50 protein-coding genes, 1 tRNA gene and 6 pseudogenes (1 of these 57 running past the window's edge) are annotated in these 57,671 nt (G+C 59.2%); 43 read left to right on the forward strand and 14 right to left on the reverse strand.

All coding sequences use genetic code 11. From position 1 onward, the window contains the following. Positions 1-121 precede the first annotated feature (121 nt). From AACY08_RS25975 to AACY08_RS25985, 3 genes are read right to left on the reverse strand one after another with little or no spacing between them, the layout of a single operon-like run. Entirely contained in the window at positions 122-283 is a 162-nt protein-coding gene (locus tag AACY08_RS25975; RefSeq protein ID WP_339472020.1) for a hypothetical protein, read from the reverse strand. Between the two features lie 50 nt (positions 284-333). Further along, positions 334-858: a lysis system i-spanin subunit Rz gene (locus AACY08_RS25980; RefSeq protein WP_339472021.1), complete on the reverse strand. Its 525-nt coding sequence runs from the start codon at positions 856-858 to the stop codon at positions 334-336. Beyond that, on the reverse strand, positions 855-1,388 hold the full coding sequence (locus tag AACY08_RS25985; protein WP_339472066.1) for a glycoside hydrolase family 19 protein: 534 nt from the start codon (positions 1,386-1,388) through the stop codon (positions 855-857). The genes AACY08_RS25980 and AACY08_RS25985 overlap by 4 nt, the downstream gene beginning before the upstream one ends. Positions 1,389-1,478: 90 nt before the next feature. Here AACY08_RS25985 and AACY08_RS25990 point away from each other — a divergent pair, with 90 nt between their 5' ends. Next, the gene (locus tag AACY08_RS25990; RefSeq protein WP_339472022.1) at positions 1,479-2,558 is read left to right on the forward strand and encodes an acyltransferase family protein; all 1,080 of its coding nucleotides are present in this window, start codon (positions 1,479-1,481) and stop codon (positions 2,556-2,558) included. A gap of 37 nt (positions 2,559-2,595) precedes the next feature. Continuing rightward, positions 2,596-3,623 (forward strand): annotated as a pseudogene (locus AACY08_RS25995) (IS30 family transposase). An 11-nt stretch (positions 3,624-3,634) separates the two neighbouring features. Here AACY08_RS25995 and AACY08_RS26000 read toward each other — a convergent pair. From AACY08_RS26000 to pvdQ, 3 genes are all read right to left on the reverse strand, one after another. Continuing rightward, positions 3,635-3,928 (reverse strand): hypothetical protein, encoded by a 294-nt coding sequence (locus AACY08_RS26000; RefSeq protein WP_339472023.1) that lies wholly within the window; start codon positions 3,926-3,928, stop codon positions 3,635-3,637. A gap of 375 nt (positions 3,929-4,303) precedes the next feature. Beyond that, positions 4,304-4,377: transfer RNA gene (locus AACY08_RS26005), tRNA-Cys, on the reverse strand. A 191-nt stretch (positions 4,378-4,568) separates the two neighbouring features. Continuing rightward, complete coding sequence (gene pvdQ, locus AACY08_RS26010) at positions 4,569-6,875, reverse strand: bifunctional acylase PvdQ (RefSeq protein WP_339472024.1); 2,307 nt, start codon at positions 6,873-6,875, stop codon at positions 4,569-4,571. A gap of 238 nt (positions 6,876-7,113) precedes the next feature. On the opposite strand from pvdQ, the gene AACY08_RS26015 reads away from it, so the two are divergent. After that, positions 7,114-7,494, forward strand: a complete 381-nt coding sequence (locus tag AACY08_RS26015; RefSeq protein WP_339472025.1) for a fe2+ zn2+ uptake regulation protein — start codon at positions 7,114-7,116, stop codon at positions 7,492-7,494. Between the two features lie 15 nt (positions 7,495-7,509). On the opposite strand, the gene AACY08_RS26020 is transcribed toward AACY08_RS26015, so the two are convergent. Next, a complete protein-coding gene (locus AACY08_RS26020; protein ID WP_049713137.1) occupies positions 7,510-7,698 on the reverse strand; it encodes a hypothetical protein in 189 nt (62 codons plus the stop codon). Positions 7,699-8,108: 410 nt separating this feature from the next. Between AACY08_RS26020 and AACY08_RS26025 the strand changes: the two genes are divergently transcribed. Then, positions 8,109-11,147 carry a membrane-targeted effector domain-containing toxin gene (locus AACY08_RS26025; protein ID WP_339472026.1) on the forward strand — a complete coding sequence of 1,013 codons (3,039 nt, stop codon included), beginning with the start codon at positions 8,109-8,111 and terminating at the stop codon, positions 11,145-11,147. Between the two features lie 76 nt (positions 11,148-11,223). Here the strand turns inward: AACY08_RS26025 and AACY08_RS26030 are convergent, their stop codons facing one another. Further along, the gene (locus tag AACY08_RS26030; protein WP_339472027.1) at positions 11,224-12,135 is read right to left on the reverse strand and encodes a LysR family transcriptional regulator; all 912 of its coding nucleotides are present in this window, start codon (positions 12,133-12,135) and stop codon (positions 11,224-11,226) included. Between the two features lie 118 nt (positions 12,136-12,253). Between AACY08_RS26030 and AACY08_RS26035 the strand changes: the two genes are divergently transcribed. From AACY08_RS26035 to AACY08_RS26125, 19 genes and pseudogenes are all read left to right on the forward strand, one after another. Further along, the gene (locus AACY08_RS26035; RefSeq protein ID WP_339472028.1) at positions 12,254-13,249 is read left to right on the forward strand and encodes an aldo/keto reductase; all 996 of its coding nucleotides are present in this window, start codon (positions 12,254-12,256) and stop codon (positions 13,247-13,249) included. 134 nt (positions 13,250-13,383) lie between these two features. Beyond that, on the forward strand, positions 13,384-15,378 hold the full coding sequence (locus tag AACY08_RS26040; RefSeq protein WP_339416067.1) for a methyl-accepting chemotaxis protein: 1,995 nt from the start codon (positions 13,384-13,386) through the stop codon (positions 15,376-15,378). Positions 15,379-15,460: 82 nt separating this feature from the next. Then, the gene (locus AACY08_RS26045) at positions 15,461-15,919 is read left to right on the forward strand and encodes an SRPBCC family protein (protein ID WP_339436403.1); all 459 of its coding nucleotides are present in this window, start codon (positions 15,461-15,463) and stop codon (positions 15,917-15,919) included. Positions 15,920-16,031: 112 nt separating this feature from the next. Next, the gene (locus AACY08_RS26050) at positions 16,032-16,478 is read left to right on the forward strand and encodes a DUF411 domain-containing protein (RefSeq protein WP_339472029.1); all 447 of its coding nucleotides are present in this window, start codon (positions 16,032-16,034) and stop codon (positions 16,476-16,478) included. Beyond that, a complete protein-coding gene (locus AACY08_RS26055) occupies positions 16,475-16,918 on the forward strand; it encodes a YqaA family protein (protein WP_339472030.1) in 444 nt (147 codons plus the stop codon). The genes AACY08_RS26050 and AACY08_RS26055 overlap by 4 nt, the downstream gene beginning before the upstream one ends. Positions 16,919-16,963: 45 nt before the next feature. Beyond that, on the forward strand, positions 16,964-17,965 hold the full coding sequence (locus AACY08_RS26060) for an alpha/beta fold hydrolase (RefSeq protein ID WP_339472031.1): 1,002 nt from the start codon (positions 16,964-16,966) through the stop codon (positions 17,963-17,965). Between the two features lie 26 nt (positions 17,966-17,991). Beyond that, entirely contained in the window at positions 17,992-18,945 is a 954-nt protein-coding gene (locus AACY08_RS26065; protein ID WP_339472032.1) for a D-2-hydroxyacid dehydrogenase family protein, read from the forward strand. A 511-nt stretch (positions 18,946-19,456) separates the two neighbouring features. Further along, positions 19,457-21,010 (forward strand): glycogen synthase GlgA, encoded by a 1,554-nt coding sequence (glgA, locus tag AACY08_RS26070; RefSeq protein ID WP_339472033.1) that lies wholly within the window; start codon positions 19,457-19,459, stop codon positions 21,008-21,010. A 20-nt stretch (positions 21,011-21,030) separates the two neighbouring features. After that, positions 21,031-22,782 carry a malto-oligosyltrehalose trehalohydrolase gene (gene treZ, locus AACY08_RS26075; protein WP_339472034.1) on the forward strand — a complete coding sequence of 584 codons (1,752 nt, stop codon included), beginning with the start codon at positions 21,031-21,033 and terminating at the stop codon, positions 22,780-22,782. Continuing rightward, positions 22,779-24,863 (forward strand): 4-alpha-glucanotransferase, encoded by a 2,085-nt coding sequence (gene malQ / locus AACY08_RS26080; protein ID WP_339472035.1) that lies wholly within the window; start codon positions 22,779-22,781, stop codon positions 24,861-24,863. Before treZ ends, malQ begins: the two co-directional genes overlap by 4 nt. Continuing rightward, positions 24,860-27,610: a malto-oligosyltrehalose synthase gene (locus AACY08_RS26085; protein WP_339472036.1), complete on the forward strand. Its 2,751-nt coding sequence runs from the start codon at positions 24,860-24,862 to the stop codon at positions 27,608-27,610. Before malQ ends, AACY08_RS26085 begins: the two co-directional genes overlap by 4 nt. Positions 27,611-27,634: 24 nt before the next feature. Continuing rightward, positions 27,635-27,907, forward strand: a complete 273-nt coding sequence (locus tag AACY08_RS26090) for a DUF2934 domain-containing protein (RefSeq protein ID WP_339472037.1) — start codon at positions 27,635-27,637, stop codon at positions 27,905-27,907. Between the two features lie 118 nt (positions 27,908-28,025). After that, positions 28,026-30,185 carry a glycogen debranching protein GlgX gene (gene glgX, locus AACY08_RS26095; RefSeq protein ID WP_339472038.1) on the forward strand — a complete coding sequence of 720 codons (2,160 nt, stop codon included), beginning with the start codon at positions 28,026-28,028 and terminating at the stop codon, positions 30,183-30,185. A 1-nt stretch (position 30,186) separates the two neighbouring features. Then, positions 30,187-31,185 (forward strand): acyl-CoA dehydrogenase family protein, encoded by a 999-nt coding sequence (locus tag AACY08_RS26100; RefSeq protein WP_339472039.1) that lies wholly within the window; start codon positions 30,187-30,189, stop codon positions 31,183-31,185. After that, positions 31,182-31,940: a PIG-L deacetylase family protein gene (locus tag AACY08_RS26105; protein ID WP_339472040.1), complete on the forward strand. Its 759-nt coding sequence runs from the start codon at positions 31,182-31,184 to the stop codon at positions 31,938-31,940. Before AACY08_RS26100 ends, AACY08_RS26105 begins: the two co-directional genes overlap by 4 nt. Then, positions 31,937-32,536 carry an SAM-dependent methyltransferase gene (locus AACY08_RS26110; RefSeq protein ID WP_339472041.1) on the forward strand — a complete coding sequence of 200 codons (600 nt, stop codon included), beginning with the start codon at positions 31,937-31,939 and terminating at the stop codon, positions 32,534-32,536. Before AACY08_RS26105 ends, AACY08_RS26110 begins: the two co-directional genes overlap by 4 nt. Next, positions 32,533-33,192, forward strand: a complete 660-nt coding sequence (locus AACY08_RS26115; RefSeq protein ID WP_339472042.1) for a glycosyltransferase — start codon at positions 32,533-32,535, stop codon at positions 33,190-33,192. Before AACY08_RS26110 ends, AACY08_RS26115 begins: the two co-directional genes overlap by 4 nt. A 178-nt stretch (positions 33,193-33,370) precedes the next feature. Next, positions 33,371-34,132, forward strand: coding sequence for a PIG-L deacetylase family protein (locus tag AACY08_RS26120; protein WP_339472043.1), 762 nt, complete (start codon positions 33,371-33,373; stop codon positions 34,130-34,132). 57 nt (positions 34,133-34,189) lie between these two features. After that, positions 34,190-34,438, forward strand: a pseudogene (locus AACY08_RS26125) (hypothetical protein); the annotation flags it as partial. Here AACY08_RS26125 and AACY08_RS26130 read toward each other — a convergent pair. Further along, a pseudogene (locus AACY08_RS26130) lies at positions 34,389-34,535 on the reverse strand (amino acid transporter); the annotation flags it as partial. The pseudogenes AACY08_RS26125 and AACY08_RS26130 overlap by 50 nt on opposite strands. Here AACY08_RS26130 and AACY08_RS26135 point away from each other — a divergent pair. The 7 genes and pseudogenes from AACY08_RS26135 to AACY08_RS26165 form a co-directional block, all read left to right on the forward strand. Continuing rightward, positions 34,514-34,684, forward strand: a pseudogene (locus AACY08_RS26135) (winged helix-turn-helix transcriptional regulator); the annotation flags it as partial. The pseudogenes AACY08_RS26130 and AACY08_RS26135 sit on opposite strands and share 22 nt — an antisense overlap. A gap of 212 nt (positions 34,685-34,896) precedes the next feature. Continuing rightward, entirely contained in the window at positions 34,897-37,059 is a 2,163-nt protein-coding gene (locus AACY08_RS26140) for a TonB-dependent siderophore receptor (RefSeq protein WP_339472044.1), read from the forward strand. 166 nt (positions 37,060-37,225) lie between these two features. Then, positions 37,226-38,722 (forward strand): methyl-accepting chemotaxis protein, encoded by a 1,497-nt coding sequence (locus AACY08_RS26145; protein ID WP_339416039.1) that lies wholly within the window; start codon positions 37,226-37,228, stop codon positions 38,720-38,722. A gap of 191 nt (positions 38,723-38,913) precedes the next feature. Then, positions 38,914-39,882, forward strand: coding sequence for a DMT family transporter (locus AACY08_RS26150; protein ID WP_339472045.1), 969 nt, complete (start codon positions 38,914-38,916; stop codon positions 39,880-39,882). A 142-nt stretch (positions 39,883-40,024) separates the two neighbouring features. Continuing rightward, positions 40,025-41,362, forward strand: a complete 1,338-nt coding sequence (locus tag AACY08_RS26155) for an MFS transporter (RefSeq protein ID WP_339416035.1) — start codon at positions 40,025-40,027, stop codon at positions 41,360-41,362. Between the two features lie 222 nt (positions 41,363-41,584). Further along, a complete protein-coding gene (locus tag AACY08_RS26160; RefSeq protein ID WP_339472047.1) occupies positions 41,585-42,037 on the forward strand; it encodes a thiol-disulfide oxidoreductase DCC family protein in 453 nt (150 codons plus the stop codon). Next, positions 42,034-42,438: a DoxX-like family protein gene (locus AACY08_RS26165; protein ID WP_339472048.1), complete on the forward strand. Its 405-nt coding sequence runs from the start codon at positions 42,034-42,036 to the stop codon at positions 42,436-42,438. Before AACY08_RS26160 ends, AACY08_RS26165 begins: the two co-directional genes overlap by 4 nt. On the opposite strand, the gene AACY08_RS26170 is transcribed toward AACY08_RS26165, so the two are convergent. Then, positions 42,350-43,510, reverse strand: a complete 1,161-nt coding sequence (locus AACY08_RS26170; RefSeq protein ID WP_339472049.1) for a saccharopine dehydrogenase NADP-binding domain-containing protein — start codon at positions 43,508-43,510, stop codon at positions 42,350-42,352. The genes AACY08_RS26165 and AACY08_RS26170 overlap by 89 nt on opposite strands. Before the next feature lie 72 nt (positions 43,511-43,582). Continuing rightward, positions 43,583-44,350 (reverse strand): NAD(P)-binding domain-containing protein, encoded by a 768-nt coding sequence (locus tag AACY08_RS26175; RefSeq protein ID WP_339472050.1) that lies wholly within the window; start codon positions 44,348-44,350, stop codon positions 43,583-43,585. Between the two features lie 163 nt (positions 44,351-44,513). Between AACY08_RS26175 and AACY08_RS26180 the strand changes: the two are divergent. From AACY08_RS26180 to AACY08_RS26210, 7 genes and pseudogenes are all read left to right on the forward strand, one after another. Continuing rightward, positions 44,514-44,876: pseudogene (locus AACY08_RS26180) on the forward strand (VOC family protein). Positions 44,877-44,904: 28 nt separating this feature from the next. Beyond that, complete coding sequence (locus AACY08_RS26185) at positions 44,905-45,336, forward strand: bleomycin resistance protein (protein WP_339472051.1); 432 nt, start codon at positions 44,905-44,907, stop codon at positions 45,334-45,336. A 265-nt stretch (positions 45,337-45,601) separates the two neighbouring features. Next, on the forward strand, positions 45,602-45,769 hold the full coding sequence (locus AACY08_RS26190) for a hypothetical protein (RefSeq protein WP_339472052.1): 168 nt from the start codon (positions 45,602-45,604) through the stop codon (positions 45,767-45,769). A gap of 84 nt (positions 45,770-45,853) precedes the next feature. Continuing rightward, positions 45,854-46,396 carry an ATP-binding protein gene (locus tag AACY08_RS26195; protein ID WP_339472053.1) on the forward strand — a complete coding sequence of 181 codons (543 nt, stop codon included), beginning with the start codon at positions 45,854-45,856 and terminating at the stop codon, positions 46,394-46,396. Between the two features lie 109 nt (positions 46,397-46,505). Beyond that, a complete protein-coding gene (locus tag AACY08_RS26200; RefSeq protein WP_339472054.1) occupies positions 46,506-46,997 on the forward strand; it encodes a GNAT family N-acetyltransferase in 492 nt (163 codons plus the stop codon). A 199-nt stretch (positions 46,998-47,196) separates the two neighbouring features. Further along, positions 47,197-47,520: pseudogene (locus tag AACY08_RS26205) on the forward strand (LysE family translocator); the annotation flags it as partial. Between the two features lie 511 nt (positions 47,521-48,031). Then, complete coding sequence (locus AACY08_RS26210) at positions 48,032-48,325, forward strand: hypothetical protein (RefSeq protein ID WP_339436554.1); 294 nt, start codon at positions 48,032-48,034, stop codon at positions 48,323-48,325. 205 nt (positions 48,326-48,530) lie between these two features. Here AACY08_RS26210 and AACY08_RS26215 read toward each other — a convergent pair whose 3' ends face one another. Beyond that, the gene (locus tag AACY08_RS26215; protein ID WP_339472055.1) at positions 48,531-49,325 is read right to left on the reverse strand and encodes an AraC family transcriptional regulator; all 795 of its coding nucleotides are present in this window, start codon (positions 49,323-49,325) and stop codon (positions 48,531-48,533) included. A gap of 88 nt (positions 49,326-49,413) precedes the next feature. On the opposite strand from AACY08_RS26215, the gene AACY08_RS26220 reads away from it, so the two are divergent. Then, positions 49,414-50,661: an MFS transporter gene (locus tag AACY08_RS26220; RefSeq protein WP_339472056.1), complete on the forward strand. Its 1,248-nt coding sequence runs from the start codon at positions 49,414-49,416 to the stop codon at positions 50,659-50,661. Here AACY08_RS26220 and AACY08_RS26225 read toward each other — a convergent pair. Next, the gene (locus AACY08_RS26225) at positions 50,574-51,485 is read right to left on the reverse strand and encodes a LysR family transcriptional regulator (RefSeq protein WP_339472057.1); all 912 of its coding nucleotides are present in this window, start codon (positions 51,483-51,485) and stop codon (positions 50,574-50,576) included. The two genes, AACY08_RS26220 and AACY08_RS26225, sit on opposite strands and share 88 nt — an antisense overlap. Before the next feature lie 145 nt (positions 51,486-51,630). On the opposite strand from AACY08_RS26225, the gene AACY08_RS26230 reads away from it, so the two are divergent. Genes AACY08_RS26230 through AACY08_RS26240 form a run of 3 tightly spaced genes read left to right on the forward strand, consistent with a single transcriptional unit; the run spans position 51,631 to position 54,413 of the window. Next, the gene (locus AACY08_RS26230) at positions 51,631-53,028 is read left to right on the forward strand and encodes an amidohydrolase family protein (RefSeq protein WP_339472058.1); all 1,398 of its coding nucleotides are present in this window, start codon (positions 51,631-51,633) and stop codon (positions 53,026-53,028) included. A gap of 11 nt (positions 53,029-53,039) precedes the next feature. Beyond that, entirely contained in the window at positions 53,040-53,513 is a 474-nt protein-coding gene (locus AACY08_RS26235; protein ID WP_339472059.1) for a DMT family transporter, read from the forward strand. 39 nt (positions 53,514-53,552) lie between these two features. After that, on the forward strand, positions 53,553-54,413 hold the full coding sequence (locus AACY08_RS26240; RefSeq protein ID WP_339472060.1) for an SMP-30/gluconolactonase/LRE family protein: 861 nt from the start codon (positions 53,553-53,555) through the stop codon (positions 54,411-54,413). A gap of 388 nt (positions 54,414-54,801) precedes the next feature. Here the strand turns inward: AACY08_RS26240 and AACY08_RS26245 are convergent, their stop codons facing one another. Continuing rightward, positions 54,802-55,707, reverse strand: coding sequence for a LysR family transcriptional regulator (locus tag AACY08_RS26245; protein ID WP_339472061.1), 906 nt, complete (start codon positions 55,705-55,707; stop codon positions 54,802-54,804). A 96-nt stretch (positions 55,708-55,803) separates the two neighbouring features. Between AACY08_RS26245 and AACY08_RS26250 the strand changes: the two genes are divergently transcribed. Together AACY08_RS26250 and AACY08_RS26255 are read left to right on the forward strand one after the other, a co-directional pair. After that, positions 55,804-56,589 carry an SDR family NAD(P)-dependent oxidoreductase gene (locus tag AACY08_RS26250; protein ID WP_339472062.1) on the forward strand — a complete coding sequence of 262 codons (786 nt, stop codon included), beginning with the start codon at positions 55,804-55,806 and terminating at the stop codon, positions 56,587-56,589. A 422-nt stretch (positions 56,590-57,011) separates the two neighbouring features. Continuing rightward, positions 57,012-57,671, forward strand: partial view of an aspartate aminotransferase family protein gene (locus AACY08_RS26255; RefSeq protein ID WP_339472063.1) — the start only. 741 nt of this gene lie beyond the right edge of the window; 660 of the gene's 1,401 nt are visible here — the first part of the coding sequence; its start codon is at positions 57,012-57,014; the stop codon falls past the right edge of the window.

Raw genomic sequence — 57,671 nt, forward strand, 5'->3', positions numbered from 1 at the left:
GGATATCAGCCATTTTTTGATGCACCGGTACAACTGGATTCGACCGCACCAATTTAATGGTGGGCTGCCACCGGCTCAGGCTGAGAAAAAACTTAACGTCGTGTCCGGGATCAGTTGACCACTACACTAGACTCTGGAAATGATTGGAGGTAACCATCTTTATCGTTTCAGTATGCTGATTTGCCATCTGCTTGAGCTGGATCCTGGCGACCACATAAGTCGCGATTGCAGCCACAACTCCTCCCAATAATGCCCCGTAAAGACCACTGGTCAAATCCGACATGTCCTACTCCTTGGTGCTGATCGAGTGGACATATTAACTGGGCCGACCAGCTATTTCAGCTCAGAAACCCTAGCAGCGTACGATTGGCACGCCCGCAGCGCGATCAATCCTTGATCGCCGGCGTCGGTGATGGAGATAATTCGATGAGCATGCGCTGGGTCAAGTTGGGCTCGACGGGCTGCATGAACCACGCCGACGGCGCCGGTGGCGGTAGGCACGTTGCAGCCACCGGCTGAATCCGTGGCGTCGACAAGGACTGACAGCCGCACATCAGCAGTGGCAAGGCGATCGCGCAGAGCAGCCTGGGTACGTTGGGCATCGGATAATTCCTTGGTGTGTTGTTGGTCCTGGATGGCGAGCTGTTGCTCGGTGGCCAGGCGCTTATCCTGCTCGGCGCGGGCCTGGGCGGCAGCGACCATGCTGATCCTGGTCAGATCTTCTTGATGCAGGCCGGCCTGCTCGGACAGCTTCTTGCCCATCCGCCAGTCCTGCACCTGCCAGGTCACGCCCGCGCTACCGGCCATCAGCACCAGCAGCAGCATCAATAGGCCCGGCAGCTTCTGCATCGACGTCATGCCAGCACCTTCAGCGCCTTGTCGTATAGCGCCTGGCGGTCGTCCTGGCCGGTGAGCCCGCCATTGATACGCCTGGTGATCTTCGCGAACTGCCCCTGATCAGCGAGTGTATTCAGCCCCTTAGTCGACCAGAACCAAGCCGCCGACATCGCCGCGTGCTGCGGTAGCTCCAGCAGTTCCGGATTGCTGATGAGGTCCAGGCCCAGCGCCTCGCCGCATGCCGCGTAATTCGCCCGGCCCGTGATCTGGATCAGGCCGCGTCCGCGGTACTTGGAGCCGTCGCCCTTCTGTGAATTGCCGAGGTCGGCGCGGCCCTCGTACCCGGCCTGCTGTGCAGTGGGGCCCCAAATTTCACGCACCCACCGCAACTGACCGGATTCGTGCCCTACTTGGGCAATGAACGCCGCCACGCGTGCTGTGCCGACGATGCCGTAACGGTTCATGGCCGTGTTCAGGGCAGGAACAAAAACGCCGGCTTGGCGGCCGGCGTTCGGGAGGATCTGCAGCAGCTGCTGCTCGGTGATTGGCATCATCAAACCTCATCGATCATAAAGAAACATATCGAGACTGATACCGACATGCGATGTAGAATCGCTCGCCCCCAAGGAAAGAAGCCCAGGATGACCAAAGATAATCAGCGCCGAATAGTTTTCTTGGACTACATGCGCATATTTGCTTTCGCGAGCGTACTGATAGGACACAAGTTTTATCCGGCAATGGAACGCTTTGTAGCGGACCAGAACAATAGCGAGATAGCGCGGCGAGCGTTAGATTTAGCTATGCCTCTGTTTTACGGAGGTGTAGTTGGTGTAATCGTTTTTTTCTTAGTTTCAGGCTACATCATCACCCACGTACTACAGCATGAGCGACCACTTGAATTCTTAATTAAGAGGGCATTCCGAATCTATCCTCTCTATGCAGTCGCAGTCATCACGCAGACCGTCATGGATTACAAGCTACATAACGTCGCAGTTCCCGAAATAGAGACACTGATTCCTCGACTTCTGTTGCTAGGTGACTTTTTCAGCACGCCTTACTCCCTGAGCGGCGTGGAGTGGACCTTACGGGTCGAGGTTTTATTTTATGCGTACATGGCAGTACTTCGGAAATTACGCGCCTTTGAAAACCCGAAGATTCTGCCTTGGATATACGCCGCATCAGTGGCTGCCATATATTTCCTGCCAGCTTTTCCGGCCGGTAAATTTTTAGCCTATGGATATACAAGCATATACTTTGGGATATTACTTGTAGGGTCTTGCATATATCTAGTCCAATTTAGAAAAGCAACAACAGTTTTTGCTATTGCCACTTCAATCATGATAATAGCATCTTCGCTATCGATGATAGACGCTTATCAGCCGCGATGGAGCAATATGTATTTCATTTACTCTGGGCTATCTATGTTCATAGGAGCTATTTATATAGGCAAATATCTGCCAGATGGCAGACCTATAAAGTTGTTATCAAGCCTGACATTTTCGATATACCTATTTCATAACTGGCTTACTGAATATATCGCTGCGTTGATTTCTTATATAAATCCAGGCCTGCCAGCGAACGCACTCACCGCGCTGCCAATCTTGATGTTCGCTTGCTACATCGCGAGCCGCGTGATTGAAAACCCAAGCATACGAATTGGCAGGAGCGCCACAGATAGAATATCCGGGGCCATTCAAACACCGGGCGGCCGCGAAAACTGAGTGCAACACCTGATCTTTCCGGTACGGTGCTGCCCCTATGTCTTATTCCGAACTCAGCGTTGAAGAACGCGCCACCATTCAAATCGGTCATGCCCAAGGCTTGAGCCTGCGCAGGATGCCTGCTTGATCACCCGATCGCCTTCGACCATCAGCCGGGAGTTGCGCCGCAATCGAGAGGCCTGCGGCGGCTACTCGGCCCGCGTGGCCCAGCAGCAGATGCAGGCCCGCCGCCAGGTTTGTCGACCGGTGCGAAAGTTGTTGCCGGGTAGCGAGCGCTTCGAATTGGTGACCCACATGCTGCGTGAGCGTTTGTCTCCCGAGCAGATTGCCGGCAAGCTGCGCAGTATGAACATACCCAATCTCAGAGATGCCTACGTCTGTCGCGAGACGATCTATAACGCGATCTATGCCTTGCCGGTCGGCGAGTTGCGTAAGGAGCTGATCATCTGCCTGCGCCAAAGCAAGACCACGCGCAGACCGCGCTCTGGCGGCGTGGATCGGCGCGGCCAGATCCCCGAGATGGTCAGCATTCATGTGCGCCCGCCGGAGATCGAAGACCGTCTGATGCCTGGGCATTGGGAAGGCGACCTGATCAAGGGGAAGGCCAACGCCTCGTCTGTAGGCACGCTGGTGGAGCGTACCAGTGGTTATTTGATGTTGGTGAAAATGAATGATGCGACGGCAACCTCGGCGATGGAGGGCTTCAGTGCGGCGCTCAATGGCATGCCGCTGGCGATGCGCAAGAGCATGACCTACGACCAGGGCCGGGAGATGGCGCGGCATGCTGAAATCACCCAGCAGACCGGGGTGGCCATTTACTTCTGCGACCCGCACAGCCCCTGGCAGCGAGGCAGTAACGAAAACATTAACGGCCTGATCCGTCAGTACCTGCCCAAAGGGACGGACTTGTCGGGACACAGCCAAGAACAGTTGGATGCCATTGCCTTGCAACTGAATATGCGCCCCCGTAAACGCTTCGATTTCAAATGTCCGATCGAAATGATGGGTGAGGTGATGCAAATGGCCGTGGTTATGCGGCACGATGCGCCCACTTCAATTCAATAACTGTGTTGCACTCAGTTCCTGCAACCGCCATCTATAATATCATTTTTGACACCATAGCTTCCGACTTCGAACCATCCAGCGACTTGCCGCTTTGCCGGATCCGCCACCATGCCTTTGAATCTGTAAACCTGTTTGGCATCTTCAGCAATTACAAACTTATCATCAACCCTCTTGAAATAGTCCTCTAGAATATTAAAGGCATCATAGGCACCAACTTTATCAAGTTTAGAATATCTATCCTCGATCTTAATAGCGGTGCTGTTCGGGTCAAAAAAACGTATGGAGTATGGAGCGATTGCATGCATAACTGACATCCCTGTTTATGTCCGCTCTGTGGCAGGATCAATTTCAATAAGCCTAACTACAACCCTGTTCCGTCCGTGTGGCCCGCGCTCTCACGCCTAGACAAAGGGGCATTGATGCTGCCGCGTGAGCTTATGCTGGCACTGTGACTACCGCAACATGAATCAATCTTCAAGCACGCATCAGGTGCAAGTCAGTCGCCACTGACTTCCTCCAAAATGATTGTTGGCAATGCCTGTGCCAGACTCGGCGGAACCTGGCTTATCACCTACCGAAAAGACACAGGTTGCGGAAACGATCCTAAAAGTTGCGGAAACGATCCCAAATCACAGGCAATAAAAAACCCCGTAGACCATTGATCTACGGGGCTTTAAGAGTGGAGGCCGAGGTCGGAATCGAACCGGCGTAGGCGGATTTGCAATCCGCTGCATAACCATTTTGCTACTCGGCCTCAAACGATCAGTGTCTCAACGACTAACACTCACCGCATAAAAACTTGAGTGGGCTGAAGAACCCTGCCTCTACTCTAACTCATTGAATACATTGAAGTTTTTAATACTTCATTGCGTTCGATGGGCGCCATTATGTACGTATTTTCCAGTGCGTGCAACCCCTTGATTTCAAAAATATTTCGTATTGCCATCAAGGAGTTGCGTGCCTGCCCTGCTCCTTGATGTGCAGCTGTTGGTACTGCGGGTCGGCCTTGATTTGGGCTTCGGTGAAGGGCAGCGGGCTGAGTTTTTTCTGGGAGAACGCTAGGGTCTGGTCCTTGCTGTGTTTGGAGGCTGGGTTGCTGGACTCGGAGAACGCAAGTACGCCCCTGGCATGCGGCCCCTGATCGTCAAAGGTGACGATTTGCAGGTAGCTGGTGCCGCTGACGACTTCGCGTTTGCCATCGGCGCGGGGTACGGTTTGCATGGCATTGTAGACCCCCAATTCTTGCGGGCCGCCATGGACCGGGGTTTGGCCGGAGACTTGGATGTCGCCCCATGTGCTGTTGGTGCTCAGGCCGAGTTTGGCGACCTCGGCGGTGGACGTCAGCATCGCTTCTCGCAGGGCTTTGGCGACGGGTGCGCGGTCGATGGCCAGACCACGTGGGGTGATGAGAGGCTGGGCCGGGTCGAAGGCGACGCGCCAGGCGTCGGGGATTTGCTGCAGCTGTTGCACCAGGTTGATGAAGTGCACAAGGCCCACGCCGCTGTCGAGGTTGGAGCGCTGGTCCCAGTTTTTCAGGCTGGTGCACAGCGGTTGCAGCGCGGTGGTGTCGGCGCCGAGGTGTTTGGCGCAGAACGCGAGCAGGTCGGGCATGACTTGGCCCGCCAGGTACACCTCGTTGTCCATCACCATGTTTTGCAGATCGGTGACGCTGATCGGTTTATTCAGGGACTGCAGGCGTTGTAGCGCGAAGCGCGCGCGGGGGCCGAGGCCGATGTGGTCCTGGCTGATCACCGGGGAGAACCCGGTGAGTGGCGCCTTGGGGTTGACCAGCCACGCCGAGTCGTTGGAATGCTGCACGTAGTCGCTGCGTTCCAGTTGCGGCAACTGGTCGGCCGGGAAGATGCCGGCCTGGGCCGCGCGTGGGTCGATGTCCCAGGCGCAGGCGCTGCGGGCGCCGTCGAGCATGATCAGTTGCAGGCCGGCGCGAGGGTCGCTGCATTGCGACAGTTTGGCCGCGCTGACGTTGGGCACCACTGACTGGTTCATGTACAGGCTCTGGCCCTGGTCATCGGCCGCCACCGTGTTGACCCACGGGATGCCTTGCAGGGTGCGCACTGAGGTTTTCAGTTCATTGAGGCTGCTGGCGCGGTTCATCGCATACCACTGTTGCAGCACGCGGTCGTTGCCCAGGTTGGCATCGCGTAGGCTGAAGGCGTGCTGCCTATCCCAATCGAGCTTGCCCGGCCACTGCACTACCGGGCCGAACTGCGAGCTATAGACCGTGTGCGACTGGTTCTTGAGGCTGCCATCGGCTTGTTTGACCCGCACCTTCACCGTGGTTTTATCCAGGGCAACAGATTTGCCATCGAGCATGTAGCGCGTGGAATCCTTGGGGTCCAGGGTCAGGCGGTACAGGGTGAAGTGCTTGGACGTATCCACCGTATGGGTCCACGCCACATGCTGATTGAAGCCGATATTGATCACCGGTAAGCCCGGCAGCGCGGCCCCCATCACATCCAACTGGCCGGGGATGGTCAGGTGCATCTCATAAAACCGCATGCCACCCACCCACGGGAAGTGCGGATTGGCCAGCAGCATACCGCGCCCATTGAATGAGCGATCCCGCCCCACCGCCACCGCGTTACTGCCGCGATCGAAGGCGAAGCGCTGTTGGTTGGCGGCGGCCAGTTCAAACGCCTTGGCGCTGGTCGGCGCACTGGCCGTCGCTTGTGGAGGTGTCGCGCCGACCAGCGCGTCGGCGAATTGGCCTACACCACCTTCCACCAGCAGCCTACGGGTCAGTTTGACCAGGTCTTCAGCCACCAGTGGCCGTACCCACGCCGCCTGGCACTGTGCCGGCGCGCCCTGCTCTTTCAGGTAGCGGTTGTAGCCGGCCACATAACCTTCAATACGCTGCTGGATCTGTGGGCTCTGCGCTTTCCAGAACGCGGCGACGGCGTCCGGCGTATTCAGCCAGGTAAAGAACACATCGCTGGCCAGGTTGGTGCGCTCTCCCAAGATAGTCTGCTCCGGGCCAAAGAAGCTGGCGCGCTGGCCATTCACCGTGACCACTTCATTTGCCAGCAAGCACAGGTTGTCCTGGGCGTAGGCGTAGCCAATGCCGAAGCCCAGGCCACGCTCGTCATTGGCGCGGATGTGCGGCACGCCGTAGCTGGTACGCCGGATATCCGCCGACGCTTGCGTCACCTGCTCCCGCGCCAAAGCAGCCAGGCTCAATCCCAGCAACACCCCAGCCACACATACCCTGGACAACCCATTGGAAATAATCACGCAGACTCCACAGTCAGATTTAACCGCCTCACGCGGGGCAATAACCCCACCGTAAGAACGCAAACCACCGGGAATAATTTAGCAAGGGGCGAGGTTTATTGAAGACGGCGCGAACGTAACAAAACCGATACCGACGAATTTTCTACATCCGGCACTTCATGATTTCGCTCGCTCGTTCGTCTTATTAACCAAGAGCGCTCATTTTTTTCCTGATCAGGCTCTGATAGGGAGTTTTAGCATGTACAACCCGCAAGTGCCCACGGATGGACATTCACCGGCTGCAGAGACCCATTTTGGCAGCGGTACACACGTGTTCGGCAAAACGCCGGAACAGCAAGGCAACCAGCGTATTCGCCACCTGCTCAAGTGTTTTGGCTTGCGCACCAGCCTGATCCGGCTGAAGGTCATTGACGCCCTGCTCACCGCCGCCGACAACCGACGCAGCCTCGGCGTGCGCGGCGTGCACAGCCATTTGCTGGAGCTGGGCATTCCGCTGTCATTTCTCAGCGTGCGCGAGGTGCTCAAGCGTCTGTGCAGCGAAGGCGTGATCACCCTCAATGCAGATAAAAGCTACAGCCTCCACGAAGAGGCTGCCAAGGTGATCGAAGGTCGCACCTGAGGCGCGATCTAGCGCTTAGAGCTTGACCTTGCGGCGCATGACACCGTTGATCACCACGACGACCACTGCGACGGCAATGGCGATGGTCTGGAACGTTTTCTCACTGATAACCCCAGTGTTCTGCAGGTAGGACAGGCCGAACATCGTCGCCAGTACGGCCAGGGCAATCAGAATCGAATATTTCAAACGTTGCTTTTGTGTCATGACGGGTTCCTGAACCTGAAAAATATAGCCGCTGTGAACGGGCCGACAGGCGCTCATGTTACAGGTGATGAAAAACTTTGGCTTGTCCGGCTGGATTTAGCCATCGACCGGCGGTACTCCATTAACACCCGATCACACTGTGAAAGGGAACGGCAACGGCGAGCACTGCCAATCAGAATTGTGCCTTTTCGACAGAAAGTCTGAAAGAACGCGCAGAACCTCTGAATTCACAGGTATTCGTTATGACCGCCAACAGCAGTGCCGCCAGGCTCCACTCAATTTCGCCTCCCCCCTATGCATCGCCAATGCAGCCAGACACTGTCACTGCAACGCAACCGATAAAGGCTGTGCCATCTTCCCCTGCGCCTAGACCGGGCCCTTTCAGTGGAGCCCTGGGCTGGCCCGTGCCATTGAGCGCGGAACAACAGCGAATAATCGAAAACCTCGTCGACCGTAACACCGCGCAGTTGGAAGGATTACCGCTGATCATGCGGCGCCACGGTGCATTGGGCTACCTGCTCCAAGGGCGGCGCCTGTCCCCACTGGAACTGCGCGATCCTGCCAAGGCGTTGGAACTGCTGCTCGATACCCCGCGCGCACGAGCGCTGGGCAAGGCAATAGAGTCAGCATTGGCGGGTTTTCCAAATGCCACCCGTCGAGAGGATTATGTACTGGCGGCTATCCAGATAGGTCTGGATCCCGAGTCAATGACGGCTCCGGGCAGGAGCACCGTTGCTGGCTACAACCTTGCCCAAAACGATCATTGGGGTAAACCGGCCTCAGCAGTGATCAACGGTTTAAGCCGCCACCTGGAGGGTGAGCGGCGTAGCGAAGCCGGTGACTTGGCGGCCCGGCTATTGCTGGCTCGGGTGGCACCGCAGTTTTTGCTAAAGGACATCCCTGACCATGTGGTCTATGGCAGCCACGCCTGGGCCACGCTGAGCATTCTGGTCGCCAGGCAAGAAGCCCACGTGCCGGGCTCGGCAAAAGAGATGACGTACCCTCAGCTCTTGGAAACAGCGGAGAACCTGGCGCCGCCTGCCTCCGAAGCGGCGCAGCGAGCAGCGTTGATCGACTGGGGGGTATGCAACGGTTATCTGCGCATCAGAAACGACGAGCATTACGGCAAGGATGAACTTAATCTGGCGCGAACTGCATTCAATGAGCAACTGGACCAAATGAAAGCGGCCTCGGGGCAACTGGACATCAAGCTACCGAGCCGCAAAGCGATGGCCCTGGCCGTACTCAAGCAAGCATTTCCGGATATTGATCAGCGTGTGTTTGAAATCAGGGGCTTGTCGATCAAGGATCGAGCGTTCAACCCAGGTTCGCGCTCGATGCTCGACATTGTCATGGAAGGGAATACCCTGGGTCCCTCCGATCTCTGGGAGACCCGCGACAGGCGTATTCCCATTGACGCATTCAACACGTGGAGCAAAACCGCAGCTGCCGACATCGCCGTTGAATTCGAGCCTGCATTGAACAGGCAAAAAGACCTTCACGCCACGCTGGTCAAGCAATTAGTGGCTCGACTGCCACTTGAAGACCGCACACGTTTTGCTAATGGGAAGCTCGAGTTCTTCAAGGAAAACACCTACGCGCCGGGTCTGCTTTCAGACACCCTTGAACGTCGAAAAAACAGCCTGTTGGTAAAAATCCAACACAATAAAAAAGACTTTGTCTACGAGCTTGACCCGGAGCATGGCCTGATCCGGGAACGACCCTTGCTGGAGGGAAAGATCCCAAGTAGTCGGCGTTTCTACAACATGATCCACAAGGTTGAGCGCTTTACACCTAAGGACAACAACACCGCGCATCTGCGTGAGGCACGGGTGGGTGACAGCTATCGATCGCCCCAGAGTTTTTCCAGTGAGCGCACTCGCCACATCGCCGACGCCTACGTCGAAGCACTCGGCCTTGACGCGCAGTCCAGGGGACTGACCTCCTTTGATAAAGAACGCGGACAACAGGAAGGATTGAAACAATTCCTGCTCGACCTCATCCCCCTGCGCTCGGCTATCAATAACTTCCAGGACGGCAACTACGGCGCAGGCCTGACGGACCTGGCCATCGATATCTTCGGCTTCGTTACCGCCGGGCTCGGTGCCGGTGCGAAGGTCGTGAAGGCGAGCTCCGCCGCAGTTTCTGGGGTGCAAAAAGCCCTCAAGGTGGCCAGGATACTGGGGGCCACGGCGATAAGTGAACTTAATCCAGTGAGTGGCGTAACGGATGTGATCAGAGGTACCGCAAACGTCATTGGCAAAGGAGCCAACTTCGCCGTGGAGCGCTATCGTTCCCTGTTCCGAGCCGCCGATGGAGCTGACTTGTTGGCCGCCAGTAAGAAACATGGCATCGCCGCCAGCGGTGAACTGCTGGTCGGCGACGCACGTGTCGAAACCATCGCCGTTTTCCACGAAGATCGTTGGTATCACTACGACCCCGTGACTCAGAAACCCTATGGTCCGCCACTCGACTACTTCACCCCTGCAAGCTGGGCGCAGTCCAATACGTTGATGCCGGCCAGCCGAACCTCGTCCGTCGTAGGCAACCATCGCTATAACCCGGTAGCTCTGAATTCGTACCCTCCTTTCCCGCCAACGATTGCGCCCACCCTGCCGCAGAAAACCGACCATTTAATGCCGGGTGAATACCTGAAAAATACCCAAGCCAAAGAGGTGCATGCCCATTTCACCCCATCGCGACTGGGGGCGACCCGGCAAAAATTTCTTAATGACATGAGTACGTTCTATATCCCGGCCACCGTCCCTGCAACGCGCCCACCGCTGCCGGTCCTTAACGGTTCGACTGCCCCGAATGACCTTATCGAGAAAGCGCTGGACCAAAATAATACGCTGGTATTTGGTGAGTCCCATCAAGGCATGTCGAGCTTTCAAACGCTCTACGATGCGATGGACACATTTCAGGCAAAGGGGGTCAGATCTTTTTTTTGCGAAGGACTGCTGCCCAAAAGCAACGGTGGCTGGCGCGACGCCGGCCTGGGCACTGTCGCCCATGATGCACGGACACCGGGCAAGTTTCCGACCTTGGCCGACTTGTTGAAAAAAGCCGAGCTCAATGGCATCAAGGTCATCCCGCTCGAACACTACTGGCTGACGAAACGTAAGGACGTGTCGGGTACCTACCACAACATCCGGCCTGATACGGCGTTATCCAAACAGCGCCTGGAAGAATTCAACTATTTTGCTACACGAACTATCGAGCAACATGCCAACGGCGGAAAATCTGTGGTGTTGGTCGGCCGTTCACACATGATGACGTGTGAAGGTGTGCCGGGCATCGCGGAACTCACCAATGGCATCGGCATCGGCATTTATGAAGGCTCGCAGACCATCGCCTCGAAAAGTACCTACCGCATCCCTAATCCCAATCAATCACTGCAAAAGGGTGACATGGCGGGTGATTTTCAAATATTCAGGAAAGTTGTTTAGTGCTCACACTGCGCGGACTCACGCCGGGGCGGCGAGGATTTAATACCCCACCCGGCGCTTATCGCAAGGCGCACGCCTAGCGTTGCAACCCGGTGCCAGGTTGAGCGCATAGTTCAACCAACCAATCCACGAAGACGCGCACGCGCTGGGACAGCTGGCGATGCGGTGGATACAGAGCCGTCAGGGCCATCTTCGGCACCGCCAACCTTGGTAGCACCTCCACCAGCGTGCCTTCGGCCAATTGGCGCATTGCGTGATAATTCGGCGCCTGTATCAGGCCGAACCCGGCTTCGCATGCGGCAAAGTAGCCGTCGGAACTGTTCACCGCCAACCCTTTGAGCAGGTTGACCGTCTGTAATTCGCCGCCCACCTCAAACTCCAGGCCGAACCGTTTGCCGCTGGCGCTGGAGACGTACTCGACCATCTGGTGATCGACCAGGTCTTCGAATGAAGTGGGAACCCCTCTGCGCGCCAGGTACTCCGGACTCGCCAGGGTGAGTTGATCCATCATCGCCAAAGGCCTCGCCACCAGCGATTCGTCCAGGGCCAGGCCGCCGCGCAGCACGCAATCCACGCCCTCGCGGATCAGGTCCACCGGGCGGTCGTTAAGGCCGATCTCCAGTTCGATCTGCGGGTAGCGCGCAGCGAATGACGGCAATGCGGGGATCACGATCAAGCGGCCAATGCCCGACGGCATATCCACGCTCAGGGTGCCGCGCGGGTTCTGGCGCTGGGTGGAAAACACCGCTTCGGTTTCTTCCAGGTCTGTCAGCAGTTGTACGCAGCGCTGGTAATACGCGGCGCCATCCAATGTAGGGCTGACTTGACGCGTGGTGCGTTGCAACAGTTGCACGCCCAGGTGTGCTTCCAATTGCTTGATCAGGATGGTCACCGAAGCGCGTGGCAATTGCAGGCTGTCGGCCGCCTTGGCAAAGCCGCGCAGTTCGACGATCCGTGTGAACACGCGCATCGCGTTAAAACGGTCCAAGTGCAGGGTCTCCATTGGATTATTTAGATAATACGAACAGTGATAGCACTTTTAGCCGGTTTATCCAGTTTTTGTCGAGCGTGACAATGGAGTCCTTCCCCATCAAGGAGCTGACCCCATGCACACCCGTCCACTCGGTACAAACGGCCCACTCGTCTCCGCCATCGGCCTCGGCTGTATGGGCATGAGCGATTTCTACACGCCTGGCAACGACACTCGGGAAGCCACCGCCACCCTGCATCGCGCGTTGGAGCTGGGCATCAATTTCCTGGACACTGCTGACATGTACGGCCCGCACACCAATGAACAACTGATCGGCAAAGCCATCGCTGGCAAACGCGAGCAGGTGTTCCTGGCCAGCAAGTTCGGCATCCTTCGCGACCCGGCCAACCCCGCGTTGCGCGGCGTCAATGGCCGCCCCGAGTACATCCGCGAAGCCATCAACGGCACCCTGCAGCGCCTGGGTGTAGAAACCCTGGACCTGTACTACCAGCACCGTATCGACCCGGAGGTCGCCATCGAAGAAACCATCGGCGCGATGGCCGAGCTCGTGCAACAAGGCAAGGTGCGTTACTTGGGCCTGAGCGAAGCCTGCGCCGCCACCCTGGAACGCGCTCACAACGTGCATCCGATCAGTGCCCTGCAAAGCGAGTACTCGTTGTGGAGCCGCGACCAGGAATACAACGGTTGCCTCGCCACCTGCCAGCGCCTGGGTATCGCATTTGTACCCTATAGCCCGCTCGGCCGTGGCTTCCTCACGGGCGCCCTGAAAAGCCCGGATGACTTCGGCGCCGATGATTACCGTCGCTTCAACCCGCGCTTCCAAGGCGGAAACTTCGTCAAAAACCTGCAACTGGTGCAGCAAGTGCAGGCGCTGGCAGCCGATAAAGGTGTCAGCGCCGGGCAACTTGCGCTGGCCTGGGTATTGGCGCAGGGCGATTACATCATTCCGATTCCCGGCACCAAGCAGCGCAAGTACCTGGAAGAAAATGCGGCGGCCGTTTCAATCAACCTCAGCCAGGCAGAACTGGCAGCACTGGAGGCGATCTTCCCCGCCGACGCTCCCGCCGGCTTGCGCTACCCCGCGGCGGTAATGGCCATGCTGGATATCTGATCAAAGGAGCGCCCTCAAAAGGCGCTCTTTTTTTCTTGTACGAGGGTACCTAAAGCTCCTGCTATCCAAGCCGATAGCCCTACGAAGCTCTAATAAAGCCGCGTCGACAATAAACGCTTCGTAAGGACGACCTCATGCCCACACTGCGCTCCATCCAAGCCCGCTATACCCTGTTCCTGGTGCTGTTCGTCCTGGTCTTATTTGTATTGACCGTGGTGGGAATCGGCCAGTTGGTCGCGCCTACGCTGCGTCATACCGAAGAACAGGTGGTGCTCAACCGCATCGCTGAGGTCGCCGAGCAAATCCAGGGCGAGCTGAACAAGGTTCAGTCCCAGCAACGCACCATCACTCAGACCATCCCTTTGCTCGACAGCGATGCCATCGACAAAGTCCTCCCAGGCCTGGTCGACCAGTACGGCGAGCTGAAAGTCTTCGGTGGCGGGATCTGGCCGTTACCCAATCAACGCACGCCTGGACGCAACAAGCACAGCACGTTCTGGCACCGTGATGCCTCCGGCAAGCTGGCGGTGAATACGTTCTGGAACAGCGACCCCGCACCTAACTACTACGACCAGAGCTGGTACAAAGGTGGCCTGGCCTCGCCGCGCGGCCAATGCGCCTGGGCCGCCGCCTACAAGGATGACGCCAGCCAGGAGCCGCGTACCAACTGCGCCATGGCGATCCAGCGCGACGGCGTGCCGTATGGTGTCGCCACCATCGACGTGACCCTGGGTTTCTTCAACGACCTGGTGGCCAGCAAAGAAAAAGACATCGGCGGGCAAATGCTGATCGTCGAAGGCGACGGCAAGATCATCAGCAACAGCACGCGCATCAGCAGCCCCGTGGTGTTGAAAAACATCAGCGAACTCAGCGGCTCCTCGGCGTTTGCCGCCCAGGTCAGCAAGGCCCTGGCCCAGCGCGACCAGGCGCTGCAACGCAGCGAGTTCGACAACCAGGGCGTGGCCAGCACCTTTTATATGCGCCCGATCGCCGGCACGCCGTGGTTCCTTGCCACCGCCCTGCCCACCTCGCTGATTACCGCCCAGCGCGATGACGTACTCGGCACCCTGGCCCTGCTGCAAATTCCCATGGTATTGCTGCTGGTGCTGCTCGCGGTGTATGCGATCCGCCAACTGGTGCAGCGCATGAAGTCGCTGAAAACCAATATCGACGCACTGTCCGCCGGCGATGCCGACCTGACGCGACGCATCACCATCCGCGCAGAAGACGAACTGGGTGCCATTGGTCACTCGGTGAACCACTTTATTGTCTACTTGCAGAACATGATCGGCGAAGTCACCCAAGCCACCGGCGCCATGTCGTCGAGCCTTGAGCAACTGCAGCGGACCTCGGCGCACACCAACCAGATTCTGGTGCGGCACGCCTCGGAAACCGACCAGACGGTAACCGCCATCACCGAAATGAGCTCCACCGCCGACACCGTCGCGCAAAACGCCGCCGAAACCGCTGCGTTCACCCAGCGCGCCAATGAGCACGCTGACCGTTCCCGCGTGGTTGTGGGTGAGGCCTCCAACAGCGTCAGCGCCTTGATAGGCGAAGTCTCCAGCGCCACCCACAGCGTGGAAAACATGCGCCAGGACGCCGCACGCATCACCGAAACCCTCGGCGTGATCGGTGCAATTGCCGGCCAGACCAACCTGCTCGCCCTCAACGCCGCGATTGAAGCGGCGCGGGCCGGGGAACAAGGCCGTGGTTTTGCGGTGGTCGCCGATGAAGTCCGCGCCCTCGCCGCACGCACTCAGGCCAGCACCTCGCAGATCAACGAAATGCTCACCCGCCTGACCGCGGGCGTCAGTTCCTCGGTAGCCGCCATGGAAAACACCCAGGCCAGCTGTCAGTCGGCGGCGGATGCCACGGCGCGGGTGAACACCGGCCTGGACGAAATGGCAGGTTCCGTCAGCCATATCAACAACCTCAGCACCCAGATCGCCACGGCCGCCGAGCAGCAAAGCGCAGTGACCGAGGAGATCAACCGCAGCATGGTGCAGATCCGACAAATGGTCGAAGAGCTGGTAGAGAGCGGCCACGCCACTGAAACCAATACCCAGAGCCTGCTGGATGCGAATGGCCGGGTGATTGCCTTGATGAGTCGCTTCAAAGTGCGGTGATAAATGGCTGAAACACTCCCGTGCCAAAGCGCGGGAGTGGGACTATTCTGACAGTTCGAAGACGCCACACAGGAGGTGTGCCATGCGCGCAGCCGAGCAGTCGTTCCGCTTGGAGCGGATCAGTCAGGAACGCTTTATCCAGGCTCCCATCGAAGCCGTTTACGACTATGTGACCCAACCGGATCGCTGGCACGAATGGCACCCCACCTCCCTCAGCGCCGACACTGGCACCACCGGCTCACTGCCCGCCGGCGCACGTTTCACCGAGTTCATCGACTTGCTGGGTGTGCGTGTGCCGATGAGTTACCGCGTACAGATCGCCCGGCGCCCCGGCGAATTCAAGACGGTGTTCACCTCCCTGGCGGTTGATGGCTCCATCCACTATTTCCTGCTGCCCCATCAAGGCGGCACGCTGTTCAAGCGTGTATTGACGTATGAAACCGAATTGCAGCTGACCACGTTGCGTGAACGCATGATCGAACTCTCGGCGATTGCCCTCGGCCAGCTCAAGCATCGGATGGAAAATCCCCCCTTCGTATAATTTTGAAACATTCCCGCCCTGCCTGCGGAGCTGTGGAAGCTGGCCTGCTTGTAACGACGCCGTCATGATCGCCGCCATCCCAACGGCTAACGCCTGCACGCGAGTCTCCCCTATGAAAAGCACATTACGCTTGGCCCTGCTGTCTGCCCTGTTCACCACCACCCTCGCCCAGGCCGCCGACCTGATTCCCATCGACGTGCACCGTGACGCCAACTGCGGCTGTTGCAAAAAGTGGATCAGCCATCTGGAAAGTAACGGTTTCAAGGTCAACGACCACGTGGAAGCCGACATGAGCGCCGTCAAACAACGCCTGGGCGTGGCACCGCGCCTGGGCTCGTGCCATACCGCCGTGATCGACGGCAAATTCGTTGAAGGCCATGTGCCCGCCGATCAAGTGCTGGCCCTGCGCAAACGCAACGACCTGCTGGGCATTGCTGCACCGGGCATGCCCATGGGCTCACCGGGCATGGAAGTGAAAGGCCGCAGCGAGGCCTATCAAGTCATCGGGCTGACCCGTGAGGGTAAAGATGTCGTGGTGGCTGAATACCCGGCGCAATGATCGCGGGCTACCTGGGATTATTCTTCGCGGCGTTTGGCGCCGCGACCTTACTGCCACTGCAATCGGAAGCCGTGATGGTCGGCCTGCTGCTCAGCGGGCATTACAGCCTAGGGCTGTTGCTGGGGGCTGCCACGCTGGGCAACGTGCTGGGGTCGGTGGTTAACTGGTGGCTCGGACGCTGGGTTGAGCACTTTAAGGAACGGCGCTGGTTTGCGGTCAGCAACAGGCAGTTGGACAAAGCCCGTCAACATTACGCGCGATGGGGGCATTGGACCCTTTTGCTCAGTTGGGTGCCGATCATTGGCGACCCGCTGACGTTGGTCGCCGGGGTGATGCGTGAGCCTCTGTGGCGATTCCTGCTGCTGGTGACCCTGGCCAAAAGCGTGCGTTATGGCGTGCTCGCGGCAATCACCTTACAGTGGGTGTTAATCCCCACTTAATCCCCTCGCAACAGCATCCGAGCACCCTTTTTCGGAGCCCCGCCAATGCCTCTGACCCGTGCTTTTTGCATCGCCGGCCTGCTCGCGGCCAGTACCGCCCCGGCGTTCGCCGCGACCTACGGCCCCGAGCTGCAAGGCTTCGAATACCCCTACCCACTTCAGCATTTCGAATTTGAATCCCAGGGCAAGGCCTTGCAAATGGGCTATATGGACGTGCCCGCCAAAGGGCAGGCCAACGGCCGCAGCGTGGTGCTGATGCACGGCAAGAATTTCTGCGGCGCCACATGGGAAGGCTCGATCAAAGCCCTGAGCGACGCCGGTTACCGGGTGATCGCGCCGGACCAGATCGGCTTCTGTAGCGCCAGCAAGCCCGATCACTATCAATACAGCTTCCAGCAACTGGCAACCAACACCCACCAGTTGCTGGAAAAGCTCGGCATTCAAAAAGCCACCCTCATCGGTCACTCCACCGGCGGCATGCTTGCCACGCGCTATGCACTGATGTACCCCGCGCAGACCGAACAGCTTGGGCTGGTCAATCCGATTGGCCTGGAAGATTGGAAGGCCTTGGGCGTGCCTTCCCTCACCGTCGACCAATGGTATGAGCGCGAGCTGAAAGTCAGCGCCGAAGGCATTCGCAACTACCAACTCACCACCTATTACGTCGGGCGCTGGAAGCCGGAATACGAGCGCTGGGTGGACATGTACGCCGGCCTGAGCAACGGCCCGGGGCATACGCTGGTCGCGTGGAATTCGGCGTTGATTTACGACATGATCTTCACCCAGCCGGTGTACTACGAGTTCAAGAACCTGCAAATGCCCACGCTGCTGCTGATCGGCACGTCCGACAACACCGCCCTTGGCAAAGACGTCGCACCGCCAGCGGTCAAGGCCCAGCTCGGCAACTATGCCGTGCTGGGCAAGCAAGTCGCCAAGTTGATTCCCCATGCAACGCTGGTGGAATTCCCAGGCTTGGGGCATGCACCGCAGATGGAGGAACCGGCCCAGTTTCACAAAGCCCTGTTGCAGGGGCTGAACGCGCTCTAATCCAACCTTTTTCGAGGTGCTCGTGAATGTCGGTACAGATCGCAGTCATTGATGATTGGCAGAATGTGGCCAGTGGCGTGGTGGATTGGTCGGTCCTGCAGGCCGTGGGCAATGTGCACTTTCTGCACGATTACCCGGCAGATACTGCCACCATGATCGAGCGTTTGAAGGGCTTTGCGGTGATTTGCGTGATGCGCGAACGCTCGACCTTCGACAAAGCCCTGCTGCAAGGCCTGCCTGCGCTCAAATTGCTGGTGACCGGCGGCATGCGCAACGCGGCGATCGACATTCGTGCTGCCAAGGCCCTGGGCATCACGGTATGCGGCACCGACAGCTATAAACACGCGGCGCCGGAACTGACCTGGGCGTTGATCATGGCCTCCACCCGTAACGTGGTGGCCGAAGCCAACTCGTTGCGTGCTGGCCACTGGCAGGTTGGCCTCGGCGGCGACCTGTATGGCAAGACCCTGAGCATTCTCGGGCTCGGTAGCATTGGCCAGAAGGTCGCGCAATTCGCCCAGGTGTTCGGCATGCGCGTGATTGCCTGGAGCGAAAACCTTACGCCTGAGCGTGCCGCACAGTCAGGCGTTACGTGGGTCAGCAAGAGAGAGCTGTTTGAACAGGCCGACGTCCTCACCGTGCACCTGGTACTCAGCGACCGCAGTCGTGGTTTAGTGGATGCCGAGGCCCTGGGTTGGATGAAGCCCACTGCCCACTTGGTCAATACCGCACGTGGGCCGATTGTGGATGAGCAGGCGCTGGTGCATGCACTGGAAACCGGGCGCCTGGCGGGGGCGGCGCTGGATGTATACGCCGAGGAACCGTTGCCGGTGGAGCACCCGTTCCGCCGCTTGGCAAATGTGCTGGCCACGCCACACGTGGGGTATGTAAGCCAGCAGAATTACCGGCAGTTCTATTCTCAGATGATCGAAGATATCCACGCTTGGACAAACGGCCTGCCCATTCGCGTGCTGGGCTAACGCACCATTCAAGGGCAACCCTCTTGCAGTGAGCGGGCTTGCCCCGCGCTGGGGCGCGAAGCGGCCCCAAAACCGTCACACTGGGGTTTCACTGCAGCACCGCGCAAACTAGATTAGGAGCGCTGCGCACTCCGGCGCGGGAAAAGCCCGCTCACTACAACCCCCTCCCTTCGCGCAAAGCATATCGTTACAAGTATTTTGTCCTACAAAATTCTCGTATAAACCCTACAGGCTCTAGGATCTGTCCTAGACTGATGGCCGATGGGTCCGTTTCAAAACAAAAACCCCGCGAAAATAATCGAAACTTTCCAACTCTGCCGTAGGTCAGGTTGAGGGTAAGGCGTGCAAAAGCGGTTCATACCAGATGCCGTCTATCCAATCTTTTTAAGCTAACCGTGCAACTGGCATACGACTTGCCAGTTTCGTCATGCACTTATGCGCTTGGCCGCAGGATGCGGTCATCGGAGCTAGTGGCAGCGGGCCACTAGCCGGCCAACACGTGGAGATAACTATGAACAGTGCCGCTGCAAGTATTCAGGGAGAGCGTGTTAGTAAGCCAGTTGGCGGGTCGACCTCTTTAGTCGACCTCAACACGGCGCGGCCCGTCCCAAGCCACAATCCAAATCGTAAAAAGGTGCTGTTCGTCACGTCCGAATTTGCCGACCTTGTCAAAACCGGCGGGCTGGGCGATGTGTCTGCGGCGCTGCCCCGCGCCATGGCCCATCTGCACGATGTCCGGGTGCTGATCCCTGGTTACCCGCAGGTGATGGAAAGCGATAACCCGATCCACATCATTGGTGAGCTGGGTGGCCACGCCGCGTTGCCGCCGTGCAAGATCGGGCGCATGGACCTCAAGGACGGTCTGGTCATCTATGTATTGATCTGCCCCGAGCTTTACGAACGGGAAGGCACGCCCTACGGCGCCAACAACGGCCGTGACTGGCCGGACAACCATATTCGCTTCGCCCGCCTGGGCCTGGCCGCCGCTGACATGGCCGCCAACCTGGCGCAGATTCACTGGTGCCCGGACCTGGTGCACGCCCACGACTGGCCCGCTGGCCTTGCCCCGGCCTATATGCACTGGCGTGGGTCACGCACCCCGACGCTGTTCACCATCCACAACCTGGCCTACCAGGGCGTGATCAGCCTGGCCTCCACGCCAGAGTTGGGTATTCCCCCCCACGCCTTGCAACAGGAAGGCATGGAGTTCTACGGGAAGATGTCGTTCCTCAAGGCCGGCATGGCGTATTCCAGCCATATCACCACTGTGAGCGCGACCTACGCCCGGGAAATCACCACCCCGGAATTCGGCTGCGGCCTTGATGGCTTTTTGGCCAGCAAGACCCAGCAAGGTCTGCTCAGCGGCATTCCCAACGGGATCGAAGACAGCTGGGAAACCTCCACTGATCCGCACCTGACGCACAACTTCAATATCGGCGACTGGGAAGGCAAGGCAATCAACGCCGCCCAAGTGCGCAACCTGTTCGGTTTGAATGAATCGACCGGCCCGCTGTTCGCCGTCGTGTCGCGCCTGGTGTTCCAGAAAGGCCTCGACCTCACCGAGGCCGTTGCCAGCTTTATCGTCGAGCAAGGTGGGCAGATCGCGATCATCGGTCGCGGCGAGCCGGAAGAAGAGAATGCCATGCGTGAACTGGCGCTGCGCTTCCCTGGCCAAATCGGCGTGCGCATCGGTTTCAACGAGACGGATGCCCGACGCATGTTCGCCGGCAGCGATTTCTTGTTGATGCCGTCGCGCTACGAGCCCTGCGGTCTCAGCCAAATGTATGCCCAGCGCTTCGGTTCGCTGCCCGTCGCCCGTAACACCGGTGGCTTGGCCGACACCATCGAAAATGGCGTGACCGGGTTCCTGTTCAATGAATCCACCGTCGACAGCTACAAAGAAGCCTTGAACCGAGCGTTCAAGGTGTTTGCCTTCCCAGGCCTGCTCAATGCCATGCGCAGCCGGGCAATGACGCAGCCATTCAACTGGAGCCAGGCGGTGGAACCCTACGCCGAGCTCTACGAACAACTGGTGGCTAAGGCACTGGGGAAATCCGCTAAATAATCGAAGGAAGGTCTCTATAGATGCCGTTACGGACTCTGGAAACCTGGCCCCACGGCGCAATCATGCTGGACGCGCAACACACGCGTTTTGCCTTGTGGGCGCCAGACGCGTTTTATGTCAGCGTTGAATTGGAAGATGGCAAGTCCGTCGCCATGCTGCCTCAGGCAGATGGCTGGTTCGAAACAGAAATCAAGTGCCCCGCGGGCACGCGCTACCGCTACAACATCGATGGAGAAATGGATGTACCCGACCCGGCGTCCAGGGCTCAAGCCGAGGACGTACATGGTTGGAGCCTGGTAGTCGACCCGCTCGCCTATCAGTGGCGACACAGCGATTGGCAAGGCCGCCCGTGGCACGAAGCAGTGATCTACGAACTGCATGTCGGTGCACTGGGCGGTTACGCAGAAGTCGAGAAACACCTGCCACGCCTGGCTGAGCTGGGTGTGACCGCGATTGAATTGATGCCTTTGGCGCAATTTCCCGGCGAACGCAACTGGGGCTACGACGGGGTCCTGCCCTACGCGCCCCAAGCTTCCTACGGCACCCCCGAACAGCTCAAGCACCTGATCGACAGCGCCCACGAGCATGGCCTGGCGGTAATCCTTGACGTGGTCTACAACCACTTCGGGCCCGACGGCAACTACCTGGGGCAGTACGCCAAGGGTTTCTTCCAGGAAGACGTGCACACCCCATGGGGGGCGGGTATCGACTTCGATCGCCGTGAAGTGCGCGACTTCTTCCTGGATAACGCCTTGATGTGGCTGCTTGAATACCGCTTCGATGGGCTGCGCCTGGACGCGGTGCATGCCATCGACAATCCGGAGTTTCTCAAGGAGTTGGCGCACCGGGTTCGCGAGGAAGTGGACACGGGTCGGCACGTCTGGCTGACCCTGGAAAACGAGCTGAACCAGGCCGGCCTCCTGGAGTACGAGCACGACTTCGACGCGCAATGGAACGATGACTTCCACAACGTCATGCACGTCCTGCTGACGGGCGAGACGGACGCTTATTACAGCGACTTTGCCCACGAACCTACGGCCAAATTGGCCCGTTGCCTGAGCGAAGGTTTTATCTATCAGGGCCACACCACTCGGCATGGCCATGCGCGCGGTGAACCCAGCGGGCATCTGCCACCGGGCGCATTTGTGGCGTTCTTGCAGAACCACGACCAGATCGGCAACCGCGCTCTGGGCGAACGCCTGCACCAACTCTGCTCGCCCCAGGCGTTGGAGGCCGCGACCGCCCTGCTGTTGCTGTCGCCGATGATTCCGCTGATGTTCATGGGTGACGAGGTGAATGCCAGCGCGCCATTCCTGTTCTTCACCGACCACCACGGCGAGTTGGCCGAAGCGGTACGTGAAGGTCGGCGCAATGAGTTCGCTGACTTCGCGGCGTTCAAGGATCCGGAACGACGTGAACGCATTCCCGACCCCAACAACGCGTCCACCTTTCAACAATCGGCACCGTTGTTTACCGACACCCCCCACGCCCAGCTCTACCGCCAACTGCTGGGCCTGCGCCACCGTCACATCGTGCCGCACTTGCCGGGCAGCGTGACACTGGGCGCCGAGGTGTTGGCCGAGGGCGCCGTCACTGCCCGTTGGCGCTTGGGTAACGGCAGCGTGCTGCAGATTGACCTCAACCTGAGCGCCACGGCCCTGGATCATCCGGCGACAGCCCCCGTCCTTTTTGAAACGCATGCCGAGGCGGGCACTCACTTGCCGCCGTATAGCGCACGCGTCACCTTATCCCCTGCTGGAGAGCACCCTTGAGCGAAGCGAACCTGGAAATCCTCGCCAGCCGAGCGGGCCTGGCCGTCGATTGGATCGACGCAAACGGTCGCCCGCAACGTGTGAAAGCCGACGCCCTGCGCGCCGTTCTCAAAGGCCTGGGCCACCCCGCCGATAGCGATGCCGAGATCGACGCCAGCCTGTACGAACTGGAACAGGTGCAACAAAACAAACACCTGCCACCGTTGCTGACCATCGACAGCGGCGAAGGGCTGGACCTGGCGCGCTACTTTGAACCAGACACCCTGTGCCGGGTCAGCCTTGAAGAAGGCGAAACCCTGGAACTGCGGCTTGATGCCGACGCAGTGCTGCAGGGCATCATTGCACTCGGCTACCACCACGTGCAGATCGCCGGCCAAACGTTCACCCTGGCCGTCGCACCCACCCATTGCTACAGCGTGGCCGAAGCCGTCGACACACAACCCGCCCGCGCCTGGGGCGTGAGCGCGCAATTGTATTCCTTGCGGCGCCTGGGTGATGGCGGCTTTGGCGACACCCTGGCGCTGGAGCAACTGGCCCGCTCGGCCGCCGAACGCGGCGCCGACGCCCTGGCGATCAGTCCGATGCACGCGATGTTCAGCGCCGACACCGGTCGCTACAGCCCCTACTCGCCATCGAGTCGTTTGTTCCTCAACGGTTTGTACGCTTCGCCTGGCTGCATCCTGGGTGAACGCGAAGTGCGCAACGCCATCGAGGCCATCGGCCTGACGGATGAATTGCACGATCTGGAGCAGCACACCCTGATCGACTGGCCATCGGCCGCCAAGACCAAGCAGCGACTATTGCGTGCACTGTATGAAGACTTCCGCCACGGCCACCACCCACAACACGCCGATTTCCTGAGCTTCCGCCAGGCCGGTGGCGAGGCGCTGGAAAACCACTGCCGCTTCGAAGCCGTGCAAGCTGCTCGTGCCGCGAAGGGTGAAGCGCTCGACTGGCGCCACTGGCCGCAGGATTGGCGCACGCCCCAGAGCCCGGCTCTGGCTCAGTTCGCCGAAGAAAACAGCGATGAAATCGGCTACTTCGCTTTCAGCCAATGGCTGATCGCCCGTTGCCTTGAGCGCGCGCAGCAGGCCGCCCGAGGCAGCGGCATGGGCGTCGGTTTGATCGCCGACCTGGCCGTGGGCGCCGACGGCGGCGGCAGTCAGGCCTGGAGCCGCCAGGATGAGTTGCTCGCCAACCTGACCGTCGGCGCGCCGCCCGACATCCTCAACCGTGCCGGCCAGGGCTGGGGCATATCCGCGTTCTCACCTGAAGGCCTCAAGCGCCATGGTTTTCGCGCCTTCATCGAAATGCTGCGTGCCAACTTCGCCCATGCTGGCGGTTTGCGTATTGACCATGTGATGGGCCTGCAACGCCTGTGGGTAATCCCCATGGACGCCTCGCCCACGGACGGCGCCTACCTGTATTACCCGGTGGACGACCTGTTGCGCTTGCTGGCGTTGGAATCCCAGCGCCACCAGGCGATTGTGCTCGGTGAAGACCTCGGCACGGTGCCGGATGGCCTGCGCGAAAAACTCATCGCCCGCTCAATCCTGGGCATGCGCGTGTTGCTGTTCGAGCAAAACCACGAAGGCCAGTTCAGGCCGATCCTCGACTGGCCCGACAACGCGCTGGCCACCACCAGCACCCACGACTTGCCTACGCTCAACGGCTGGTGGCACAGCCGTGATATCGACTGGAACATCCAGCTCGGCCTTATCGATGCGCCGACTGTGGAGCAATGGAGCGAGCACCGCCTGCGCGAACGCCAGGCTCTGCGCAAGGCCTTGAGCCAGGACCCGCAGAATTTCGTCGACGAAATTCGCAATGAAACCGACCATATGATCGACGCCAGCGTGCGCTACCTCGGCCACACCCGCGCGCCGCTGGTCCTGCTGCCGTTGGAGGACGCCCTGGGCGTCGAAGAACAGCCCAACCTGCCCGGCACCACCGACACCCACCCCAACTGGCGCCGCCGCCTGCCGGGTGAGGCCTCCAGCCTGCTCGACAATGCCGGGGCCGCCCGCCGCCTCGAACTGTTGGCCGTCGCGCGCAACCAAGCCTATGAGCGTGACCGATGAAAGCACTGCCCCTGCGCGCCACCCAGCGCCTGCAATTCCATAAAGACTTTACCCTCGATGATGCGGTGCCCTTGGTGCCGTATTTTGCCCAATTGGGCATCAGTCATCTGTATGCCTCACCACTGCTAAGCGCCCGCGCCGGGTCCATGCATGGCTACGACGTCGTCGACCCCACCAGCGTCAACCCGGAACTGGGCGGCGAAGCGGCCTTGCGCCGCCTGGCCGCGGCGCTGCGTGAGCACAATATGGGGCTTATCCTCGATATCGTCTCCAACCACATGGCGGTGGGCGGCGCGGATAACCCTTGGTGGTTGGACCTGCTGGAGTGGGGTCGCCTGAGCCCCTACAGCGAGTTCTTCGATATTCAGTGGCATTCGCCCGACCCGTTGCTCAAGGGCCAACTGCTGATGCCATTCCTAGGCAGCGATTATGGCGAAGCCCTGCAGACCGGCGCGCTGACCTTGCGGTTCGACGCCCCCCACGGCGCGTTCTACGTCGAGCATTACGAACACCGCTTCCCGATCTGCCCAAAGGAATACGCAGCGATCCTGGGCACCGGTGAACTGCTCAAGCCCCTGGCGGAGCGCTTCACCGCCCTCGCCTATCAGGATGACGCCTACCATGAGGCTCAGTGGCTGAAGCAGGCCTTGGCCGAGCGTGCCACCGAGGTGTTGCCAGCCATTGAACAACGGCTGGCCGAGTTCGACGGACGCCAACCCGAGGGCTTCAACCGCCTGCATCAGTTGCTCGAACAACAGGCCTACCGCCTGGCCAGTTGGCGCACCGCAGCGGACGATATCAACTGGCGGCGCTTCTTCGATGTCAACGAACTCGGCGGCCTGCGCGTAGAACGCACGGCGGTGTTCGAAGCCACCCACGGTAAAATCTTTGACCTGATCAGCGAAGGCCTGGTAGATGGCCTGCGCATCGACCATATCGACGGCCTGGCCGACCCGCGTGGTTACTGCCGCAAGCTGCGCCGCCGCGTCGATTCGCTGTCGCCAGAGCGGCATCTGCCGATCTTTGTGGAAAAAATCCTCGGTGAAGGCGAAACCCTTCGTGAAGACTGGCAAGTGGACGGCACCACCGGCTACGAATTCATGAACCAGCTCTCGCTGCTGCAACATCACCCGGACGGCTTTGAGCCGCTGGCCGACTTGTGGACTCGCCACAGCGAACGGCCGTCGGCCTTCATCGAGGAAGCCCGACTGGCACGCCAGCAAATCCTCAATGGTTCACTCGGCGGCGACTTTGAAAGCGTGGCCCGCGCGCTGCTGCAAGTGGCGCGCGACGATGTGATGACCCGCGACCTGACCCTGGGCGCGATCCGCCGCGCCTTGCAGGAACTGATCGTGCACTTCCCGGTGTACCGCACCTACATCAGTGCCCGTGGGCGCAGCGCCGCCGACGACAAGGTATTCCAGCAAGCCATGGAGGGCGCTCGCACGACCTTGGGCGAAGGCGACTGGCCGGTACTCGAGCACCTGGAGAAATGGCTGGGTGGCCAGCCGTGGCGCAATCGCCCGGTAGGCCGTGAACGCAAGATCCTCAAACATGCCTGCGTGCGCTTCCAGCAACTGACCTCGCCCGCGGCCGCCAAGGCGGTGGAAGACACTGCGTTCTATCGTTCGGCGGTATTGCTATCGCGCAATGACGTGGGCTTCAGCACCGAGCAGTTCAGCGCGCCGTTGGCCGACTTCCATGCGGTAAACGGGCAACGCTTGCAGCGCTTCCCCGACAACCTGCTGGCCACCGCCACCCACGACCACAAGCGCGGCGAAGACACGCGCGCGCGCCTGGCGGTGCTCAGCGAATGCGCGCCGTGGTACGTCGAGCAAGTAGAGCACTGGCGCAGCCTCGCCGCCCCGTTGCGTACCGATGCAAACACGCCGTCAGCCGGCGATGAATTGATCCTCTATCAGGCATTGCTGGGCAGTTGGCCGCTGGACATTGCCTCCAACTTCGAGGGTTACCAGCAGCGCCTGTGGCAGTGGCAACAAAAAGCCCTGCGCGAAGCCAAGTTGCAGAGCAGCTGGAGCGCGCCCAACGAGGCCTATGAACAAGGCGTCGAGGCATTCCTGTCGCGGCTGTTGCTCAGCGATGAAGGCCACCCATTGCGCACCGCTATCGGTAACGCCGCCCAGGCGATTGCCCCGGCCGGCGCCTTGAATGGCCTGGCGCAATCCTTGCTTCGCATCACTGTGCCGGGTGTGCCGGACCTGTACCAGGGCGATGAGTTCTGGGACTTCAGCTTGGTAGACCCGGACAACCGCCGCCCAGTGGATTTCAATGCACGGCAACACGCATTGGATACACCACCGGACATTGGCGAACTGCTGTTCAACTGGCGCGACGGGCGTATCAAACAGGCGCTGATTGCTCAGGTGCTGGCCGTGCGCAAGGCCCATCCCGAGCTGTTCCGCAGCGCCACCTACACACCGCTGGACGTGGTGGGCAAGCACGCTGAACGGGTGGTCGCGTTCTGTCGTGAACACCAGGGCAAACGCCTGCTGGTGGTGGTGCCACGCTGGCCGCATCGCTTGCTTGAAAACGGTGTGCATCCCCAGATCAATGCGCAGGTTTGGGGCGATACGCGGGTGAAATTACCGTTCGCCGCGACAACCCAAAACTGGAAGGGACTTTTTCATACAGGCGCAGTCACACCAGACAAGGAGCTGTTGGTTAGCACTGCCCTGGGGGATTTCCCGGTCAATGTCTTTATCAATCCTGATGATCAAGAAAGCTGAAAATTTTCTGCGAGGAGCATTGTGATGAGTACTGAAGACAAACGCATACGCGAGCTGGCGCATCAGATCTGGGAGTCCGAAGGCAAACCCCACGGTGAAGATGCGCGGCATTGGGAAATGGCGCGCAAGCTGGCGGAAGCCGAGGCCTTGACGCCAAGCAAGCCAAAGGCGGGGGCCAAACCCAAGGCAAGCGCGCCTAAACCGTCGCCAAAGGCCAAGCCTTCGGCACCTTCGGCCAGCAAGCCAGCACCAGCGGCCGCTAAAAAGCCGTCGGCGCCGAAGAAGCCCAAGTCTTGACCTCACACCGCTTGCCGACGCCGTCGGCAAGCGGTGATTTCTTATTCCAAATTGTCAGCTGAAATCTCGTCAGCACGGCCGCGTTCGGCCTGAAAAAAGACCCTGCAGGAGCAACACAATGAGCAAACCCGATAAAACCTCACCGACGCCGGACAGCGAACCGTCGCGGATTCGTGAAGGTTTGCCCTTCCCGCTTGGCGCGACCTGGGATGGTCTGGGCGTCAACTTTGCACTGTTCTCAGCAAATGCCACCAAGGTTGAGCTGTGCCTGTTCGATGACACCGGTGAGATTGAGGTGGAGCGTATTGAACTACCGGAATACACCGACGAAATCTTCCACGGTTACCTGCCCGACGCCCACCCTGGGCTGATTTACGGCTACCGTGTCTACGGTGCATACGACCCGGCCAACGGCCACCGCTTCAACCACAACAAATTACTGATCGACCCCTATGCCAAACAGTTGGTGGGCGAACTCAAATGGTCGGAGGCGCTGTTCGGCTATACCATCGGCCACCCCGACGACGACCTTAGCTTCGACGAACGCGACAGTGCGCCCTTCGTGCCCAAATGTAAGGTCATCGACCCGGCGCACACCTGGGGCAACGACCAGCCGGTGCGTGTGCCGTGGGACCGTACGATCATTTATGAAACCCACTTGCGCGGCATCAGCATGCGCCACCCTTCCGTGGGCGAATCCGTGCGCGGCACCTGCGCCGGTCTCATGGAAGACGATGTACTCAAGCACATCCGCCAGTTGGGCATTTCCTCCGTCGAATTGCTGCCGGTACACGCATTCGTCAACGACCAGCATCTGCTGGAAAAAGGCATGACCAATTACTGGGGCTACAACAGCATCGCGTTTTTCGCCCCGGACCCGCGCTACCTGGCCAGCGGCAAAATCGCCGAGTTCAAGGAGATGGTCGCGCACCTGCATGAACAGAAGCTCGAGGTGATCCTCGATGTGGTCTACAACCACACCGCCGAAGGCAACGAACGCGGCCCGACCCTGTCCATGCGTGGCATCGACAACGCCTCGTACTACCGCCTGATGCCGGATGACAAACGTTTCTACATCAACGATTCCGGCACCGGTAACACCTTGGACCTGAGCCACCCTTGCGTGCTGCAGATGGTCACTGACTCGCTACGTTATTGGGCGACGGAAATGCACGTCGACGGTTTCCGCTTCGACCTGGCGACCATCCTCGGGCGCTATCGCGACGGTTTCGACGAGCGCCATAGCTTCCTCGTGGCCTGCCGCCAGGACCCGGTGCTGCGCCAGCTGAAAATGATCGCCGAGCCTTGGGACTGCGGCCCTGGTGGCTACCAAGTGGGCAATTTCCCGCCGGGCTGGGTGGAATGGAATGACCGCTTCCGCGACACCGTGCGCGCGTTCTGGAAAGGTGATGACGGCCAGTTGGCGGATTTCGCTGCGCGCATGACCGCCTCGGGTGAGATGTTCAATCATCGTGGCCGCCGCCCTTACAGCTCGGTGAATTTCATCACCGCGCACGATGGTTTCACCTTGCACGACCTGGTGTCCTACAACGACAAACACAACGAAGCCAACGACGAGAACAACCAGGACGGTAGCAACAATAACCTTTCGTGGAACCACGGCGTAGAAGGCCCCACCGAAGATCCGGAGATCAACGCACTGCGCCTGCGCCAGATGCGTAACTTCTTCGCAACGCTGCTGTTGTCCCAAGGCACGCCGATGCTCGTGGCCGGTGACGAATTTGCCCGCACCCAACACGGCAACAATAATGCCTACTGCCAAGACAGCGAGATCGGCTGGGTCAACTGGGACTTGGACGACGACGGCAAGGCGCTGCTCAAATTTGTGAAACGCCTGATCAAGCTGCGCCTGACCTACCCGATCCTGCGTCGTGGACGCTTCCTGGTGGGCGATTACAACGAAGATATCGGCGTGAAGGACGTGACCTGGCTATCGCCAGATGGCACCGAGATGACCACAGAACAGTGGCAAGACAGCCACGGCCGTTGCCTGGGCATGTTGATGGATGGCCGCGCCCAGGAAACCGGGATTCGCCGTGCCGGCGCCGATGCGACCTTGCTGCTGGTGGTCAACGCCCACCACGACATGGTCAATTTCCGCCTGCCGCCAGTGCCAGAGGGTGAGTTCTGGTCCTGCATGCTCGACACCAACGAGCCTGCGGTGCGTGGTCAGGAACGTTTCGACTTTGAACATGAATACGCGGTGACCGGCCGCTCGTTGCTACTGTTTGAGCTGCAGCACGAAGACGAGGTGTGAGATGGCGTTGCATGGACTCCTTCAAGGCTATCGGGGCTATGCGGACACGCAAGCCCTGGGCGCCGCCCTGAAGGCGCTTCAGGAGGAAGGCCTGGACCAACTGCCCTTGCCGGGCAGCGGGCAGACGTTGGAACGGTTCAGCCGCTTGGCGCAGGTGGCAGGTCACGACCTACGCCTGTGCAAGCTGTTTGAAGGCCATACCGATGCCCTGGCAATCATCGCCGAGCTCAACAGCCCCTTGCCGCCCTTGGGCAGTACGTGGGGTATGTGGGCAGCCGAACCCCCCATGGCCAAGGTGCATGTGCGCAAAGAGGGCCATCGCCTGCTGGTGCAAGGGCGTAAAGCCTGGTGCTCCGGCGCGGCGGTGGTCAGCCATGGGTTGTTGACGGCCTGGGACGAAGAAGATCGCCAGCAGTTGGTGGCGGTGCACATGGACCAACCCGGCATCACCGTGACTGACCAGGGCTGGAATGCCGTGGGCATGGCGGCCACCGGCAGTGTGGAAGTCGTGTTTGATGGGGCGTGGGGGCTTGCCGTGGGCAGCCCCGGTGATTACCTCACCCGCCCCGGCTTCTGGCAGGGCGGCATCGGCATCGCAGCCTGCTGGTACGGCGCGGCGCAACGCCTGGCGCAAGTCTTGCACCAACACTGCAATAAACGCCCTGAACCGCATGCCCTCGCGCATCTCGGCGCCGTCGACAGTGCATTGAACAGTGCCGCCTGCGTGCTGCGCGCCAGTGCCGAACACCTCGACCGAGAACCGCAGACTGACGCCAGGGCGTTGGCCCAACAGACGCGTGCCTGCATCGAAGACACCGTTGAGCAAGTGATTCGCCACGTTGGCCGCGCCGTCGGTGCGGGTCCGTATTGCAAGGACCCGCACTTCGCCCAGTTGATGGCGGACCTGCCGGTGTATGTGCGCCAAAGCCATGCCGAGCGCGACTTGGCTGGTCTTGGCGAACTGGCCGCGGGCGCCCCCACAGGAAGGTGGCAGCTATGAAAGCCAATCCGATTGTTGGCCAGGGTACGCCGCTGCATCACTGGCAGGCGTCGCCGAAAATGGCCGAGTTGCTACAGATCAGCGTCGAGCAGTTGGTGCCTGAAGGCCATCGTGCAGTGATCATTGCCCCGCATCCGGATGACGAAGTGCTGGGTTGCGGCGGGCTGATGCAGGGTTTGGCGGCGCTGGGCCGGCCAATACAGTTGATTTCAGTCACCGATGGCAGCGCCAGTCATCCCGGTTCGCAACGTTGGCCGGTCGAGCGCTTGAGCGTGGTGCGCCCCCAGGAGTCAGCACAGGCCCTGCATCGTCTCGGCCTGCCTGCCCACAGCTTGAAATGGCTGCGCGCGGGCTTTAGCGACAGCAAGGTCGCGGCGCGCGAGGATGAACTCGCTGCGTTTATCCAGCGTTACCTCAAACCCAACGATGTAGTGTTCACCACTTGGCGTGAAGACGGCCATTGCGACCATGAGGCCGTTGGCCGTGCCAGCGCCAAGGCATCCGAAGCCGTGGGCGCAACCCTGTATGAGGTACCGGTGTGGACCTGGCACTGGGCAACCCCCGAAAACAGCCTGGTGCCCTGGCACCGCGCGCGCAAGATTGCGCTGAGCTGCGAAGCCGTCGCCCGCAAGCGCCATGCCATCCATGCCTTCGCCAGCCAGCTGGAAGGTGACCCGCAGGTAGGCCTCGCGCCAGTGCTCGCGCCCTATGTGGTGGAGCGCTTGTTGCAGCCCTTTGAAGTGGTGTTCGTATGAGTGTGGCCACGCCTTACTTCGACCAATTGTTCGCCGAGAACGACGATCCCTGGGCCTTTCGCCAGCGCTGGTACGAGCGACGCAAACGCGCACTGACCCTGGCGATACTCACGCGGCCGCGCTATGCCTCGGTGTTCGAGCCCGGTTGCGCGAATGGCGAGCTGAGCTTCGAGCTGGCGCCACGTTGCGACCGCCTGCTGTGTTGCGACACCGCCGCCGCCGCCGTGGCGCTGGCGGGTAGCCGGCTGTTGGGTTTCCCGCATGCGCAGGTGCAGCAAAGTCGCTTGCCGGACCATTGGCCCACCGGCCAGTTCGATCTGATCGTATTGAGCGAGCTGTGCTACTACCTCGACGCAAACGACCTGAGCGAGTTGATTGATCGCGCCCGCGCCTCGCTTACCGACGACGGCCAGGTGCTGGCCTGCCATTGGCGCCCGCCTATCGAAGGTTGCCCGCAGACTGCCGAGCAGGTGCACGCGCTGCTCGAGCAGCGCTTGGACATGCCGCGGATCGCAAGCCATCACGAACACGACTTTCTTCTTGATCTATGGAGCCGCGATGGCACCTCGGTCGCTACCCTTGAGGGCTTGCGATGATCGGTATTCTGATCCCGGTCCATAACGAAGAGGCGTTGCTGGGCGACTGCCTTGAAGCGGCGCTGATCGCGGCTTGCCACCCTGGATTGATGGGCGAAACAGTCACTATCCTGGTCGTGCTCGACAGTTGCAGCGATGGCAGTGCCGCCATTGCCCAGGCCTACCCGGTGCAGTACCTCGAAGCCCAGGCGCGCAATGTGGGGCATGTGCGCGGCGTTGGCGCGCGCCACCTGCTCAATCAGGGCGCGCGCTGGATCTCCTGCACGGACGCCGACAGCCGGGTTGCCCCGGACTGGCTGGTGGCGCAGCTGGCGCTGGGGGTGGATGCGGTGTGCGGCACTGTCACGGTGGACGCCTGGAGCGAAGATTTCGACCCCGCGGCACACATTCGTTATCTGCAAGGTTATGAGGCCCGTGACGGTCATCGGCATATCCACGGTGCCAACCTGGGCGTGAGCGCTGGCGCTTATGTGCGCGCCGGCGGTTTCGAACCGCTGGCGTGCCATGAAGATGTCCAATTGGTGCGCAACCTTGAGCGGTGCGGCGCCTCCATCGCCTGGAGCCATACGCCGCAAGTGATCACCAGTGCGCGCCTGGACGCCCGCGCACAAGGCGGGTTTGGCGATTATTTGAAGCGTTTGATGCACGCCACTTAAAAAACGGCGTTACTGAATGTAAAAGCGACCAATCCTTGTCTATGCTGAGGACGCCTTGCTGGTATTCCACGGTTGGAGTGCCATGCAGCCACTGCGGCGGAGCCTGTGGTGGATAGAAGAGAGTCGTCCCGTCAACGGGCACGACCCACGGCATCAATCGACAAGGATGTAACACCCCATGAAGCTTGCCTCTTTAAGCGACGGCCGTTGCGGTACGGCGCAAATCTGGAACAGCGCCCCGCAACTGGCGCAAATCCTTCCGATCACCGCGTCCTCACTGGTACCCGCTGGCGCGCGCGTGGTCATCATCGCCCCCCATCCCGGCGACGAAGTGCTGGCCTGTGGCGGCTTGCTGCAGTTGCTCAGCACCCTGGAACACCCGCTGCAACTGATCTCCCTCACCGACGGCAGTGCCAGCCACCCGGGGTCCAACATATGGCCGGCAAGCCGCTTGAGCGTGGTGCGCCCGCAGGAAAGTGTCGAAGCCCTACGCCGCCTGGGTATGCCGTTGCACAGCCTGAGGTGGATACGTGGCGGGTTCTGCGATACCGCCCTCGCCGCCCGGGAAGCACAGCTGAGCCAGTTCATCGCGCGTTACCTGCAACCGGGCGACGTGGTGTTCAGCACATGGCGCAATGACGGCAACGCCGACCATGACGCAGTCGGCCGTGCCAGCGCCAAGGCATGCAGCCTGGTAGGCGCGCAGTTGCATGAATTGCCGATCTGGGCCTGGCACTGGCCCGCCCGAGAAGGGGCGATCATCCCCTGGCAACGGGCGCGCAAAGTGCATCTGGACAGCTGGAGCGTGGCGCGCAAACTCCATGCCGTCCACGCCTACGCCAGCCAGCTGGCCGGCGATCCGGAAATCGGCCTGGCCCCCATGATGGCCCAGGTGCTGCTGGAGCGTATGCGCGAGCCTTACGAGATCGTGCTGTCGTAAAACCTCACCTGTCCTAGTGTGTTTGATGGGTGTGAGGGCGGGATTGCAGGCTGCTACGCCACGTTCGACCGCAACGCCAAAAGCCTGGAGAACACGCATCACGTGGCGATCACCGTGTTCAACTGGTGACGCCAACGGCGCTCCGCGCCCGGCGACTGCGCCAAGCGCTTTGCCGGCAAGTAGGCGTTCCGCCTGATCAATGACGGCGTGGGTCACAACCTGCCGCAGGAGGCGCCCGAGGCGTTTGCCAAGGCCGTCATTGATGCGGATCACCTGCGACCGAGTGTGTCCCCTTCATCCAATTAGCACCCTTGAATCGCGAAAACGGGTAAGCGATCCCCAGCCAGATAAACCAGGCCGGCATCACGTACAGCGCCAAGCGTGTATCCGGCCGCAGCGCCACAGGTCGCTCTTGATGACACTGATCTCGCCATCCTCGCCCTGCGGCAGGAAGACGCCAGTATTTACAACGCTCAACTCAGCGAGCGTTTATCCCTGAGCCTCACGACCTGCTGGCGGCGACGCAAACCCCTGGAAGAAGAAGGCGTGATTCCGGCTGGCCATTCCCAAGCGCGACTGAGCAGCCGCACCTGGGGCCCGTTTGGAGATTGATAGCTAAACGCCCCATCCGCCACATGTGAAAAATTCGTTAACTAATTATCCCTAAAGGCTTTTTCCTTCCGACTCAATCTGCGAGACTTATGCGAATAATTATCAACATCTTTATTATTCGCCACGGATGGCATTCGGGGAGGTTCAGTTCCATGCCTGTGCAACAACACGGCGGTAAAGGTTTTTCACCCAGTTTGATGGCGTTGGCTGTCTGTCTTGCGAGCGCCCAAGCGGCCTTTGCCGCGGACACTGAAACGCCGACAACCACGCTTGAGCTGGGCGCCACGCAAATCTCCGGGGAGCAGCAGCTTGGCGAAACCACCGAAGGCACGCAGTCCTACACCACTGGCGCGATGAAAACGGCGACCAAGCTGCCATTGACCATGCGTGAGACCCCGCAGGCTGTCACCGTTATCACGCGTCAACGTATGGACGACCAGGCGATGACCAGCATCAACGACGTGGTCAATGCCACTCCCGGGTTGTTCCTGAACTACTCCAGCGGGCCTGGGCGGCAGTCCTACACCTCGCGCGGGTTTGACATCGACAACCTCATGTATGACGGCATCCCCAGCGGCTATAACGGCACAACGGTGGGCGCTCAGCCGAACCTGGCGATGTTTGATCGTGTCGAGGTTGTGCGCGGTGCCACCGGCTTGGTAACTGGCGCGGGCAACCCTTCGGCCGCGATCAACCTGGTCCGTAAGCGCCCACTGGACGAGCAGAAAGTCACCCTGACCGGCGCCGCCGGCAGTTGGGATGACTACCGCGGCGAGCTCGACGCTTCCAGCCCGCTCAATGACAGTGGCACTTGGCGCGGGCGGGTGGTGACCTCATACCGCGGCGCCAACAGTTTCATCGATAAAGCCGAGGACACTCACGGCCTGTTCTATGCCGTCACCGAAGCCGACTTGAGCGAAGACACCACCCTCACCCTCGGTTTCTCAAACCAGAAGGACAAGACCAATTACTTCTGGGGCTCTTCGATGGTCGGCCAGGATGGCCATCACTTGGACCTGCCGCGCTCTTACAATCCCGGCACCGACTGGGAGAACAAGGACCAGGAGATCAACACAGTGTTCGCCGAGCTGCGTCAGCGCCTGGCCAACGACTGGAAGCTTCAGGTCAACGCCAACTACGCCGAGCAGAACGCGTTGTTTTCTGGCTCCTACCAGTCACGCTGGGTCAACAACACGCTGGCCCGCACGGTCTACCAGGCCGCCTACGACGAAAACCAGGCCGGCGTTGACGCCTTTGCCAGCGGCCCGTTTCAGGCATTTGGGCGCACCCATGAACTGGTGGTAGGCGCCAGCCGCCGCATCTACGACATGACCACCCACAATTACAGTCCGTACAACACCAACTGGCCGCTCACGGCTGCCAAGCCGGACTTTGTGCACACGACCAATGACCGCACCGTCACCACCCAGGACGGTCTCTACGTCACCACTCGCCTGAGCCTGGCCGACCCATTGAAGCTGATCCTCGGCGGACGTTTGGATTGGTATGACTACGATGCCCATGGCAGCGACACCGGCGACTACAAAGTGACCCGCAACCTCACCCGTTATGCAGGCCTGATCTACGACCTGGACGATCACCACTCGGTCTACGTCAGCTACAGCGACATCTTCACGCCACAGAGCGACAAAGATACTTCAGGCAACCCACTCAAGCCGATCGTCGGCAAGAACTATGAGGTGGGGATCAAGGGCGAATACCTGGGTGGCGCGCTGAATGCGAGCCTGGCGCTGTTTCGCGTCGACCAGGAAAACCGAGCAGTGGGCGTGACCGTGGCAAACTGCCCACAAGCCTCCTGCTCTGAAGCCTCCGGCGAGATTCGCAGCCAGGGTATCGACGTCGAACTGCAGGGCGCGTTGACCGAGAATTGGCAGGTCGGCGGTGGCTACACCTACGCGCGTACACACACCATCAAGGACGAAGCGAACCCGCAGAAGGTCAACAAGCAGTTCGACACTGATACGCCGGAGCATCTGTTCAAGCTGACCACCCGCTACAACTTCCAGGGCCCACTGGAAAAACTCCGCGTGGGTGGCAACATCTCTTGGCAGAGCCGCATGTACGACGACCTTAAGCTGGCTGATGGCAGCTACTATCGCCTTGAACAAGGCGCTTACGCCGTCACCGACCTGATGGCCGGCTACAAGGTCAACGATCACCTTGACCTGCAACTCAACGCCAACAACATCTTCGACCGACGCTACTACACAACCATTGCCAACTCGGTGAGCTACGGCGGTGACGCCTACGGCAACCCGCGCAACATGACGCTGACGGCCAAGTACAGCTTCTAATCATCGACGCATATTCGGCTACCCGACTGGGTAGCCGTCTCTAAAGTTCCTCTCGATGATGCCGATATGCGTTTGGCAAAACTCAATCCAATAAAAAACAAAAACACCCCACTTGCTCCACCCTGCCCCCGTTTTGTTCCAACCAAACCATATGGAGTCAGTGTGAATGCACACCCGCGCGCGTTTTTTCGAGCACTACCGTAAAGCCGACCGCATCATGCTGGCGTTGATCTGGCTGATGTTTTTGTTCTCCCTGGGCCTGGCGTTCTGGCACGACACATTGATGCAGGCCGTGATCGTGGGCGGCGGCACCGGCGTGGTGCTCACTGCGCTTTATCGAGCCCTTGGCGGAACCCGCGTGATGCGCTGCGCATTAGGCGCGGGCCTGATGGTGATGGCTGCACTGCACATCAACCAGGCGCAGGGGGTGATCGAAGCGCACTTCGGGATCTTCGCGCTGCTGGCCGTGCTGACGTTTTATCGCGACTGGCTGCCGATCCTGATCGCAGCAGCGACAATTGCCGTGCACCACGTGGTGTTCCATGCGCTGCAACATCAAGGTTTCCCGGTGTTCGTGATGGAACACCACGGTGGCTGGACCATGGTGTTCGTTCACGCCTTCTACGTGGTGATGGAAACCGTTGCCCTGCTCTACCTGGCCGTGCACAGCCAGGCCGAAGCAGTCGAGAGCCAGGAAATGCTTGAGAAAATGCTCGCGGTCACCTCCCAGCTCACCGTTGAGGCCGACAATGCTGACAAAGGCACAGTGCACGTCTCCCTGGCCAAGCGTTTCGACCACTTCCTGCAACAGATCACCCACCTGATTGACGGCGTCGCCCGCGACTCCCACGGCCTCGGCCAACTCGGCCAGGAACTGGCAGACGCCAGCGGCACTCTGGAAAAAGGCGCGCGGCATCAGTTGGCAGAAATCATCCAGATGACCGGCTCGATGCAGCGCATGGAAGTCGCCATGGGCCACATCGCCGTACACGTCGAACACGCCGTGGATCACGCGGGCAAGGCCAGCCAACAAGTCCTGCGCGGCCAGGAAAGCGTGAGTCGCGCCCAGCAGGAAATCACCCAATTGGCCTCACGCATCAATGGCACGCACGAGACCGTGCAAGGCCTGGCCACACAAGCCGAACACATCGGCACCGTACTGGAAGTCATCAGTAGCATCGCCAACCAAACCAACCTCCTCGCCCTCAACGCCGCCATCGAAGCCGCCCGCGCCGGCGAGCAAGGTCGTGGCTTCGCCGTGGTCGCCGACGAAGTCCGCAGCCTGGCGCAGCGCACGGCGGTGTCCACCCAGGAAATCAAAACCATCATCGAAGGCCTTCAACACGGCAGTCGCCAAGCCGTAGAAGCCATGCACGACAGCCGCCAAGGCGTCGAACGTTGCGTGGAAGACAGCCAGGTGGCGGTCGATATGCTGCGCGCGGTAGGCAATGACATCGCACACATCGACGACCTGAATGGGCAGATCGTGACCACCACCCGCGAACAAACCTCGGCGAACCTGGAGATCGTCGGGCGGTTGCAGTCGGTGCAAACCATTGCGCAGAGCACAGCGGATGATGTGGAGATGTTGGCGAGGAGCAGTGAACGGTTACCGCCGATTGCGGTGAGGTTGGATGCGTTGGGGAGGCGGTTTCATCAATGAGCCGTGCGAGCGCAGATGTGCGCCCACTTGGTGACAGCGATTCGACGGCAAAGCCAAAGCCTGAACTCACTATTTAAACGGCCTCCTTGCCCCTTCGCGTTAAACAGGCTACAAATCCCACCACCCAGTTGTACGACAACCTAAAAATAAATAGCCATCCGCGACGATGGCGTCCATTGCTCGAGTTCCCCATGACTGCCCCTGCCCAAGCCACACCCGCCCTATTCTCCCGCCCCATCGCCGTGTTGATTCTGCTCTGCATGGGTTGCGCCTTCGCAGGCAACCACATCGCCGCTCGCGTAGCTTTTGATGACGGCGCCGGGGTGTTGCTGGCCATTGTGCTGCGCTCGGGCGGCACTTTGTTGGTACTGGCCGCGTTAGTGCTGTGGCAGCGTCAAAGCCTGCGCCTGCCGCCCGGTGCATGGCGTTGGCAAGTACTGCTGGGCCTACTTATTGCGGCGCAAAGCCTGTGCCTGTATTCCGCCGTAGCCCGCGTACCCGTAGCGGTGGCGCTGTTGGTGGGCAATGTTTTCCCTATTTTGCTGGCGCTGCTCACCTGGGCATTTGGCGGCCCAAGACCCACTGCTCGCACCGGCCTGCTGATGGGCTTGATTCTGGTGGGGCTGGTGTTTGTCCTCGACGTACCAGGCCGCCTCTCAAGCAATACAGACATCGGCCCGCACTGGCTACTCGGCATAACCCTCGCCTTCTGCGCCGCGTTTGTATTCGCCTGCGCGCTGTGGATCACCGATCACAAGTTGTCCCAGGTACGTGGTTCCGTGCGCAGCCTGCTGACGATCTTTATCGTGTTCAGCAGCGTCAACCTCGCCGGCCTGAGTGGTGCCCTTCCAGGCGGCCTGAACTTGCCGGCAACGGGTACCGGTTGGCTGGCGCTCGCGACGCTGGTCGTGCTCTATGGCACCGGTTTTATCGTGCTGTTCATTTCCGTCCCCCGCCTGGATATGCCGCGCAATGCGCCGGTGATGAACATCGAGCCGCTGGCGACGCTGCTGATGGGCTGGATCGTGCTCGATCAAATGCTCAGCGCCGGGCAGTTGGCCGGCGGTGTCATCGTGGTGACGGGGATTGTGCTGCTGACTTATCGCAGATCACCTCGGCCTGCGCGCGAGCCACACTCATCCAGCCCCGCCCATCGATAGCCCGTCGCCTCACCTGGCCCAATTCCTGCCTCCATATGCCCATAGAGTCGCTACTGACTACGCGGACGACTCTTTTGGGCCCCGCGGCCCAACCGCCTCCCCCGATAATTGATCATCCCCGATCATTCCGAGGCCCTCACCCATGACGAGCCCATCCACCGAACAGGTCAGCCCCCAAACCCTGCGAAAGGTCATCATCGCCGCCGGCATCGGTAACTTCGTCGAGTGGTTTGACTTCGCCGTCTACGGCTTCCTCGCCACCACCATCGCCCAACAATTTTTCCCCAGCGGCAACGCCAGCGCCGCGCTGCTGAAAACCTTCGCCGTATTCGCCGTTGCGTTCGCTTTCCGGCCCTTGGGCGGGATTTTCTTCGGCATGCTCGGTGATCGGATTGGCCGCAAACGCACGCTGGCCATGACAATCCTGCTGATGGCCGGCGCCACCACTTTGATCGGCCTGCTCCCTACGTACGCGGCCATCGGCGTCGCGGCGCCGATTCTTTTGTCGCTGATCCGCTGCGCCCAAGGTTTTTCAGCCGGGGGCGAATACGCCGGAGCCTGTGCCTACCTGATGGAGCACGCGCCCAGTGACAAACGCGCCTGGTACGGCAGCTTCGTGCCGGTCTCGACGTTTTCCGCCTTCGCCGCCGCAGCTGTGGTGGCTTACGCCCTTGAGACGTCATTATCCGTCGAGGCGATGGGCAGTTGGGGCTGGCGCCTGCCGTTCCTGATCGCCGCACCGCTGGGCCTGGTAGGGCTTTACTTGCGCTGGAAGCTGGATGAAACGCCAGCCTTCCAGGCCGTTAAGCAAGAGCACGCAGTCGCCCACTCCCCGCTCAAGGAAACCTTGCGCAACCATGGTGCGGCGATCTGCTGCCTGGGCGCTTTTGTGTCGCTGACGGCGCTGTCGTTTTATATGTTCACCACCTACTTCGCGACGTACCTGCAAGTGGCGGGTGGGCTGACTCGGGCGGCGGCGTTGCTGGTGTCGCTGATTGCGTTGATCTTCGCGGCGGCGATCTGCCCGCTGGCGGGGTTGTATTCAGATCGAGTCGGGCGTCGGGTCACGGTGATGACGGCGTGTGCATTGCTGATCGTGGTGGTGTTTCCGTCGTTCCTGATGGCCAGTTCGGGTTCGTTTGCGGCGTCTATTGTCGGGGTGATGTTGCTGGCGGTGGGCGCAGTTTTGTGTGGTGTGGTCACGGCGGCGTTGCTGTCGGAGACTTTTCCGACGCGCACGCGGTACACCGCCTCGGCGATCACTTATAACGTGGCTTATACGATCTTCGGCGGAACCGCGCCGCTGATGGCGACATGGTTGATCAGCACTACGGGGAGCAATCTGTCACCGGCGTTTTATCTGATTGCGGTGGCGTTGCTGGCGTTGGCGGGCGGGTTGGCGCTGCCGGAGACATCGAGGATTTCGTTGCATGACGTGGGGTCGGAGGAGAAGGACGCGGCGCCTTTGCTTTCGCGTTAGGTTCAAGAACAACGGCGCGGAGCTGCGAAAACGGTGTGTCAGGCGACGAAGTGGCTGGCGATACCGCCGCCTTCGCAGCCTCGCCGGGGCTCGACGGCTCCGACCCTTGATCGGCGTCGCAGCTGAAATTTCGCTCGCCGCTACAACCGAAATCCAACCAACACGATTCGCGCTGAACACGGGTATGATCCAGCCTAGGCCCGCCCGATTGGACCCTCGCTCATGCCCGCATCCCAAACTCGCCCTTCTCCAGCACCTTTGCTCAACCCTGGCGAAACCGTCGTGTTGTTCGACGGTGTGTGCAAGCTGTGCAACGGTTGGGCCAGGTTCCTGATTCGTCATGACCACCCGCGCCGTATTCGATTGGCGGCAGTGCAATCCCCCGAGGGGCAGGCGTTGCTGGCCTGGGCGGGATTGCCACTGGATCAGTTCGACACCCTGGCGGTGATTCGCGACCACCACTATTGGATGCGTTCGGACGCGGTGTTCGAAATCATCGCGCAACTGCCTGCCGTGTGGCGTCCATTTCTGCTGTTGCGCGGCATCCCGCGGGGGCTTCGGGATTGGGCTTACGATCGCATCGCACGCAATCGCTATCGGCTCTTCGGCAAGTACAACACCTGCCTGTTACCGGATCCCGATCATGAGCAGCGTTTTTTGAAGAGACCGTTATGAACGCCCTGGTGCGCATCAACTGGATCGCCCGAGGCGGCCTGGCGTTTATGTTCGCCTATCATGGGCTGGTGCCGAAGCTGTTGTGGCTGAGCGACGGCGAGCGGACGATGTTTCAGGCGCACGGGATCGAGCAAGTGCAGTTATTCGCAACGCTGGCGGGGGTTGGCGAAATTGCGCTGGCGTTATGGATCGTGCTTTCACCACGCAATCCCTGGCCGATCGCGGTGGCGGCGACGGCACTGATTGGGTTGCTGGTGGATGTGGCGGTGGTCAGCCCGGCGCTGCTAAGGGAGGCGTTTAACCCTATGTCACTTAACGTGGCCGGGCTGGCGCTGTGTGCAGTGGCTTGGAATATCCGTCTGAAAAACGCACGGCCAGGCTCAGGTTCGCCGGATCGTTGATGGCCGCCATGTATTCGTCGACGCTTATCTCACCGACGCACGGCCGCGCGCCGGGTTCGGGTACATTGCCCTGGGCGAGTTTGATAGCCAGCGCAACGGCGGCGCAGCTGGGAATTTCCGGGCCTTTGTCGTTCAAGGCCGTCAGTTGCACCGCCAGTGACAACGGTTGACCCTCGGCACCCAGGCCCCGCACATCGATGTACATTGCACTTTTGCCATCACCCAAACGTTCGAACCAGGTACCCAGCCGATGCAGCCGTGCGGCCCAGGTGGCAGGGTCACGCACAATCCCCAGCCGCAAAGCCTGGGCCAGCAAGTAGTTGGCGACGCCTCCCAGTTTGAGTCCCGCGCCCGCCTTGAAGCTCAAGGTATGGGCACCATAGCGGCTGGCGAAAATATCCATGTCGGGCACGTCCACATTAGCCAGCACCCGTGTGCCTAGCTGTGGCAGCTTGCGCAGCGTCAGGTCTTGCCAGCCCAACACTTCATGCACCTGGCCGTTCCTGAGCTGCTTGATCGGCTTGCCCGCATAGGCGAGCACACCTTCGACCGTCGACAAGCCCGGCATCTTGGCCGAAGAGGAAATGCCATGCTCGATCGAGTCGATGCGCGTGAAGCGATACCGGTACTGATCGATGATCGCCGACGAGAGCGTCGGCACTGAACTGCAACCCGTGAGAATGGCGACGCCCGCCTGCTTGGCCTGTGCATCCAGCACGTCCACGCCATTGACGAACGTGCGGCAGTCAGACAGGTCACAGTAGTTCACGCCCGCCTCGATGCAACTCAGGGCGACGGCATAGGACTGCCCCTGAAACGGGCCACCGGTATGGACCACCAACCCGATGTTCTGAGACTGCAGGACGCCAGCGAAACCGGCCCCCATGGCATCGCCGCACCAGCCTTCGCACACATTGCCCAACGGTGCGTTCAACTCATCAAGTTTGCGTTGCAACTTATGGGGATCACGCCCCGAGAGCACCAGTTCAATGCCCGGCGCTACGGCCAAATGCCGGCATACAATGCTGCCGAAGTTACCGTAGCCACCGATCACCATCACCCTGAGTGCCATTCCATTCTTCCCTGAACTATTAATCGTGCGCGGCTGAGGCGGCTAAAGATACTCGATTTCTTGAGCGCCCCACTACGAACCTTTATGCAGACGGTTGAGCACTGCTTCAAACGCCTCTCTCCATGCCGGCGTCGCGCCGTTATTCCTGAGTACCTCCAACCCAGCCGCAGTAAAAGTCCCTGGCGTAGCAATGGCGCCACCCAACGCTTGCAGGCTGGCCTGCGGCGTGTGCCGGGCGCTGGCCAGGCAGTCTTGCATGTTGCCCATCACAAGCTGCGCAGCCTGCTCTTTCGACAAGCCCTTATCGGTAAACCATTGCTGCAGATCGCTCAGGAAGAAGTAGAACCAACCATTCATGCAAGCCGCAACGGTGGCCAGTTCGAACGCAGCTTCGTCGTCGAGCACTATCAACGAACCCAGCGTGCCCAGCAGCGTTTCATGAGGCTCACCGCCTGGCGTGACCACCACCGTGGACTGATTGATCTGGGCCGCATAGGAGAGCATTGCGCGCACGGAATGCGTCTGTGGGAAGCAGCGTTGTAACTCGCTGCGCTTCAAACCGGCCACCAACGACACCAGCGTTTGCTGGGGTTTGAGCTGTATTTCATTGGACAGCTGCTCGACCACCTCCGGGCGCACACCGAGGAATAACAGGTCCGCCTCATCAACGACCTGTTGATTGTCGGCCATCACCTCACACGCGCACTGACGGCTGAGTTGCTGTGCACGTTCGTGATTGCGCGGAGAAAGCAGCACTCGCCCGGTAAACCCGCCACGGCGCAGCCCGATCACAACCTTCTCCGTCAGCTCACCCACACCCAGGATTCCAATCTTCAGCACTGTGTTTCCTCCCTTATCTCAAGCCGATAATGGCGCAGGTTCGAAGCATCATAGGCACATTTGGCGAACCCGGTTTCGCCCAGGGTAAAAGCTCAAGCGACACTCATGAAGGTGTGCGAGTACGTTACACTCGCTGGCTTAAACAGCAGCCATGGAGGCAAGCATGAGTGTTCGCGGTCAAGATCGGCAAATCGACAACATCGAGTTCAATGTGGGCGACATTGCCCGCAGCAAAGCGTTCTACGCCAGCGCGTTTGGCTGGACATTCGTCGACTAAGGCCCTACCTACACTGAATTCAGCGATGGCCGCCTTACCGGTGGCTTCACCACCGGCGAACCGGTTCGACCGGGTGGTCCTTTAATCATTTTGTACACCGACGACCTCGATGCCGCGCAACAGCGGCTCAAAGCCCTGGGCGCTGTAATTACCCGCGCGACATTTTCGTTCCCCGGTGGAAGCAGGTTCCATTTCACCGATCCTGATGGTTATGAACTGGCTGTCTGGGGTGTTCAACCTCACCGCTGAATAAGCCTAATGAAATGGAAGTCACCTGATGTTCGAACGTAGCAAACTGGTTCCAGAGTTAATGGTCGCTGACCTGGAAAGCAGCCTGGCCTTTTGGGTGTCCTGCCTGGGATTTGAAGTGGTTTATCAACGCCCAGAAGACGGGTTCGCTTACCTCGACCTGAACGGTGCGCAAGTCATGCTTGAGCAGGCCGCCCCGGATGCAGGCCAATGGCTGACTGCCCCGTTGAGTAAGCCGTTTGGAAGAGGCATCAACCTGCAGATTGACGTTGTGGCTGTGGCCCCCATCATCCAGAAACTGGGTCAGGCTGGATTTCCACTCTTTCGAGCATGCAAAGACACCTGGTATCGGGCGAACAACGTAGAAGTCGGCCAGCGCGAATTCATCGTCCAGGATCCCGATGGCTATCTTGTAAGGTTGGTCGAGCGTTTGGGTGAACGGCCGGCGGGTTCAGCTTGAAGCAGGCACAGGCGAGCGTCCGCTCAGCCGCACATGCCAGGTGGGCGAATAAGCACCCTTCATAGTAGGGTGGCGGCCACCAACCATCATCGGCATTCCCGCCAGCAAGGCAAGCAAAGCCATCAACCAATCGCCCAAGGTGTTTGACGAGCATGTCATCCCTGCGGGTAAACCCTTCATTGCCGGGTTCGCCATGGGCGGCTCGCAAATGTCCTGCTTTCCCGCACCCGTCACGCTCATCCCCGAGCCCGGCAAGGACTATGAAATGGAACTTCAAATGTTGAAAATCAGCACGTTCAAGGCCGGTTGCGTGATTGCCGTGCGCCAACTCTCGGCGCAGGGCGATACCACCGTTGAAACGCCGCTGAGACCGCAGGTGTGTGCCAAGACGCCGTCGGGATGGTACACCGTCAGCCCAGCACCTTTGCCCTGAAATACCAGAGCAGGACGGCATAGTCGGCCTGCTTATCGGGTAGCTCCCTGAGCTCGAAACCAGCGTGTATTCATGGAGGAAAAAATGCGGATTTACATCACAGGCGCTTCGTGTGCAGGCGTGACGACTTTGGGTCAGAACCTCGCCACGCGGCTTGATGTAAGGCAGGTCGATGTCGATGATTATTACTGGATGCCCACAGACCCTCCCTTCACGACCAAGCGGCCTCCCGCTGATCGCGTGTCATTGATGCAGCAAGCACTCGGTAAAGACGATTGGGTGTTGAGCGGTTCATGCATGGGCTGGGGAGATGCGCTCATCGCTGATGCGGAGCTGATTGTCTTCGTTGTCACACCTACACCCGTTCGCCTTGAACGGCTGGCCGCACGTGAGAAGGAGAACTTTGGCGGTCGGATAGCGCCAGGTGGTGACATGTATCAGATACATGAGGCTTTTCGGGAATGGGCTTCGCAGTATGATGATCCGAACTTTTCAGGACGCAACCGAGCGTGGCACGAGGCGTGGTTATCCCGGCAGGTGGCCTCGGTGTTGCGGGTTGACGGGATGAGCAGTGCTGAACGGATGGCGGAGGATGTCGTGCAGGCGGTGTCGCGCATGTCGCGATAGCTTAACGCTCTGAATCCGTTAACCCACATTGCCCCATCCACTGTTGGGACTTTTCAAGCAAGCTTTCTGTGAGAGCTGATTCTACTGAATAGAAACTGGAGCACTCGGGATGCAATTTCAGCCTGCAACTACGGCTATCCCTTTAGTTACTCTTGTTGGAACTGAACCCGGTGATTTCGAAACACTTGTCGTTATTCGGATTGAAGCCATGCGTGAAAGCCTTGAGCGCATTGGTCGCTTCGATCCCGTGCGGGCCCGCGAGCGTTTTCGCGAAGGCTTTTCTTCCGAGTCCACTCGCTGCATTGAAGTTTCCGGCGAGCGAGTAGGTTTCGTCGTCATCAAGCCGCTTATCGACGGATTATTGCTTGATCATCTGTACATCAAGCCGAGCGCACAAGGCGCGGGCATAGGTTCCGTTGTCCTCAGTCAAATCTTCGTGGAAGCGGATGCCGCAGGAATGGCATTGCGGGTAGGGGCTCTCAGAGAAAGCGAGTCAAATCGTTTTTATACGCGTCATGGCTTCCAGTTTGTCGAAAGTACCGAATTCGACAACTACTATGTTCGTCACCCTGCCCAAGGCAACTCGGCGGCCGAGATCTGAGCCAGAGCCACCTGACCTGATGGATGGCATCGGCCAACGTTTGCGTGCCGAGGTGTCAACTACAGAAGAGACACCGGCACGCCATAGCTGAGTTGATCCGCGCGCGTTGGTTTCATCGCAGACTCAACGCGCGCATTGTCCAACAGCCCCCTACCCCCTTATCCTCACACCTCCCCGCCCACGCGATCCCGGAGCCGCCATGGACCTCGCCACTCTCGCCCTTTTCCTGCCCGCCTGCTTCGCCTTGAACATGGCGCCCGGCCCGAACAACTTACTGTCTGTGAGCAACGCCACGCGCTACGGCTACCGCACTTCGTGCCTGGCGGGTATCGGTCGGCTGCTGGCCTTTGCTGGGATGATCGCCCTCGCCTCGGCGGGTTTGGCGGTGGTGCTGCAAACGTCGGAGTTGTTGTTTTATGGGATCAAGTTTTTGGGCGCGGCGTATCTGTTTTATCTGGCATATCAGTTGTGGCGGGCGAATCCCGAGGCAGAGGCTGAGTCGACTACGGCTAGTGTGGGATTGTGAGCGTTGGCGCGTCAGGAGTTTTTAGTGGCGGCGGGCAACCCTGATGATGGGCAATATTAAATCCAATACCGAATGGGTAATCACTTGGCGCGATTTTCAATATACAGCGGGACGGTTTTGGTGGGTTACTCATCACTCGAGGAGGGGGACGCCCCCATGGGGGTTGTTTTCGGCCGATTCGAGCCAACCGATGACTACTCGTTAATCCAAAACGAATGCCGGGCTAACCATCGTGATCAGACGTCTCTAGCTCTTTCGGTTCAAACCGAAACAGGCCAACTCATTCAGTGTGCAGGCGTTGGTATCCTGGATTACTCAGAAGAGCTTCTACCTGACTTAATTGAGATTAACGTGCTTGGCATTCCCCAGCCTCTTTATCGGGAGTTTTTTCCTGAACAAGTCGCCAGGTATTCACAACATTTTAGCTGACCCGTTATTCCTCGGTGCCCGCTCAGACGATATCAAGTAAGGCCGATGAAAGTGAACAGCAATCGAGAGATGCCTGACCATGGACGTTAAAGACCTCGAAGAAAGCAATATCCTGTCAGTCTCATTGGACCAGGCTCACCATATTTTTGAAGTGATCGTCAGCCTGCATGGCGATAGCCGCTACAAGCTGACTGCCTGGAACGACTACGGCACCAAACTGACAGTCAGAATTGGCGCACTCAACCTGCACCACTGCACGGAACTCGGAGAGCTGGAAGGCATAAGTTTTGTAAACGACGTGCTGAGTCTGGAGGGTGATTTCGGGGATATGGAGATCGAGGCTAAGAACGTAGCAGTGAAAAAGCTGAAGTAGGTTCTCACTCCGGAATGAGCTGTGGATCCGGGATTAACGCTCGCGTGAATCGAACGCGGCCTTACCGAACATGGGGGTATCAAGCTGGGCTCCAGCAAGCCCTATGATGGGCAATATAAAACTTTCTGACCGACCTCTATCGGCCAGAAGCGGACATACCGTGATCACTCTACAACCTTGGCGCTCTGTATCAGCCACCGGAGCATTAACGCAGCGAGGAAAAATACTGAGTAGGCGGTTTACCCAGGGCTTTTTTGAACATCGTGATGAAGGCATTAACAGAGTCATATCCCAGAATGCCTGCCACACGTTGCACTGAAACCCCCTCCGCCAAATGACTCAGTGCGATCATCAAATGCAATTGTTGACGCCAGCGTCCGAAGCTCAGCCCGGTCGTGCTTTCTACAAGCCTGGCCAGCGTTCGTTCACTGGTTGCAAGCCGAGTGGCCCACTCGCGCAACGTAGTTCGGTCGCCTGGATCTGAGAAGAGCGTATCCGCGATTTGTTTGATCTTGGGGTGGTCTGATATCGGCAAATGCAGCTCTCTCAGCGGAGCATCGGAAAGCTGCTCAAGCAGCACTGCAACCAGCCGAGCTGTCTTGCCCTCGGAATGGAAAGCAGGTTCCTGTTCAGCGAGATGCAGGATCATCTCCCGAACAAGGGGCGTAATGGCAACCGTGCAGCATTCTTCAGGCATGGCTGCCGCACCGGGCTCAACGAACAGAAAGCAGGTCCGGGCGTTTTCGGTCACTCGGCAACTGTGCGGCTTGCCGCCCGGGATCCATACGGCGTGCTGGGGAGGGACAAGCCATAGTGCATTTTGCACCTCACAGCTCACTGCGCCATGCAAAGACAGGATCAGCTGGCCTTTGCGATGATCATGCGGGCGGGCACCCGAATCATTGAGGTCAGGCGCAACCTTGAGGGCAATCGCTGCCTGGGCGAAAAGGTCTGAATCGAAATCTTCCGGCGAGGAAACGATATTTTTTGAGCTTGGCATAATTTAGGTATCGGGTGTCTTGATATCTATATTATACAGTTCTGAAGTTCTCTACAGTTGTCTTCTTTCAAGAGGACAGATAAAGAATATGTCAGATACAAAAAACAAGTGGCATGCCATCGCGCTCGTCGCAGGCATTCTGCTTATCGCCGTGAACCTGCGCGTTCCCTTTACCAGCATCGCGCCCGTTTTGCCGCTGATCCAGAATGATTTTGGCTTGAGCGCCTCAGCTCTAGGCCTGCTTACTTCACTGCCATTACTTGCCTTTGCAGCCTTCTCCCCGCTCAGCGCATCGGTCGCCCGCAGGTTCGGCATCGAGCGCACGCTTTTCGGTGCGCTGCTGGTCATTTCAGCGGGCATCCTGCTCCGCTCCGCAGGCAGCGCGTGGGCGTTGTACGCCGGTACGATATTGATAGGCACTGGGATCGCCCTGGGCAACGTGCTGCTGCCCGGCCTTATCAAACGCGACTTCTCGACAAAAATGGCGTCCATGACCGGCGCTTATTCCATCACGATGGGCGCAGCGGGCGCTGTCGGTTCAGCCGTAATAGTTCCGCTGACCCAATCATGGGGATGGCCGATTGCCCTGAGTTTGTTGGTCGCAGCCCCTTTGTTGGCGCTGGTGGTGTGGCTGCCGCAGTTGAAAAAACATGAACACGTAAATCTGTCCGGTCCGAAACAAGCGCCAACCGTGGCCGTCTGGCGTTCGCCGCTGGCATGGCAGGTCACACTGTTCATGGGGCTGAACGCGATGCCTTTTTATGTCGCCGTCGGCTGGCTGCCGACCATTCTGATGGACCATGGCATATCCCCGGAGCAAGCAGGCACGGTACATGGCACGCTTCAACTGACCACGGCCATTCCCGGCTTGATTCTGGCGGCCACGCTTCGCCGTCTCAAAGACCAGAAACTGGCAGCCGCTACCGTCAGCCTGTTAACCGCCTCATCCCTGATCGGGCTCATTTACGCGCCAGACTACGCCATGTTGTGGGCCGCGTTCCTGGGCTTCGGCTCTGGTGCCAGCATGATGCTCGGCCTGACCTTCATCGGCTTGCGCACAAAAAATGCCGGTGACACGGCGGCACTGTCAGGAATGGCGCAGTGCGTCGGCTACCTGATGGCAGCCGCAGGCCCCTTGCTGCTAGGCCAACTGCACGACTGGACCGGTGGCTGGACAGCACCGCTGCTGATCACAGCCGCAATCTCCGTAGCCGGCGCATTCATCGGAATGCTGGCCGGGCGCAACGTTCAACTTGAACCTGCTGAATCATCGTCGCGAACAAGACCAGCAATCCAGTCAGCGAATGCGCTCACAGCTGGCGATAGAAAGCGCTGATGCGGGTATAGCAGGTGCACAGGAACCGATGCGGGCTGCCAGTCAGCAAGTACTTCAACCAGCCGCCCTTTTCGCAGATGCTCGCTGACCACGTTCTCAGCGAGCTGCACCAGCCCTAAACCTTCAAGGCACATTTTGATGTAAAGCCCAGTCTCGTTGACAGCCGCTGTGCCGTTCACCGGGACTGAGATTTTTTCGGTGCCACGGGCAAAGCGCATTTCACCTGCTTGCCTTGCACGGCCCGAGAAGTAATGAATGGCCCGGTGGTGAGACAAATCTTGCGGATTTTGCGGAGTACCGTTCTCTTCGAGATAGGCGGCAGACGCACAGGTCACCCAGCGAAACCGACCGAGTGGGCGCGCAACGAGCGTTGAGTCATCGAGCTCGCCTGTACGAATAACGCAATCGACACCCTCTTGCACCACATCAACCTGCCGATCGTTGACGCCTATCATCAGGTAGATATCCGGGTAGCGCCTGTAAAAGTCTTGCAGGTTTGGCATGACGATGAAGTGTGCAATGCCACCCGGCATATCGACACGCAAACGCCCCTGTGGCCGTTTTACGGAATCCGTCAGGCTGGTCTCTGTGTGTTCGATCAGCTCCAATATTTCCCTGCATTGCGCCAGATATTGAGCGCCCTCATGCGTCAGGCTGACCCGTCGCGTTGTTCTGTTCAGCAGGCGCACCTGCAAGTACTTCTCAAGATTTTTGACGCTGCTGGTAACTGTCGAGGCCGGCAGAGAGAGCGTCTGCGCCGCCTGGATAAAGCTTTCTGCTTCAGCCACACGAACGAAAACCTGCATCGCTTGAATACGGTCCATGACTGTTAGCAGCCTCAAAGCAGTGATCGGGGGAAGTCGTTATTATTCGTAAATATTGAATAATAAAAACAGTTTAACCATCTTTTTCCCGCAGTACCGCATTGCGTACATTGCTTCCAACGAAATTTGAAGAGGTGTACAGAAAATGGCTGAATATAACCGCAGCATCGTGCAGGCCCCGGCCGCTCCGGCCGCCCGCACCCTTATCCGCGGCGCCACTGTGCTGAGCATGGATGGTGATATCGGCAATCTGGCGCGCGGCGATATCCTTATCGAAGGCAGCACCATCACGGCCATAGGTGAAAACATTGAGGCCGGCGACGCTGTTGTTATCGAGGCATCCTGCATGATTGCCATGCCCGGCATGGTCGATACGCATCGTCACTCCTGGGAGGGCCAACTGCGTCGAATCAATCCGAATGCCGAAACCCTGGAAGATTACTGCAACGCCACGCACTTCTCGTTCGCCAAATACTATCGCCCGGCTGACATGTATATCGGCAACCTACTGACTGCGCTGGGCTGCATCGATGCCGGCATCACCACCGTGGTCGATAACTCGCACAACAGCCGCACCGGCTCGCACTCCGATGCTGCGGTAGAGGCGCTGCTTGATGCTGGTATCCGATCTGTACACGCCTCCGGTGCGCCAGTTTCCGGTGAGTGGGACAAAGCCCACTGGCCCGGCAACCTGGAGCGCCTGCAGGAAAAATACGTCAAGAACGGCGACAATCCACTGCTCTCGCTGGCGGTGATGGCGCAGCTGGAGCCTGAGCTATGGGCTGAAGCCCGGCGCTTGGGGCTGCCGATCATTACCGAATTTTTCGACGGGGACATGGCAGCTGAGTTGGAGGGTTTGCATCGCGAGGGTCTGCTGCGCCCCGATAACATCTTCAACCACTGCACAGCGCTGCCGGACGCCGGCTGGAAAATCCTTCGCGAGGCTGGCGTGCGGGTCAACGTATGCCCGCGTTCAGATGCCCACTACGGCATTGAAGATGGAATGTTCGCCATGCAGTCGGCCCAGCGTCACGGCATCAGTCCGGGGCTGAGTGTCGATAACGAAACCTCCTACAGCGGTGACATGTTCATGGAGATGCGGGTGGCGTTCTACCTGCAGCGCGTCATGGGCATGCACCAGCAGCGCTGCTGCGGCGCAGAACATCATCCGGTGACCCTGCCTGCTCATGGCCTGCTCAAAGCCGCCACTCTCGACGGCGCTACCTGTGCCGGATTGCAGGACAAAGTCGGCAGCCTGGCCCCCGGCAAACAGGCCGACCTGATCCTTATCAATGCACAGGACATCAACCTTTACCCGTCAGGCAACGCATTCGGCACCGTTGTACACGCGGCCGAACGCAGCAATGTCGACACGGTCATGATTGGCGGGCGCATCGTCAAGCGCGGCGGCAAGGTGCTGGGCGTGGACAGCGAAAGGCTGCGTGCAGCAATCGACGAATCCCGTGAGCATCTGTTTGCTGCCGCAGGCTACCAGCCGGATATTTTTGCCGAGACATTTATGCCGCTTGAGTCAGCCAAGTAAGGAGAAGCGAGATGAACGCAGCCTACTACCTGCTGGCCATCGCCGCAGGGCTTGGCATAACCCTGCAGACCACGCTGAATGGTCAACTCGCTAAAGGTGTGGGTGGAGATTCCGTAGCGGCGGCGCTGTTCTCATTTACTGCCGGTGCGATATGCCTGGGCGTCTTTTCATTGATGCGCGGCGGGATAGTGGCCTCACTGGCGGCTATACCTGCCCAGCCTTGGTGGAGCCTGCTGGGCGGTCTGCTGGGTGCCGGTGCCTTGCTTAGTTATGTGGTGCTTGCGCCAAAAATCGGTCTGTCAGCCATGCTGGGCCTCGCTATCGCAGGGCAGATTATTTCGTCACTGGTTATCGATCATTTCGGATTGATGGGGGCATCGGAAAGGCCGGTGTCTCTCATCAAGTTGGCCGGGTCGATGGTGATGCTCGCAGGCCTGGCCATCGCCCTGTTCGGTGACAGGTGGTCAGCGCTTTTCTCCAACTGACTGCCTTGTTTGCCCCATCCTGTTTCCTAGGACGCAACCATGTTTAAAACCCTAACCGGCACCACCAGTCTTCTTGGCGAATGCTCTATCTGGTGTGAAAGAACCGAACGCCTGTTCTGGACCGACATACCCGGCTGCGAGTTGCGTGCTCTGGACCCCGAAAGCGGCGAAGTGCAGCGTTGCTCTCTGCCAGAGCCGCTAGGGTCATTTGCCCTCACGGCAGACGAAGACATATTGCTGATGGGACTGGCATCCTGCCTGGGCTACTACAACCTGAGCACCGGTCGTTTCAGCAAAATCACAGCCACCCCTGGCGTGGCAGGAACCCGGATCAATGATGGCCGCTGCGACCGTATGGGAAACTTCGTATTCAGCACTATGGACACCGGCGAGCCGGTGCAAACCATAGGCAGATTTCACCGGCTCAATGCCGCGACGCTCGAGACAGAAACGCTGGATCTTCCCGAAGTGGCGATCCCGAACAGCATCTGTTTTAGCCCGGACGGTTCCACCATGTATTACGCGGATTCCCTGCAAGGATGCATTTTCTGCTGCGATTACCCGTCGCTAGAAAACCAGCGTGTATTCACCACAATCAACGGTCAGGGTGCTCCAGACGGTTCTTGTATTGATGCGCAGGGTTTTCTCTGGAATGCGGAATGGGGCGGTAGCAGAGTCGTGCGTTACGCGACTGACGGCAAAGTTGACAGCGTGATCGACTCCCCGTGTATTCAGACAACTTGCCCGGTGTTAGCGGGACCTGGTTATGAAACGCTTTACTGCACCAGCGCACGGATAGGGCTGGATAAACCGGCAGATTTCGATGGCACGTTGATAAAAGCCGAAGCCGTTGTAGCTGCCGGATTCCCTGAAGAGCGATTTACGGGACGACTGCACTGAATAGTGGGTTCTAGCCTGTCGCGCCGTTCTGAATGCCCACTTGGTAGACGCGTATGAATGACCGCTTCTGGCCTATTCTGTTGAAAAAGTCGGCCATGGTTTCCACGGCAGAAAAGTACGCGTTTGAGATTGAAATCTTTACTTTGAGCAGAGGGTTCCGGGCTCAGATTTCGCGTAGCTGCGCGCAAAAAAGGCATTTTCAGCAGTCAGTACATGCGCAGCCTGGAAGGACCGAACTTTTTCAACACAATCGGCCGAAAGCCGCCTCTCTGCGAGGGTAGCTTCTGCGAAAGATAGCTGCGTGACGGACGGCGAAACTCGCTCTTGTGAATCAACCGTCGGGCCGCATTTGGACGCCGCCAGAAGCCTCAATGTGCACTTTTACTCATCAAATACGACGAGGCTCGTCCTCCGCAATTTCGCGCATCAGACTCAGGTAACGACGCGCTCCCAGCCCCAGAGGCCGGTTCTTTACCCAGATGATATCGACCCATAACCGCATCTGACTCGGCATGTTGTCAAACACTACCTCCGTCAATGCGCCCGAAGTGATTAGAGGTTGTACCAGCGGTTGTGGAAGATAAGCCCAGCCCAATCCTTGCTGCACCAGATCCAGAGTTGCCAGATAATTGTCGCTGTGCCAAATCCGCCGTGACAGCACAACACGTGGGTCAGAGTCTGTAGGTCCTCCAGTAGAAACGATGATCTGCCGAACGTTGACCAGTTGCTCTTCACCTAAGGGGCTTTTCTTGCCGGCGGCCGCAGGATGATCTGGAGAGGCAACTGCTACTAACAATTGGCTCCCCGCTTCGAGAAACGTCTCCCGCTCGTCAAGCCCTGGTCGTTCAAATCCAAGTGCCAATTGCACACGCCCTTCATGGAGCATGCGCATCGCCTCCGGATGGGACGCGGAGCGAATCTCGATTTCAAGCGTGGGAAACTCCCTGGCGATAATGGACAGCGGACGATTCCATACGCCTGTTTGCAACTCCGGCGCCATCGCAAGGACCAAGCGCCCCTCCAACCCCTGATGAAGCTGGAGCGCATGGGCGTCCAGCAGGTTTAACTGGCTGGCGACTTGTCGTGCCTGGGGCTCCAGTGCTTTGGCGGCCGCCGTAGGAATAGCTTTGCGGGTTGATCGGTCAAAAAGCAACAAATCCAGCTCTGCTTCAAGCTGCGACACCGCCATGTTGATGGCCGAGGGTACCCGGCCTAATTTTCGAGCGGCGGCAGAAAAGGACCCGCTGTCGACGACCGAGAGGAAAACTTTAAGTGACTCACTGGTAAACGCCATAGTGGTTGTCAAATTTTCTGATGATGATCGTCTTTATTTATCAGTTTTATTGGCCTAATTTCTACTCTCTTTCAAATTTAATACGTGGGGCACACCATGTTGGGTACGGAATTGAGGGGGCATGTGGCACTTGTCAGTGGTGCCGGGAGTGAATCTGGGATCGGTATGGCTATTGCTCGCAGGCTAGGTGTATCCGGGGCGAAGTTGATTATCACTGCCAGCAGCAACCGCATCGCGGATCGGATTGAAGAGCTACGCCTTGAAGGGTTTGAAGTTGAAGGCCGGCCAACTGACCTCACCGATGAAAGCCAGGTACGTGAATTCAGCCTATGGGCAGAGTCAGTCTGGGGGCGGGTGGATATTCTGGTGAATAATGCTGGTATGGCCATGCAAGGAAGCCCTGAGGTTTTCTCGGAATTGGCAACGATGGAACTGCATGAGTGGAATCGTTCACTGGCCAGAAACTTAACGACCGCTTTTCTTCTGACTCGGGCCGTTTTGCCCGGTATGAGGGCGCGAAGTTACGGGCGCATTGTCAATATCAGTTCCACCACGGGCACCAGGGGGAGCAATCCGGGCGAAGCCGCTTATAGCGCCGCCAAGGCCGCGATGGTTGGCATGAACATGGGACTCTCACTTGAAGTCGCCAAGCAGGGGGTTACCGTAAACAGCGTGGCTCCCGGATGGATCAACACCGGGTCAACCACGTCCGTTGAAGCAGAGGCGGGGCGCTTTACCCCGATTGGGCGGTCAGGCAGCCCCCGCGAAGTGGCGGCGGCGGTTGCATTTCTGGCGTCGCCTGACGCCAGTTACATCACAGGGGAAGTCCTCGTGGTGGATGGAGGGAACTGTCTGGTCGAGAACAAAGCCCCTCAAGCCTGATTTCAAGTCACGTCGGTTTATCCCCGCTTAGCGGGAATAATACGGAAAATTAGACCCCGGAATCTACAATTTCGGTAACTCGCCTAGAGCATACCTAGAGCGAACAATGCGAAGGCTGCGTGCCGAAATCGACTTAAATACGCTGGCTGCCCGACAAACTGGCTATTAAGTTTGAGGTTTTCTCCAACACGATCAATGAATGACCCTGGGTGGGGCTGCTGCTATCACCGCGATATACCAAAGAGTGTGTTAGTCCACGCTATAAATATTTAACGCGAACACCCGAGTTGTAAGTTTACGTATCTGCATTCCCTAGTCATTAGGGGACTGATGCGTGAGTAAATGTGGCGATGGATTACCGAATAATATATAGACAGCAACGACTTTTAATTAATGTTGGTACTTAACATAGGGTTCTTATTATGTCGAAAAGTGGAATTAGTGAATCAGCGATTGCTGCGTTTACCGCATCCGAGCGTGCCCGATTCATTGAAAACAACCCAACGTCAATGGCGCTGGCCAAGCGTGCCAAGGCGAATCTGTTCAACGGTGTTCCCATGCACTGGATGAGCGATTGGTCCATGCCTTCGCCGCTCTTCGTCAAGCGCGCCAAAGGCGCGCGCTTCACCGATGTTGACGATCATGAATACATTGACTTTTGCCTGGGCGACACCGGCACGATGTTTGGCCATTCACCTGATCCTATCGCCCGAGCCATAGCTGAGCAGGCGGATAACGGCTTGACCACGATGCTGCCTGGCGAAGATGCGGTGGTCTGCGGAGAGTTGCTGGCTCAGCGATTTGGGCTGCCTTATTGGCAGGTCACCGCCAACGCGACTGACGCCAATCGTTATGTGTTGCGCTGGGCGCGCGCTATCACTAAACGCAATGTCTTGCTGGTGTTCGACGGCTGCTATCACGGCACCGTGGATGACGTGATGGTGCGGTACCGCGACGGCAAAACAGTGCACCGTCCAGGTCTTGTGGGCCAAGCCTACGACTTGGCCCAGTACAGTCGATCCATCCCCTTCAACGATGTCGACGCATTAGAGGCTGCTTTAGCCCAGGGCGATGTGTGCGCG

The sequence above is a fragment of the Pseudomonas sp. EL_65y_Pfl1_R83 genome (assembly GCF_963970695.1).
In the GTDB taxonomy this organism is placed as follows: domain Bacteria; phylum Pseudomonadota; class Gammaproteobacteria; order Pseudomonadales; family Pseudomonadaceae; genus Aquipseudomonas; species Aquipseudomonas tritici.

Excerpts from the sequence above, each read along its gene's own strand:
- AACY08_RS26100 (WP_339472039.1), top strand. The coding sequence starts at position 30,187 with ATGGCGTTGCATGGACTCCTTCAAGGCTATCGGGGCTATGCGGACACG.
- AACY08_RS26035 (WP_339472028.1), top strand. The coding sequence starts at position 12,254 with ATGCACACCCGTCCACTCGGTACAAACGGCCCACTCGTCTCCGCCATC.
- AACY08_RS26155 (WP_339416035.1), top strand. The coding sequence starts at position 40,025 with ATGACGAGCCCATCCACCGAACAGGTCAGCCCCCAAACCCTGCGAAAG.
- AACY08_RS26050 (WP_339472029.1), top strand. The coding sequence starts at position 16,032 with ATGAAAAGCACATTACGCTTGGCCCTGCTGTCTGCCCTGTTCACCACC.
- AACY08_RS26245 (WP_339472061.1), bottom strand. The coding sequence starts at position 55,707 with ATGGCGTTTACCAGTGAGTCACTTAAAGTTTTCCTCTCGGTCGTCGAC.
- AACY08_RS26115 (WP_339472042.1), top strand. The coding sequence starts at position 32,533 with ATGATCGGTATTCTGATCCCGGTCCATAACGAAGAGGCGTTGCTGGGC.
- AACY08_RS26060 (WP_339472031.1), top strand. The coding sequence starts at position 16,964 with ATGCCTCTGACCCGTGCTTTTTGCATCGCCGGCCTGCTCGCGGCCAGT.
- AACY08_RS26200 (WP_339472054.1), top strand. The coding sequence starts at position 46,506 with ATGCAATTTCAGCCTGCAACTACGGCTATCCCTTTAGTTACTCTTGTT.
- AACY08_RS26190 (WP_339472052.1), top strand. The coding sequence starts at position 45,602 with ATGGAACTTCAAATGTTGAAAATCAGCACGTTCAAGGCCGGTTGCGTG.
- AACY08_RS25975 (WP_339472020.1), bottom strand. The coding sequence starts at position 283 with ATGTCGGATTTGACCAGTGGTCTTTACGGGGCATTATTGGGAGGAGTT.
- AACY08_RS26210 (WP_339436554.1), top strand. The coding sequence starts at position 48,032 with ATGGACGTTAAAGACCTCGAAGAAAGCAATATCCTGTCAGTCTCATTG.
- AACY08_RS26065 (WP_339472032.1), top strand. The coding sequence starts at position 17,992 with ATGTCGGTACAGATCGCAGTCATTGATGATTGGCAGAATGTGGCCAGT.
- AACY08_RS25990 (WP_339472022.1), top strand. The coding sequence starts at position 1,479 with ATGACCAAAGATAATCAGCGCCGAATAGTTTTCTTGGACTACATGCGC.
- AACY08_RS26225 (WP_339472057.1), bottom strand. The coding sequence starts at position 51,485 with ATGGACCGTATTCAAGCGATGCAGGTTTTCGTTCGTGTGGCTGAAGCA.
- AACY08_RS26170 (WP_339472049.1), bottom strand. The coding sequence starts at position 43,510 with ATGGCACTCAGGGTGATGGTGATCGGTGGCTACGGTAACTTCGGCAGC.
- AACY08_RS26215 (WP_339472055.1), bottom strand. The coding sequence starts at position 49,325 with ATGCCAAGCTCAAAAAATATCGTTTCCTCGCCGGAAGATTTCGATTCA.
- AACY08_RS26230 (WP_339472058.1), top strand. The coding sequence starts at position 51,631 with ATGGCTGAATATAACCGCAGCATCGTGCAGGCCCCGGCCGCTCCGGCC.
- AACY08_RS26145 (WP_339416039.1), top strand. The coding sequence starts at position 37,226 with ATGCACACCCGCGCGCGTTTTTTCGAGCACTACCGTAAAGCCGACCGC.
- AACY08_RS26085 (WP_339472036.1), top strand. The coding sequence starts at position 24,860 with ATGAAAGCACTGCCCCTGCGCGCCACCCAGCGCCTGCAATTCCATAAA.
- AACY08_RS26055 (WP_339472030.1), top strand. The coding sequence starts at position 16,475 with ATGATCGCGGGCTACCTGGGATTATTCTTCGCGGCGTTTGGCGCCGCG.
- AACY08_RS25980 (WP_339472021.1), bottom strand. The coding sequence starts at position 858 with ATGACGTCGATGCAGAAGCTGCCGGGCCTATTGATGCTGCTGCTGGTG.
- AACY08_RS26090 (WP_339472037.1), top strand. The coding sequence starts at position 27,635 with ATGAGTACTGAAGACAAACGCATACGCGAGCTGGCGCATCAGATCTGG.
- AACY08_RS26020 (WP_049713137.1), bottom strand. The coding sequence starts at position 7,698 with ATGACACAAAAGCAACGTTTGAAATATTCGATTCTGATTGCCCTGGCC.
- AACY08_RS26110 (WP_339472041.1), top strand. The coding sequence starts at position 31,937 with ATGAGTGTGGCCACGCCTTACTTCGACCAATTGTTCGCCGAGAACGAC.
- AACY08_RS26235 (WP_339472059.1), top strand. The coding sequence starts at position 53,040 with ATGAACGCAGCCTACTACCTGCTGGCCATCGCCGCAGGGCTTGGCATA.
- AACY08_RS26040 (WP_339416067.1), top strand. The coding sequence starts at position 13,384 with ATGCCCACACTGCGCTCCATCCAAGCCCGCTATACCCTGTTCCTGGTG.
- AACY08_RS26160 (WP_339472047.1), top strand. The coding sequence starts at position 41,585 with ATGCCCGCATCCCAAACTCGCCCTTCTCCAGCACCTTTGCTCAACCCT.
- AACY08_RS26140 (WP_339472044.1), top strand. The coding sequence starts at position 34,897 with ATGCCTGTGCAACAACACGGCGGTAAAGGTTTTTCACCCAGTTTGATG.
- glgA (WP_339472033.1), top strand. The coding sequence starts at position 19,457 with ATGAACAGTGCCGCTGCAAGTATTCAGGGAGAGCGTGTTAGTAAGCCA.
- AACY08_RS26250 (WP_339472062.1), top strand. The coding sequence starts at position 55,804 with ATGTTGGGTACGGAATTGAGGGGGCATGTGGCACTTGTCAGTGGTGCC.
- AACY08_RS26195 (WP_339472053.1), top strand. The coding sequence starts at position 45,854 with ATGCGGATTTACATCACAGGCGCTTCGTGTGCAGGCGTGACGACTTTG.
- glgX (WP_339472038.1), top strand. The coding sequence starts at position 28,026 with ATGAGCAAACCCGATAAAACCTCACCGACGCCGGACAGCGAACCGTCG.
- AACY08_RS26165 (WP_339472048.1), top strand. The coding sequence starts at position 42,034 with ATGAACGCCCTGGTGCGCATCAACTGGATCGCCCGAGGCGGCCTGGCG.
- AACY08_RS26015 (WP_339472025.1), top strand. The coding sequence starts at position 7,114 with ATGTACAACCCGCAAGTGCCCACGGATGGACATTCACCGGCTGCAGAG.
- AACY08_RS26220 (WP_339472056.1), top strand. The coding sequence starts at position 49,414 with ATGTCAGATACAAAAAACAAGTGGCATGCCATCGCGCTCGTCGCAGGC.
- AACY08_RS26240 (WP_339472060.1), top strand. The coding sequence starts at position 53,553 with ATGTTTAAAACCCTAACCGGCACCACCAGTCTTCTTGGCGAATGCTCT.
- AACY08_RS26120 (WP_339472043.1), top strand. The coding sequence starts at position 33,371 with ATGAAGCTTGCCTCTTTAAGCGACGGCCGTTGCGGTACGGCGCAAATC.
- AACY08_RS26000 (WP_339472023.1), bottom strand. The coding sequence starts at position 3,928 with ATGCATGCAATCGCTCCATACTCCATACGTTTTTTTGACCCGAACAGC.
- AACY08_RS26150 (WP_339472045.1), top strand. The coding sequence starts at position 38,914 with ATGACTGCCCCTGCCCAAGCCACACCCGCCCTATTCTCCCGCCCCATC.
- AACY08_RS26185 (WP_339472051.1), top strand. The coding sequence starts at position 44,905 with ATGTTCGAACGTAGCAAACTGGTTCCAGAGTTAATGGTCGCTGACCTG.
- AACY08_RS26105 (WP_339472040.1), top strand. The coding sequence starts at position 31,182 with ATGAAAGCCAATCCGATTGTTGGCCAGGGTACGCCGCTGCATCACTGG.
- AACY08_RS25985 (WP_339472066.1), bottom strand. The coding sequence starts at position 1,388 with ATGCCAATCACCGAGCAGCAGCTGCTGCAGATCCTCCCGAACGCCGGC.
- AACY08_RS26045 (WP_339436403.1), top strand. The coding sequence starts at position 15,461 with ATGCGCGCAGCCGAGCAGTCGTTCCGCTTGGAGCGGATCAGTCAGGAA.
- treZ (WP_339472034.1), top strand. The coding sequence starts at position 21,031 with ATGCCGTTACGGACTCTGGAAACCTGGCCCCACGGCGCAATCATGCTG.